The organism is Gluconobacter sp. OJB (genome assembly GCF_039638275.1).
GTDB lineage: Bacteria > Pseudomonadota > Alphaproteobacteria > Acetobacterales > Acetobacteraceae > Gluconobacter > Gluconobacter cerevisiae.
On the sequence record NZ_JBDIWH010000001.1, the window covers coordinates 2337843 to 2394015 of the forward strand.

56 protein-coding genes, 2 tRNA genes and 1 other RNA gene (2 of these 59 only partly in view) are annotated in these 56173 nt (G+C 59.6%); 35 read left to right on the forward strand and 24 right to left on the reverse strand.

The genetic code is table 11. The features are described from left to right. The 10 genes from ABDK74_RS10835 to ABDK74_RS10880 all read left to right on the forward strand — a co-directional run. Positions 1–334, forward strand: the 3' portion of a protein-coding gene (locus ABDK74_RS10835) for a hypothetical protein (RefSeq protein WP_346003806.1). The gene continues 101 nt to the left of window position 1, outside the view; the window shows 334 of its 435 coding nt (coding positions 102–435); its start codon lies beyond the left edge, outside the window; its stop codon occupies positions 332–334. A 191-nt stretch (positions 335–525) separates the two neighbouring features. Beyond that, positions 526–720 (forward strand): DUF1656 domain-containing protein, encoded by a 195-nt coding sequence (locus tag ABDK74_RS10840; RefSeq protein WP_062499659.1) that lies wholly within the window; start codon positions 526–528, stop codon positions 718–720. 12 nt (positions 721–732) lie between these two features. Then, positions 733–1644, forward strand: coding sequence for an HlyD family secretion protein (locus ABDK74_RS10845; RefSeq protein WP_194256261.1), 912 nt, complete (start codon positions 733–735; stop codon positions 1642–1644). A gap of 1 nt (position 1645) precedes the next feature. Further along, entirely contained in the window at positions 1646–3151 is a 1506-nt protein-coding gene (locus ABDK74_RS10850; RefSeq protein WP_346003807.1) for an efflux transporter outer membrane subunit, read from the forward strand. A gap of 32 nt (positions 3152–3183) precedes the next feature. After that, on the forward strand, positions 3184–4131 hold the full coding sequence (locus tag ABDK74_RS10855) for an alpha/beta fold hydrolase (RefSeq protein WP_346003808.1): 948 nt from the start codon (positions 3184–3186) through the stop codon (positions 4129–4131). 47 nt (positions 4132–4178) lie between these two features. After that, positions 4179–4337 (forward strand): hypothetical protein, encoded by a 159-nt coding sequence (locus ABDK74_RS10860; protein ID WP_194255805.1) that lies wholly within the window; start codon positions 4179–4181, stop codon positions 4335–4337. Continuing rightward, positions 4334–5245, forward strand: coding sequence for a DnaJ C-terminal domain-containing protein (locus ABDK74_RS10865; protein ID WP_346003809.1), 912 nt, complete (start codon positions 4334–4336; stop codon positions 5243–5245). The genes ABDK74_RS10860 and ABDK74_RS10865 overlap by 4 nt, the downstream gene beginning before the upstream one ends. Positions 5246–5255: 10 nt before the next feature. Continuing rightward, a complete protein-coding gene (locus ABDK74_RS10870; RefSeq protein WP_194263195.1) occupies positions 5256–5399 on the forward strand; it encodes a hypothetical protein in 144 nt (47 codons plus the stop codon). Positions 5400–5435: 36 nt separating this feature from the next. Further along, a complete protein-coding gene (locus ABDK74_RS10875; protein WP_346003810.1) occupies positions 5436–6923 on the forward strand; it encodes an oligopeptide:H+ symporter in 1488 nt (495 codons plus the stop codon). A 217-nt stretch (positions 6924–7140) separates the two neighbouring features. After that, complete coding sequence (locus ABDK74_RS10880; RefSeq protein ID WP_346004214.1) at positions 7141–8697, forward strand: carbohydrate porin; 1557 nt, start codon at positions 7141–7143, stop codon at positions 8695–8697. A gap of 87 nt (positions 8698–8784) precedes the next feature. Here ABDK74_RS10880 and ABDK74_RS10885 read toward each other — a convergent pair whose 3' ends face one another. Beyond that, entirely contained in the window at positions 8785–11022 is a 2238-nt protein-coding gene (locus ABDK74_RS10885) for a TonB-dependent siderophore receptor (protein ID WP_346003811.1), read from the reverse strand. A gap of 207 nt (positions 11023–11229) precedes the next feature. On the opposite strand from ABDK74_RS10885, the gene ABDK74_RS10890 reads away from it, so the two are divergent. Further along, positions 11230–11859, forward strand: coding sequence for a POTRA domain-containing protein (locus tag ABDK74_RS10890; RefSeq protein WP_346003812.1), 630 nt, complete (start codon positions 11230–11232; stop codon positions 11857–11859). A gap of 25 nt (positions 11860–11884) precedes the next feature. Here ABDK74_RS10890 and ABDK74_RS10895 read toward each other — a convergent pair whose 3' ends face one another. Genes ABDK74_RS10895 through ABDK74_RS10905 form a run of 3 tightly spaced genes read right to left on the reverse strand, consistent with a single transcriptional unit; the run spans position 11885 to position 14467 of the window. Next, entirely contained in the window at positions 11885–12472 is a 588-nt protein-coding gene (locus ABDK74_RS10895; protein WP_346003813.1) for a DUF1643 domain-containing protein, read from the reverse strand. Beyond that, the gene (locus ABDK74_RS10900; protein WP_346003814.1) at positions 12469–13017 is read right to left on the reverse strand and encodes a peroxiredoxin; all 549 of its coding nucleotides are present in this window, start codon (positions 13015–13017) and stop codon (positions 12469–12471) included. The genes ABDK74_RS10895 and ABDK74_RS10900 overlap by 4 nt, the downstream gene beginning before the upstream one ends. Positions 13018–13072: 55 nt before the next feature. Beyond that, positions 13073–14467, reverse strand: coding sequence for a transglycosylase SLT domain-containing protein (locus ABDK74_RS10905; protein ID WP_346003815.1), 1395 nt, complete (start codon positions 14465–14467; stop codon positions 13073–13075). Positions 14468–14690: 223 nt separating this feature from the next. Here ABDK74_RS10905 and ABDK74_RS10910 point away from each other — a divergent pair, with 223 nt between their 5' ends. From ABDK74_RS10910 to ABDK74_RS10920, 3 genes are all read left to right on the forward strand, one after another. Then, a complete protein-coding gene (locus ABDK74_RS10910) occupies positions 14691–15560 on the forward strand; it encodes an ABC transporter permease (RefSeq protein WP_346003816.1) in 870 nt (289 codons plus the stop codon). 4 nt (positions 15561–15564) lie between these two features. Further along, complete coding sequence (locus ABDK74_RS10915; RefSeq protein ID WP_346003817.1) at positions 15565–16362, forward strand: ABC transporter ATP-binding protein; 798 nt, start codon at positions 15565–15567, stop codon at positions 16360–16362. 97 nt (positions 16363–16459) lie between these two features. Further along, positions 16460–16678 carry a hypothetical protein gene (locus ABDK74_RS10920; protein ID WP_011252962.1) on the forward strand — a complete coding sequence of 73 codons (219 nt, stop codon included), beginning with the start codon at positions 16460–16462 and terminating at the stop codon, positions 16676–16678. A 37-nt stretch (positions 16679–16715) separates the two neighbouring features. On the opposite strand, the gene ABDK74_RS10925 is transcribed toward ABDK74_RS10920, so the two are convergent. From ABDK74_RS10925 to ssrA, 3 genes are all read right to left on the reverse strand, one after another. After that, positions 16716–17108 (reverse strand): VOC family protein, encoded by a 393-nt coding sequence (locus tag ABDK74_RS10925; RefSeq protein WP_194255815.1) that lies wholly within the window; start codon positions 17106–17108, stop codon positions 16716–16718. A 78-nt stretch (positions 17109–17186) separates the two neighbouring features. Then, positions 17187–17762, reverse strand: coding sequence for an SspB family protein (locus ABDK74_RS10930; RefSeq protein WP_194255816.1), 576 nt, complete (start codon positions 17760–17762; stop codon positions 17187–17189). Positions 17763–17862: 100 nt separating this feature from the next. After that, positions 17863–18189: a transfer-messenger RNA gene (gene ssrA / locus ABDK74_RS10935) on the reverse strand. A 94-nt stretch (positions 18190–18283) separates the two neighbouring features. On the opposite strand from ssrA, the gene thyX reads away from it, so the two are divergent. Continuing rightward, on the forward strand, positions 18284–19195 hold the full coding sequence (thyX, locus tag ABDK74_RS10940) for an FAD-dependent thymidylate synthase (RefSeq protein WP_346003818.1): 912 nt from the start codon (positions 18284–18286) through the stop codon (positions 19193–19195). Then, positions 19182–19400, forward strand: a complete 219-nt coding sequence (locus tag ABDK74_RS10945; protein ID WP_346003819.1) for a hypothetical protein — start codon at positions 19182–19184, stop codon at positions 19398–19400. Before thyX ends, ABDK74_RS10945 begins: the two co-directional genes overlap by 14 nt. Positions 19401–19841: 441 nt before the next feature. On the opposite strand, the gene ABDK74_RS10950 is transcribed toward ABDK74_RS10945, so the two are convergent. The 3 genes from ABDK74_RS10950 to ABDK74_RS10960 form a co-directional block, all read right to left on the reverse strand. Further along, positions 19842–19916: transfer RNA gene (locus tag ABDK74_RS10950), tRNA-Thr, on the reverse strand. 79 nt (positions 19917–19995) lie between these two features. Next, complete coding sequence (locus tag ABDK74_RS10955; RefSeq protein ID WP_346003820.1) at positions 19996–20178, reverse strand: hypothetical protein; 183 nt, start codon at positions 20176–20178, stop codon at positions 19996–19998. Beyond that, the gene (locus tag ABDK74_RS10960; RefSeq protein WP_346003821.1) at positions 20175–21374 is read right to left on the reverse strand and encodes an Mrp/NBP35 family ATP-binding protein; all 1200 of its coding nucleotides are present in this window, start codon (positions 21372–21374) and stop codon (positions 20175–20177) included. The genes ABDK74_RS10955 and ABDK74_RS10960 overlap by 4 nt, the downstream gene beginning before the upstream one ends. A gap of 125 nt (positions 21375–21499) precedes the next feature. Between ABDK74_RS10960 and ABDK74_RS10965 the strand changes: the two genes are divergently transcribed. From ABDK74_RS10965 to ABDK74_RS10975, 3 genes are all read left to right on the forward strand, one after another. Next, positions 21500–23062 carry a Do family serine endopeptidase gene (locus ABDK74_RS10965; RefSeq protein WP_346003822.1) on the forward strand — a complete coding sequence of 521 codons (1563 nt, stop codon included), beginning with the start codon at positions 21500–21502 and terminating at the stop codon, positions 23060–23062. Between the two features lie 28 nt (positions 23063–23090). Then, positions 23091–24158: an aromatic acid exporter family protein gene (locus ABDK74_RS10970; RefSeq protein WP_194255826.1), complete on the forward strand. Its 1068-nt coding sequence runs from the start codon at positions 23091–23093 to the stop codon at positions 24156–24158. Between the two features lie 147 nt (positions 24159–24305). Beyond that, a complete protein-coding gene (locus tag ABDK74_RS10975; protein ID WP_346003823.1) occupies positions 24306–25763 on the forward strand; it encodes a mannitol dehydrogenase family protein in 1458 nt (485 codons plus the stop codon). Between the two features lie 56 nt (positions 25764–25819). Here the strand turns inward: ABDK74_RS10975 and ABDK74_RS10980 are convergent, their stop codons facing one another. Both ABDK74_RS10980 and ABDK74_RS10985 read right to left on the reverse strand, forming a co-directional pair. Next, positions 25820–25972, reverse strand: a complete 153-nt coding sequence (locus tag ABDK74_RS10980) for a DUF3309 family protein (RefSeq protein ID WP_082790651.1) — start codon at positions 25970–25972, stop codon at positions 25820–25822. Between the two features lie 74 nt (positions 25973–26046). Beyond that, positions 26047–26877: a TerB family tellurite resistance protein gene (locus ABDK74_RS10985; protein ID WP_062106825.1), complete on the reverse strand. Its 831-nt coding sequence runs from the start codon at positions 26875–26877 to the stop codon at positions 26047–26049. 171 nt (positions 26878–27048) lie between these two features. Between ABDK74_RS10985 and ABDK74_RS10990 the strand changes: the two genes are divergently transcribed. Then, complete coding sequence (locus ABDK74_RS10990; RefSeq protein ID WP_346003824.1) at positions 27049–27366, forward strand: hypothetical protein; 318 nt, start codon at positions 27049–27051, stop codon at positions 27364–27366. On the opposite strand, the gene ABDK74_RS10995 is transcribed toward ABDK74_RS10990, so the two are convergent. Together ABDK74_RS10995 and queG are read right to left on the reverse strand one after the other, a co-directional pair. Then, positions 27363–27593, reverse strand: a complete 231-nt coding sequence (locus ABDK74_RS10995) for a ribbon-helix-helix domain-containing protein (protein ID WP_211570780.1) — start codon at positions 27591–27593, stop codon at positions 27363–27365. The two genes, ABDK74_RS10990 and ABDK74_RS10995, sit on opposite strands and share 4 nt — an antisense overlap. Further along, the gene (queG, locus tag ABDK74_RS11000) at positions 27590–28648 is read right to left on the reverse strand and encodes a tRNA epoxyqueuosine(34) reductase QueG (protein ID WP_346003825.1); all 1059 of its coding nucleotides are present in this window, start codon (positions 28646–28648) and stop codon (positions 27590–27592) included. The genes ABDK74_RS10995 and queG overlap by 4 nt, the downstream gene beginning before the upstream one ends. A 158-nt stretch (positions 28649–28806) precedes the next feature. Between queG and ABDK74_RS11005 the strand changes: the two genes are divergently transcribed. The 3 genes from ABDK74_RS11005 (at position 28807) to ABDK74_RS11015 (ending at position 32312) form a co-directional block, all read left to right on the forward strand. Next, on the forward strand, positions 28807–30345 hold the full coding sequence (locus ABDK74_RS11005) for an adenosine deaminase (RefSeq protein WP_346003826.1): 1539 nt from the start codon (positions 28807–28809) through the stop codon (positions 30343–30345). Continuing rightward, positions 30342–31418, forward strand: coding sequence for a purine nucleoside permease (locus tag ABDK74_RS11010; protein ID WP_408874480.1), 1077 nt, complete (start codon positions 30342–30344; stop codon positions 31416–31418). The genes ABDK74_RS11005 and ABDK74_RS11010 overlap by 4 nt, the downstream gene beginning before the upstream one ends. Before the next feature lie 105 nt (positions 31419–31523). Then, positions 31524–32312, forward strand: coding sequence for a DUF817 domain-containing protein (locus tag ABDK74_RS11015; protein ID WP_346003827.1), 789 nt, complete (start codon positions 31524–31526; stop codon positions 32310–32312). On the opposite strand, the gene ABDK74_RS11020 is transcribed toward ABDK74_RS11015, so the two are convergent. From ABDK74_RS11020 to queA, 3 genes are all read right to left on the reverse strand, one after another. After that, positions 32285–33334 (reverse strand): purine nucleoside permease, encoded by a 1050-nt coding sequence (locus ABDK74_RS11020; RefSeq protein WP_346003828.1) that lies wholly within the window; start codon positions 33332–33334, stop codon positions 32285–32287. The two genes, ABDK74_RS11015 and ABDK74_RS11020, sit on opposite strands and share 28 nt — an antisense overlap. A 134-nt stretch (positions 33335–33468) precedes the next feature. Next, complete coding sequence (gene tgt, locus ABDK74_RS11025) at positions 33469–34614, reverse strand: tRNA guanosine(34) transglycosylase Tgt (RefSeq protein WP_346004216.1); 1146 nt, start codon at positions 34612–34614, stop codon at positions 33469–33471. Between the two features lie 29 nt (positions 34615–34643). Continuing rightward, complete coding sequence (queA, locus tag ABDK74_RS11030; RefSeq protein ID WP_346003829.1) at positions 34644–35687, reverse strand: tRNA preQ1(34) S-adenosylmethionine ribosyltransferase-isomerase QueA; 1044 nt, start codon at positions 35685–35687, stop codon at positions 34644–34646. A 398-nt stretch (positions 35688–36085) separates the two neighbouring features. Here queA and ABDK74_RS11035 point away from each other — a divergent pair, with 398 nt between their 5' ends. Beyond that, positions 36086–38227, forward strand: a complete 2142-nt coding sequence (locus ABDK74_RS11035; RefSeq protein WP_346003830.1) for a hypothetical protein — start codon at positions 36086–36088, stop codon at positions 38225–38227. Between the two features lie 152 nt (positions 38228–38379). On the opposite strand, the gene mazG is transcribed toward ABDK74_RS11035, so the two are convergent. Next, positions 38380–39183, reverse strand: a complete 804-nt coding sequence (gene mazG / locus ABDK74_RS11040; RefSeq protein ID WP_346003831.1) for a nucleoside triphosphate pyrophosphohydrolase — start codon at positions 39181–39183, stop codon at positions 38380–38382. A gap of 147 nt (positions 39184–39330) precedes the next feature. Between mazG and argC the strand changes: the two genes are divergently transcribed. From argC to ABDK74_RS11075, 7 genes are all read left to right on the forward strand, one after another. Beyond that, positions 39331–40230, forward strand: coding sequence for an N-acetyl-gamma-glutamyl-phosphate reductase (gene argC, locus ABDK74_RS11045; protein ID WP_346003832.1), 900 nt, complete (start codon positions 39331–39333; stop codon positions 40228–40230). Between the two features lie 77 nt (positions 40231–40307). After that, positions 40308–40391: transfer RNA gene (locus ABDK74_RS11050), tRNA-Leu, on the forward strand. Between the two features lie 54 nt (positions 40392–40445). After that, positions 40446–41603, forward strand: a complete 1158-nt coding sequence (locus ABDK74_RS11055; RefSeq protein ID WP_346003833.1) for a phosphoserine transaminase — start codon at positions 40446–40448, stop codon at positions 41601–41603. Continuing rightward, the gene (locus ABDK74_RS11060) at positions 41600–42739 is read left to right on the forward strand and encodes an ATP phosphoribosyltransferase regulatory subunit (protein ID WP_346003834.1); all 1140 of its coding nucleotides are present in this window, start codon (positions 41600–41602) and stop codon (positions 42737–42739) included. Before ABDK74_RS11055 ends, ABDK74_RS11060 begins: the two co-directional genes overlap by 4 nt. A 57-nt stretch (positions 42740–42796) precedes the next feature. Then, positions 42797–44086 carry an adenylosuccinate synthase gene (locus tag ABDK74_RS11065; protein WP_211576592.1) on the forward strand — a complete coding sequence of 430 codons (1290 nt, stop codon included), beginning with the start codon at positions 42797–42799 and terminating at the stop codon, positions 44084–44086. Positions 44087–44175: 89 nt separating this feature from the next. After that, positions 44176–46146 carry a serine/threonine-protein kinase gene (locus tag ABDK74_RS11070; RefSeq protein WP_346003835.1) on the forward strand — a complete coding sequence of 657 codons (1971 nt, stop codon included), beginning with the start codon at positions 44176–44178 and terminating at the stop codon, positions 46144–46146. A 9-nt stretch (positions 46147–46155) separates the two neighbouring features. After that, complete coding sequence (locus ABDK74_RS11075; RefSeq protein WP_346003836.1) at positions 46156–46626, forward strand: hypothetical protein; 471 nt, start codon at positions 46156–46158, stop codon at positions 46624–46626. A 29-nt stretch (positions 46627–46655) separates the two neighbouring features. On the opposite strand, the gene ftsY is transcribed toward ABDK74_RS11075, so the two are convergent. The 3 genes from ftsY to dapF are packed head-to-tail and all read right to left on the reverse strand — an operon-like array spanning position 46656 to position 49651. Beyond that, the gene (gene ftsY, locus ABDK74_RS11080) at positions 46656–47618 is read right to left on the reverse strand and encodes a signal recognition particle-docking protein FtsY (protein WP_346003837.1); all 963 of its coding nucleotides are present in this window, start codon (positions 47616–47618) and stop codon (positions 46656–46658) included. A 60-nt stretch (positions 47619–47678) separates the two neighbouring features. Beyond that, complete coding sequence (locus ABDK74_RS11085; RefSeq protein WP_346003838.1) at positions 47679–48881, reverse strand: radical SAM protein; 1203 nt, start codon at positions 48879–48881, stop codon at positions 47679–47681. Next, positions 48878–49651 (reverse strand): diaminopimelate epimerase, encoded by a 774-nt coding sequence (dapF, locus tag ABDK74_RS11090; RefSeq protein ID WP_346003839.1) that lies wholly within the window; start codon positions 49649–49651, stop codon positions 48878–48880. The genes ABDK74_RS11085 and dapF overlap by 4 nt, the downstream gene beginning before the upstream one ends. 84 nt (positions 49652–49735) lie before the next feature. On the opposite strand from dapF, the gene ABDK74_RS11095 reads away from it, so the two are divergent. Then, entirely contained in the window at positions 49736–50386 is a 651-nt protein-coding gene (locus ABDK74_RS11095) for a class I SAM-dependent methyltransferase (protein WP_346003840.1), read from the forward strand. Between the two features lie 127 nt (positions 50387–50513). Continuing rightward, a complete protein-coding gene (locus ABDK74_RS11100) occupies positions 50514–52346 on the forward strand; it encodes a DEAD/DEAH box helicase (RefSeq protein WP_194255847.1) in 1833 nt (610 codons plus the stop codon). Between the two features lie 67 nt (positions 52347–52413). On the opposite strand, the gene ABDK74_RS11105 is transcribed toward ABDK74_RS11100, so the two are convergent. Genes ABDK74_RS11105 through ABDK74_RS11115 form a run of 3 tightly spaced genes read right to left on the reverse strand, consistent with a single transcriptional unit; the run spans position 52414 to position 55149 of the window. Further along, positions 52414–53517 (reverse strand): glycosyltransferase family 61 protein, encoded by a 1104-nt coding sequence (locus ABDK74_RS11105; RefSeq protein ID WP_346003841.1) that lies wholly within the window; start codon positions 53515–53517, stop codon positions 52414–52416. An 8-nt stretch (positions 53518–53525) separates the two neighbouring features. Then, the gene (locus ABDK74_RS11110; protein ID WP_346003842.1) at positions 53526–54404 is read right to left on the reverse strand and encodes a polyphosphate kinase 2 family protein; all 879 of its coding nucleotides are present in this window, start codon (positions 54402–54404) and stop codon (positions 53526–53528) included. Further along, positions 54394–55149, reverse strand: coding sequence for an SDR family NAD(P)-dependent oxidoreductase (locus ABDK74_RS11115; RefSeq protein WP_346004217.1), 756 nt, complete (start codon positions 55147–55149; stop codon positions 54394–54396). The genes ABDK74_RS11110 and ABDK74_RS11115 overlap by 11 nt, the downstream gene beginning before the upstream one ends. Positions 55150–55292: 143 nt before the next feature. Between ABDK74_RS11115 and ABDK74_RS11120 the strand changes: the two genes are divergently transcribed. Both ABDK74_RS11120 and grxB read left to right on the forward strand, forming a co-directional pair. Then, positions 55293–55919, forward strand: coding sequence for a YqgE/AlgH family protein (locus ABDK74_RS11120; protein WP_346003843.1), 627 nt, complete (start codon positions 55293–55295; stop codon positions 55917–55919). Positions 55920–55950: 31 nt separating this feature from the next. After that, a protein-coding gene (gene grxB / locus ABDK74_RS11125) for a glutaredoxin 2 (protein WP_346003844.1) crosses the window boundary here: on the forward strand, positions 55951–56173 show its 5' portion. It continues 431 nt past the right edge of the window; the window shows 223 of its 654 coding nt (coding positions 1–223); the start codon lies at positions 55951–55953; its stop codon lies off the right edge, out of view.

A 56173-nucleotide genomic window follows, 5' to 3' on the forward strand; every position in this document is an offset into this window, starting at 1 on the left:
CGCGGCAGTTTTTCTGATGTTCGCGGCAATCTCGTTTCACGGGTTCCTGTGGGCATTTTTTATTGATGTGGTCGGACTGGGTTATGTCGCGTCCGCACTCTGCGTCATGGGTGTGGACCTTCTGTTTGTCGTGATCTTCGGACTTCTCGCAGCCCGCTCCATTCCGGACCCCATTGCAATCGAAGCGCGCATCCGTCGTGATCGCAAGCTGGCACAGCTCAAACAGTCTGTGGCCATGGCAGCTCTGACAGGGGTTGTATTCGGGCCTGCCGGACGTTTTACGCTCAGACGTGTGTTTGATCTTGTGCGCAATATCCTCGGCCTTCGGAAATAAGACATTTTGTGGCTGATATTGGCCAAACCCATATAGTCAGCCCCAACGTAATGGCGTAAGCACGTCGCCAGCACACAACCCCCTCATTATTTGAGGGGGAGTCGTTGTGTCTGATTGAGGAGCGTTGTGGGCGAGTTGTCTTACAGTGTGGCGTTTGGCAGTCTGGTGGTTGACGCTGGAGCTGGTTTCTGATGCTGGCTGAAGTTAACCTGTTTGGCGTTTTCGTTGCTCCGCTTTCCATTTATGCCGTAGCGGCGGTCTTTGTGACGTTACTGCTTCGAAGCATTCTGTGGCGCACGGGCGCCCTGGGGTGGTTCTGGCACGTCGCTCTCTTTGAAATAGCGCTCTATGTCTGTGTTCTCTGTCTGCTCATCCTTTACGTATAGGAGGGGTCAGCGATGAACTGGACCCGCAGTGTAATCCGTGTCCTGCTGACCCTTGTCGTGCTGGCGCTCGCCATCGGGCTGGGGCGGACGATGTGGGACATCTATGTCCTCGCCCCCTGGACCCGTGACGGCCGCGTGCGCGTCTATGTCGTGGACGCGGCTCCCGAAGTCTCGGGCACGGTTGTCGCCGTACCGGTGGTGGATAACCAGTTCGTCCATAAGGGCGATCCGCTCTTCGTGCTCGATCCGGTGCGCTTTCGCCTTGATATCGATGCGGCCCGCGCCCGTCTGGCCGGTGCCGAGGAAGACCTGAAGCTCCGCAGTTCCGACGCCAAACGTCGTATGGGACTGGGCGGAATCGTCTCGGCAGAAGAGCAGGAAGACTTCAACTCCAATGTCGAGACCCAGCGCGCCAAGGTCAACGCAGCCAAGGCCGAGCTGAACACCGCCCTGCTGAACCTCCAGCGCTCCACGGTCTATTCGCCGGTGGACGGCTACATCACCAACCTGAACCTGCGCGTGGGTGACTACGCCCATGCCGGTCAGCCCGGTATGGCCGTGATCGACGCGCACAGCTTCTGGATCAACGGCTATTTTGAAGAAACCAAGATGCACGGCGTGCATGTGGGGGACGAGGCCCGCATCAAGCTGATGGGCTACAAACAGATCCTCATGGCGCATGTCGTGAGCATCGGCCGCGGCATCAACGATCAGAACGGCGTGTCCGACAAGCTGGGCCTGCCGGACGTCAATCCGATCTTCACCTGGGTGCGTCTGGCACAGCGTATTCCGGTGCGTCTGGAACTCGATAACGTGCCGCCGAACATCACGCTGGCGGCCGGCATGACGGCCACGGTGACGATCGGACGTGAAACGCCGGGCGCGCGCGGCCGTCTGACCACCTGGCTGCAGAACCACCTCTGACATGTCCCGCAAACTCCTGACCCTTGCCCTGAGTACCTGTCTGTCGCTGACGGCGTGTACGGTGGGGCCGAACTTCACGCCGGACCGGATCAAGGTGCCCGACGCCTTCGTCGAGCAGCCCCATCCCGCCACGGCCGATGCGCTGGCGCAGTCGGCGGCGGACATGAAGGACTGGTGGTCGCAGTTCCACGACCCCATGCTCAACGAGCTGGTGGATCAGGCGATCAAGGGCAATTACGACCTGCAGATCGCCTCGCAGCACATTATCGCCGAGCGCGCCGTCCGCCGTCAGGCGCAGTCGGCCTGGTATCCACAGCTCGATGTGGCCGCAGGTGGCGGCGATGACCGTTACTCGATCAATATCGACAACTGGCCGTTGCGACCGGGCAATCCGGCCAATCACCCCGAAGCCTCGGTCCTGACCTATGGTGCGCGGGCGAGCTGGGAAGTCGATCTGTTCGGGCACATTGCCCGGCAGGTGGAAGAGCGCAAGCGGATCGTCGAGGAATCGATCGAGAACCGTCGCGGCGTTCTTCTGGCCCTGCTGGCCGAGATGGCGACGGATTATGTGACGCTGCGCTCGGTTCAGGAGCGTCTGGGCGTCACCGAACGCGCCATCGACGTGGCCGTGCGCTCGCGCGAACTGACCGAAAAGCTCTACACCCACGGTCTTGGCAACACGCTGGCCGTGGCGCAGGCGCAGACGGAAGAACATCTCGAACGCGCCCGTCTGGCGCCGCTACACGAGCAGGAAGAGCGGCTGATGCATGCCATCGCCGTCCTTGTCGGCGACATGCCGGGCCAGCTTGAGGAAGAGCTGGAAAAGCGCCGCCCGATCCCGGATCTGCCGCGCTTCCCCGACAGTCTGCCGTCGATCGTGCTGGCCAACCGCCCCGATATCCGCGTGGCCGAGGCCGAATACGCCGCCGACACCGCGCGCGTAGGCATTGCGGTCTCGAACCTCTATCCGAAATTCATGATCCCGCTCACGTTCAATCCGAACGCGTCCGCCGCCTATCAGGCGTTCCAGGCAGGTGGCATGGCTTGGAGCTTCATGATGATGGCAACGCTGCCGGTCATCCATGGCGGCCGCTACACCGCCGCGATCGCGCAGGCCCGGGCCGAGGCCGAGGGCAGCCGTCTGAACTACCGCAAGACGGTGCTCAAGGCGTTTGCGGATGTCGAGGACGCGATGGGCGACTGGCGGCATAATGCCGAACTGGTCGAGCAGCTGAATCAGGCCTCCGTCGATGCCGGCCTCGCCCGTGATCGCGCCCAGAAGCTCTTCGGGGCCGGTCTGACCGGTTATCTGAACGTGCTGACGACCGAACAGACCGCCCTGTCCGCACAGGACCAGGCCGTCGTCGGACGCCTCGCCCGCGTCCGCAACGCCGTCGCCCTCTACATCGCCCTCGGCGCCGGATGGCAGGGAAAAGCCCTCACCGACACAAGACTCCCCGTCGAAGTCAAACAGCAAAACGCCTTCGTCAGAGCCTTCACTCGGTAAAGCAGCAAAGACGCCTGAGCAGGAGACGCAGAATGAAGTCGAAGATATTTCGTTTCCTCCTTCTTCTGTCAGGTGTCTGCGGGCTGGCGCCGCATGCATTTGCGGCTGAGAGCAGCCCCGTCACGGCTCCCGGCCCTTTGGGAGTTCTGGCAGGGACGTTTGTGAATGCGGGTTCTGGCACACCTGTCGTACTGATGATCCCTGGCTCCGGTCCGACGGATCGGGATGGAAATTCGGCTCTGGGGCAGAGGCCTGCGACGCTTCGACAGATTGCGGATGGTCTTGCCACCCACGGGATTTCTTCCGTCCGGATCGACAAGCGCGGGATGTTCGGCAGCAAACAGGCCGTGGCCGACGGTAATAACGTCACGATCGCGGATTACGCGAGCGACGTGCGAAGCTGGATTGGGGTGATCCGGGCCAAAACTGGCGCAAGATGTATCTGGGTGTTGGGGCATAGCGAAGGCGGCCTCGTTGCCCTTGCCAGCGCTCAGGGACAGGCGGATATCTGCGGATTGATCCTTCTGTCCACTCCGGGACGACCGCTTGGCGAAGTCCTGCGGGCGCAGCTTCATGCCATTCCGTCGGCCAAAACGGTTCTGCCGCAGATGGATGCTGCGATTGATGCGCTCGAAGCTGGACGTTATGTGGATGTCCTGACGCTGCATCCGGGGTTGCGGGGTGTCTTTCATCCGCGGGTGCAGGATTTTATGATCGATCTTTTCCATCATGATCCAGCCTTGTTGCTCAAGGCATATCACGGGCCGGTCTTGATCGTTCAGGGCGGTGCCGATCGGCAAATTAGCGCTACTGATGATGTACCGCTTCTCAGGGCTGCTGATCCTGAGGCGACGGTCGTTCTGTTGCCCTCGGCGATTCATTCGCTGGCGGATCTGGGCCTGGTTCCAGCCGCCGATGGGTCGCTTCCGATTGATGGTGCTGTCGTGCCTGATATTGCAGAGTTTGTTCTGAAACATTGACCAGAAGCGGCAGTGGTCACACATCTGGAAATAACGGAGGATCAGAGATGGCAGACGACGGATATCCCGCAGAAGATTATCTGCGACCAAGACTGCAAGACCTGATCTCAGACGGTGTGCGGGCTGGCTTCCCGCAGGATGAAGTCATTGCGGTCCTGATTTCCCTGCTGGATGAAGGACCTGAAGAAGACGGGGAAATGAGATGAGCGACCCATATTCGGTACTGGGCGTTTCGAAAACGGCGACGGACAAGGACATTCGCAGCGCGTATCGGAAGCTGGCCAAGCAGTACCATCCGGACCACAACCCGGACGACAAGAAAGCCGAAGAGCGCTTCAAAGCGATCGGGCAGGCGTACAATATTGTTGGTGACAAGGAAAAGCGCGCGCGGTTTGACCGTGGGGAGATTGATGGCGAGGGGCAGGAGCGTGGGCCTTTCGGCGGTGGCGGTGGATATGGTCCGGGCGGGCCACGTTCGGGCGGACAGGGTTTTCAGGGCGGATTCAATCAGGAAGATCTCGGCTCCTTCTTTTCGGACATGTTCAGCGGCGGATTCAGCGGCGATTTCCAGCCTGGCGGTTCGGGCGGGCGTCGTGCTTCCAAGGGGTCAGACCGCCGTTTTGCGGTGACGATTTCGTTTCAGCAGGCTGTTCTGGGAACGTCGCTTGACCTGACGCTCGGCGAGGGAGGACATACGGAGGTCCGCATCCCGCCGGGGGTGGAAGACGGGCAGACCCTGCGTGTGCGCGGCAAGGGCGCGCCGGGGCGGCCGGGCATGGATGGTCAGCCAGGCGTCGCGGGAGATGCGCTTCTAACGATTTCCGTCACGCCTGACAGCCGGTATGTTCGTGAGGGGCGGAACCTGCGGATGACGCAGAATCTGGACCTGAAAACGGCTGTTCTGGGCGGTAAGATTGCCGTTTCGACCCCGAAGGGTGACGTTTCGGTCAAGATCCCGAAGCACTCCGATAGCGGCAAGGTCCTGCGTCTGTCCGGACGCGGGATCGGAGGCGATAAAAAGCATCCGGCCGGTGATCTGCTGGTGACGTTGCAGGTCCATATCGGTACTGTCTCCCCCGAGCTGGAGGCCTTCTTCAGCCAGCAGGAGAGCTGAAGAGATGGGGATGGTGCGTCGTGTCCGGTCGAGACTGCCGGAATGGCCGTGGAGTGATATTATCGGCGGGATTGTCGCGCTGATCTTCGTGGTGGTTCTGGGGCTCATCAGTACGCACGCACTGATCCTCGCCGGGGAGTGGCATTTGCCTTAAGGTGCCGCCCGTCTTCTGGTTTCTGACGGGTTCTGCATGACTGCTTCTTCTCTCCCTTCCGCCCCCGGGATGCGCCGTAAGGCGTTTACCGTTGTTCTGGCCATCGAACTGTGGGAGCGGTTCGGATATTACGGCATGCAGGCCGTTCTTACGCTGTTCATGGTCGTGCATCTCCAGATGGGGGATGCCGCGGCCAACCTCATGATGGGTGCCTTCGGAGCCCTGACCTACATCATGCCGCTTGTTGGTGGCGTGATTGGAGACCGTGTTCTGGGTGCGCGGCGAACCGTCGTCATGGGGGCTCTTCTGCTGACATGTGGCTATGCCGTTCTGGCCGGAGCGCTGCAGTCCCACACTTTGCTCCTGGTCGCGATGGCTCTGATTTGCACGGGAAACGGGCTGTTTAAGCCTAATGCCGGAAATCTGGTCCGCCGGATCTACAAGGACGATGATGCCGCACTCGATGCGGCATTTACGCTCTATTACATGTCCGTCAATGTCGGTTCGACAGTCTCCATGCTGCTGACGCCCTGGTTGCAGATCCGGTATGGCGCGCCTTCTGCGTTTGCCGCATGTGCGGTCGGGCTTGGGGTCGGACTGTTGTATTACCTGCTGCGGTCCAACTGGCTTGATTCCACCACACCCGCTGCCGAAAAACAGCCTGTGCCGCTGCGCAGGTTTGGGCTGGTCGGGGTTGGCCTCGTCCTCATGACTGTTTTCAACGCATGGATTCTGGGCAGTGACACGCTGGCCCGGCTTTGCGTGATTGCAGCGGGAGCGACCCTCGCCGGCATCTGGACGGCATTGTATGTGCGGGCGCCGAAGATCGAGCGTCCGGGACTGCGGCTGACCTATATGCTGTGTCTACAGGGGACGATCTATCTCGTTTTCTATCAGCAGATGATGACGTCCCTGACGCTCTTTGCCCTTCGTGGCGTTTCGGGAGACTACCGCATTGGCAGCGTGACGCTGTTTCATATGTCGGCAGGGCAGTTTCAGGTGCTCAACTCCCTCTGGATCATGGCTCTCAGTCCTGCACTGGCCTTTCTCTACAACCGGATGGGACAACAGCAGAAACAGACCTCCCATGCCCGCAAGATGATTCTTGGTTATGCCATGGTCGCCGTGGGGTTTGGCGTGTGGTGGGCAGCGGCGGCCCATACAGATGGTCTGGTTTCCCCTTGGGTGATGGTGGTGGGATATGGCTTTCTGTCTTTGGCTGAGCTGCTGACGATTGGGCTGGGGCTGGCAGTCGTTGCCTGTTACTCCCCCGCCCGTTTGAGTGGCTTTATGATGGGAGCGCTTTATTTGCTGTGGGGCATTGCCATGTATGTGGGCAGTCTCGTCGCCAATCAGGCTGCGCTGTCTCCTGAAGCGATCGCCGGAGGTGGTGGGGCTTCGCTCTATGCCGGACTTTTTCGGACATTGTGTGAAATCGCTGCTGCGGTGGTCGTGTTACTGCTTTGTCTTGAACCCCTGACGCGGCGCTGGGACCGGGAACACGCAACTGTGATCGGGAGATAACGTGCCGAAACTGTAGCGTTAAACTTTTTGTAATCATGGAGAAATCCCCAGATTAAAAAATGACGTCAGCCGTCGTGAGCGTGTCCTGAAGGACATATTACGAAAACTGACGTCTTCCATGCTCTATTCTGGACCGTTTTCGGACTGTATGACATCTCCCGGCCGCATGATCGGGTTCTGGCGGCTGTCATGGTGTCACAGGGAGACGGTTGGAAAGATGGGGAAGCTCGGACAGGATTGGACGAAAACGCTGTGGACGGCCTGCGCCATGACAGCGCTGCTTTCCGGCTTTACGAACGCCGCATACGCCCAGACGACGCCCGCCGGTGTGGTGGACGGTCATCAGAAGGCGGCGGCCAGAACCAGTACGGCGACCATGGGCACGCCGCAGATCCGCACGAAATCCATTTCCCCGGTCCCCCAGCTCGTCAAGCCGACACCCAAAGGCGTTGAGCCTGCAGCCACCACCTCCGATACAACCGAGAACCGTTTCTTTCCGGCGTCTTTTCACGACTGGCTGACCCAGAGCACCATGACGGGTGACTGGGGCGGCTGGCGGACATGGCTGACGGACAAGGGCATCAATATCGGAGGACACTATCTTGAGGACAGTGCCGGGAACCCGATGGGTGGCAAGACCAAGGCTGTGCGCTATGCGGATGAATTCGGCATCAACGTCGATTTCAACCTCAAAAAGCTCACGGGTCTGAATCTCGGCATGTTCCACACGCTGATCACGGCGCGTCAGGGACTGGGCATTGGCGCGACGCTTCCGGCGCTGGACAGCCCGCAGCAGATTTTCGGTTCGGGTGAGACGGTGCGTCTGACGCGTCTGTCCTGGGAAATGCCCTGGAACCGTTACGTGTCGACAGAAGTTGGTGAAATCAACACTGAGAACGATTTCGAGCAGTCGTCCATTTACTGGGGCATGAGCCAGTACTGCCAGTTCGAATCCAACGCGATCTGCGGTATGCCGCAGTCCATTGCGATGAACTCGGGTTATGGCTGGTATCCGACGGCGCATCCGGGCGCCTGGGTGAAATTCTATCCGGCGGGCAATGACCATTATCTGGTGCAGTTCGGCGCGTATTCGATCGACCCGACGATTTCGAACACGCATAACGGCTGGAAGCTGAACCTTCACGACGCGATCGGAACCTATATTCCGTTCCAGCTCGGCTGGCATCAGGGCGGGAAGGACGATTACAGCGGTCCGCTCCAGACCAATGTCAAGATCGGCGGGTACTGGGACACGTCCGAAGTCAGCGATGTCTATTCCAAGCTCAGCATGTTCTCCGTTCCGGCGGAGTATCTGCTGTCTGCGCCGACCCAGAAAGTTCGTGGACGGTTCGGTGGCTGGTTCCAGTTCGACCGGATGCTGGAGCGCGATGCGGCCGATCCGAACCGTGGCACAACACTGTTCACGTCCTTCACATGGGGCGATCCGCGCACGTCCGTCGCGCCGTATTTCATCACTTGGGGTGTAACCCGCAAGGGCACGTTCCGTAACCGCCCGAATGATACGATCAGCCTTGGCATGAAGATGCTCTGGGTCAATCCGAAGCTCACGATCTGGGCACGCCAGATGCAGGCTTCGGGCGCACAGGGCATCAACAAGCCTTCCGGCGAACATGCAATCGAGCTGAACTATGGCTGGCGTCCGACGCCGTGGCTCGTGATCCGGCCGGGTGCGCAGTATATCTGGAGCACCGGTGGCACGAACCGCTACAAGAACCCGCTGCTTCTGGATTTCGAAACGGGCATCACGTTCTGATCGCTCCCGATCAGGATGTCTGACATGAAAAACGCGCCGATCCCGTATGGGAGGGCGCGTTTTTCGTTTCCAGCACTGTGGGACGGATTACAGATCCGTCGTGAAGGAGAACTTGAACGTGCGGGGCATGCCCTGCATCAGATAGCCGTTGAAAGCCGAGGACCAGTAACGCGTGTTGGCCAAGTTATCGACGCCGAAGCGGAGGGTGACCGGCGTATGATGCGTCACGAACGTATAGCGCCCTGCCAGATCGAAGCGCGTCCAGACCGGGATGTGAAGCGTGTTGGCAGTGTTGACCCACTGCTTGCCGGTATTGACCACGCGTCCGACGACCGTGGCGCCCTTGAGGAACGGCAAGTCGTATTCGAGATTGCCGTTGATGGTGTAGTTCGGCACGCCGATGGCAGTATTGCCGTCCTGAAGGCCGTTTGCCGTATGCCGCAGATCGGCCTGAATGACGGTGCCGCCACCATTGAAGCGCAGGCCGGGCAGGATCTCGCCATTCAGCGTCAGTTCGATGCCCCGGTTCCGCTGCAATCCGTCTTCACGGAAGGCGAACGTGCCCGTATTGCCCAGTGCGACGGAATAGGCGTTGGGCTGTGAAATCTCATAGACGGCGAGCGCGGCGCTGAAGCGGCCCGTGTCGTATTTCGCGCCCACTTCATACTGTGTGGATTTGTAAGGCGGGAAAATTTCGCCCAGATTCACGACATTTCCCGAAGCTGTCGGCCCCTTTGACAGACCCTCGATCCGGTTGAAATACAGAGACGTCCGGCGCGTCGGATGAATGACCAGACCTACGACCGGGGTGATGGCGTCCTGATCGTAATGGTTGTTCATCGCGCCCTGACCGGTCTTGCTGTAGGCGTAACCTTTGATGAGCATGTTCTGGTAACGGAAGCCGCCTGTCAGGGCGACACGGTCGTGGAAGAAGGACATCGTGTCCGAGAAGAACAGGCTGTACAGGCGCGTGCGGTTGGTGGATTGCGGGTCATCAAGAACACCGCCGACGGTAGTTTCCGGCGGGGCAGCGAATTGCGGCGTGTTGTAGATGTTGGTCGCACCCGGTGTCCCTGCCATGGCGTAGGCGGCGGCGCTGTCTTCCCACAGTCCTGAACCGCCGGCATTGATTTCATGGCGGATGAAGCCGGTGCGGAAATGGGCGCGAACGCCCGCGCGCGTGCTTTCATTGGTCTGGTTGTAAGGTACATACATCGCGCCCGCCGTCCCTGCGCCGGTGTTAGGGTCTGTGACGGTCGGGTTGGAATAATTGCCCTTTTCATTGCTGGTGAGGGCACCAAACGCGCCATAGAGCGTGATGTTTTTCGTCAGGTCATGCTCGGCGTTCAGCATGCCGAAAACATAGTTCAGGTCATTATACGCCCAGCGCTGCCCGAAGTTATGTGATGGCGCGACAGGGCGGGGGACGGATGTGACGGCGCTGCCAAGGAAGATCGCCGGGCGGCCACCATCTACGCCCTGGTTTTCATAGTCGATATCCATCGTGACGCGGGTGCGGTTGTCGCGGTCGTGCCAGTCGAAATCAGCGCCCAGTGTCGTGGAATGGCGGTATTCGTCCGTGACGGCGTCTTGGCCGCTCTTGCCTGCGACATTCAGTCGAACGCCGAAATCCTTATCCTGTCCGAAGCGCCGACCGACGTCGATGCTACCGCCGCCCATGGCGCTGCTGGTGTAATCGCCGGTGAGGCGGGTGAGGGGGGCATTGGTTGCGTGCTTGAACAGCAGGTTGATATTGCCGCCAATGGCAGAGCCGCTGGGCGCTGCCCCGTTGAGGAACGCGCTGGCGCCGTTGAGAACCTGCACCTGATCGTAGAGTTCGGGCGAGACGAGCTGCCGGGGCGTGATGCCATAAAGCCCGTTGATCGAAACGTCATCACCGTTCACGGCAAAGCCGCGGATGACGAACATTTCCGAGAAATTGCCGTAGCCATATGTTGTGCGGACGGTCGGATCGTTTTCCAGCACCTCGCCGAGCGTCTGGGACTGCTGGTTCAGGATCAGGCTGGAATTGTAGCTGCGGATGTTGAACGGAACATCCAGCCCCTTTTTGTTGCCCAAGGCTCCGAGCTGTCCGCCGCTGCTGACCTGCATCTGGTCCCGGCGTCTGGCCCGGACAACGATTTCCTCGTCCTGACTGATCTGCTGCGCTTCGATTGGAGGCTTTGCAGGAGCCGTGGCTGTTGCGTCCGCGACGGTGGAGACAGGGGCTGCGAAAACGGGAAAAGCTGTTCCTGCCAGCAGCAGACAGGACAGACGCGCAACCTGGAGCGGGTTTGAGAAAGGTATGGAAAGCGATGCGCGCACGGAAACCTCGAAGCGAGAAGCGGTTGGAGGCGTTATTGCGATAATGAGATTTATTCGCAACTAAATTGTTGTCACCAGACGTGCTCGGATACGAAAAAGCAGGCTGGGATCAGGATTTTCCCGGCGTGATATCCGGCGGTGATTTGCCAAAGCCGGGAACTCCTGTAGCGTAAAAGTCAGAGTTTTTTTCATGACAGGAATTGCCTGATGTCCCTTCGCCCCCTGCTCGTCCGGAGTGTTCTGAGCGTCTCGCTGGCTGTTGCGTCCTTCGCCGGAACGGCTGCCACGGAGTATGCTTTTGCTGCGGTTCCGGCTCCGGATGTCCCGCTTAAGCTGATGAGTGTTGCCATTCAGGGGAACAGCCGCGTTCCGACCGCAGATATTCTTCAGGCGTTCGGATATCATGCGGGAGACAAGGTTACGCGCAACGATCTGGATGCGTCCCAGAAGCGTATCGGCGAGCTTTATTCATCCCGGCATGTCGGGACCAGTCTGGAGGAGCGTCTGCGGATTTCCGGTAATGGCGTGGCCGTCAAGGTCATTCTTGAGGAACAGGCCGCCAGTGCCCCGGCGCAGCCTACTGCTCTGGTTTTGGATCGGGTCGAGTTTCAGGGGAACAAGAAAGTTTCGATAGCTGATCTGGAAGCAGCGACGAAGCTTCGTGCAGGCGGGCCTGTTTCAAATGAGCTGATGTCCGCAGACCAGCAGGCTATTCAGGCGTTGTACAAGAGCAAGAATGTTGGAGGCGCTTTTCAGGCGCAGGCCACCTACCCGAACCATGACCAGCATGTCGTGTTGGTGTGGATTATCAACGAACATGACAAGGCTGCGAACTGACGCAGCCTGACCGCGCAAACGCCGCTCAGCCCAGCGTATCCGGGTCGAGCGGCTCTGGCGTGAGGATGGAGGGCAGATAAAGCGGATGTTCAGGACGTCCGCTCTTGCTCAGTCGCAGAGCCGTGACCCTGATGCCGTTCTGCCCCATCATGCGGGCCACCTCGGTGCCCCGCGCGCGCAGGCCCTTGGCCTGCGGAGACCCGTAAGCCAGTACGACCAGATCGGCCTGTCGGGCCATCTCCAGCAGATGGGCATTGTTGTCCGGCCCGACCGGGTCATCCACCTCAAGCAGGCGTTTCTGGTCTGTGCACCGGTAAGCAAAGCTGTTGCCGACGAACATGCCGCCATAGCCCCATGCCCGGGCGTAGCGCTGGCATTTGGCGACCGTGCGGTCATCGCCAAATTCCGTTGCGACGGACGGGTTCATCATCAGCCACATGACCATGGGGCGTTTGTTGTCCCAGACGCGGCGTAGAGTGTAGCGGTAGCAGTCTTTCGGGCCACCATAGATTGCGGTGCTGGTGACATCCGCAGACAGTTTCAGAGGGCCTGAATCGCCCACATGATGGTGGCCGAACAGATCGGAAGGCGCTGAAGTGGAACGTGCGCTCACGGGGTCTGCTTCAGGGCCTTTACCGCGGCAAGCGCGCGCGAGACATGCTCGTCAGGAGACATCGAGGCATAGCTCATGACGATATGACCGTCTGGTGCGATGACGTAGGAGGTACGGCTCGCCATGTGTAGCAGGGGCATTTTGGCGGCGTAGTTGCGGGTAATCTTGCCTGTCGGATCGGCAGCGACAGCGAAAGCGCTACGACATTCGCTGACTGAAAACCGGTTCAGCTTGTCGATTGGGTCCATGGAGATGCCGATGACGGTTGCACCCTGCGCTTTGAAGTCGGGAATGGCGTCTGCGAATTCATGGGCTTCGATCGTGCAGCCTTTGGTGAAGGCTGCCGGATAGAAATACAGGACCACCGGGCCAGTTTTGAGGGCATCGGCCAGATGATAGGTGAACTCGTGCCCTCCGAGGCTCGCAGGGGCCGAGAAATCCGGAGCATGGCTGCCGGTTTCGAGAGCGGCGTGCGCCGGAGTGATCGTCAGGGCGCCGGAGAGGGCGACAGCACAGAAAGCGATCGTTGCAAGAAAGCGGCGCATCGGGGTTTTGTATTCCTGTCAGAAAAGCGGGCCAACATGCAGCCCGGCAAACGGATCAATAGGCGCCGGGCGGAACCACGACACAGGGAGAACCGTGCGACAGACGGCGGCAGGCTGCAACCGCATTTTCATGTGTCAGCCCCGTCAAACGGGCGCGATAGAGGTGGGCGCGGCCACTTTTGACACTCTCTACCTGAGATTTGGCAGACGCCACCACGACACCGCCTTTGCTGTGAGCCGTCGAGGTGGCGAGGCTTGCCTGTCGGGCATTGGCGAAAGCGCCGACCTGAATGGCCCAGTTCCCGGCCGCATTTCCCGTTATCGCTGGGCTCCGGGCCGGAGTGGATGCAGCAGGAAGCGCCATGCGATACTGGGGACGACTGGCTGGCATGACGGCCATGATCGGCTGGGGCTGGAGATGATGTCCGATCGGGATTTCCTGTGCCGTCACGCGGTTGTCAGCCACATCGTCTGCGGGCACAGAGGCCTGACGCACGAGAGGGTGAGCGGGTGCTGGAGCATAACCGCGGGCGGCCCAGGCGGCGCTGATGCTTGTCGGCGCTTCAGACCCTGCAGCGGAAGCGACCTGAACCGGAGTTTCGGCGGGCGATGCTGCACTCTGTGGCGTCGCATCCGGTGTGTCAGAGTCCGTATCGTCAGACGCCGTTTCGGCGGGTTTCCGGTGGCTCCATGCCGCGCTGACCGCCTGCTGTTCGGAGGACGTTGCTGTCGGCATTATATCTGTAGACTGGGTGTTCTGTGCCAGCATGACCTGCGCGTTAGGGTCGTGCTGTGCGACCAGAAGATCGGCGGCGGAGCGGTTATGGGGCGCGATACCAGCAATATGCGGTCCGATCGCAGCGACATACCGGCGTGTCTCACGCGGCAGGGCACGGCCGCGACGGAGATAGCGGTCAAGACTGCCCGGACCGTCATTATACGCTGCGAGAAAGCCGGGAGAGCCATAGATGTCATACATCTGGCGCAGATAGGCCGTGCCTGCGAGAATGTTGTCATGCGGATCGAAAGGATCTTCGCCAAGTCCGTATTGCTGGCGCATGTCGTCATAGGTCGGGGGCATGAGCTGCAGGAGGCCCATCGCACCGGGAACCGACGTGATGAAATTACCGTTATGATCGAAAAGATGACCGCCGGATTCCTGCTGCATTACGGCCCGGATCCACGCATCAGGCACGTCAAAGCGGTCTGAGGCTTCGCGGATGTAGGGGCCCCACGGGTCACCGGGAGGGCCGGGAGGAGCGTAATAGGATTTCGCATGGGCACGGTAATTGGCCGCTTCCTGCGAAACCGGCATCTCCGAAGATGATCCCATATCGGCATTGTTGCCAGCGCAGGCCGCCAACAGCCCGACCAGACCGAATGCAGCGCCTGCACGGATGAGAGACAGGGTGCGGACGGGCGTCCGGGGCGGAAAGACGGGTCTGGGCATCGAGTCTGGGCACCTGAGGAAAACTGGTCTCATTACGCCAAGCATACACGGGGATTGCGGCGAAACTAGGAAAAAGGGCTCTGGCGGGTAGATTTTCTGACACAGGACTGCGCGTCGGACGGAGTGTAGCGGCAATTCATTTCCCGAATATGAACTTCCCGGAATATACACATCACTGTAGCGTCTTCTTGCCGGGACATAGGGGATCGGGTAGGCGGACAGTATGAGTGTACCTTCTCCAGTTTCCGATGCTGCACGGAACGAAGCGCCGCGCAGACAGACCCGTCGTGACACTCCTCGTAGCAGTCCTGCTGCGCGGGCCTGGGCGGACTGGAGGGAGACGCGACGTCTGTGGAAGCTGGGCGTGCGGCTCGGCTGGCTCGACATCCGGCTTCGGTATCGAGGGTCCGCGCTGGGACCTTTCTGGCTCACGATTACTTCCGCGCTGATGGTCGCCTCAATGGGCGTTCTTTACAGTCGGCTGTTCCATATGCAGCTTGCGACCTACCTGCCATTTTTATCGCTGTCGCTCACCTTGTGGAGTGTGGGGCTTTCAAGCCTGATCCAGGAATCCTGTACCTGCTTTCTGGAAGCGGAAGCCATGGTGCGGTCCGTCCAGTTGCCTCTCCTGCTCTATGCGCTTCGGGTCGTGGTGCGGAATGCGATCGTGTTTGCCCATAATATTGTGGTGCCGCTTGCCGTATTCGCCATTTATCATGTCTGGCCGGGCGTGAATGCCGTTCTGGCGCTTCCGGCACTTCTGCTTTGGGCGCTGGACGGCTTTGCCGCCTGCATGGTGTTCGGCTCGCTCTGCGCGCGTTTCAGGGATGTTGCACCCATCGTCGGGGCGCTGTTGCAGATCGTGTTTTACGTAACGCCGGTCATCTGGATGCCGCAGCAGCTCGGAGCAAAAGTGTCCTATTTGCTGTACAATCCCTTCTATCCGTTGCTGGAAATCGTGCGGGAGCCCCTGCTCGGGCATGTGCCGTCCTTGCAGATTTGGGGCATTGCGCTGGCGATCAGTGCTGTGTTCTGGCTGATTGCCGTACGCGCATTCATCCGGACGCGGGCGCGTCTGGTCTTCTGGATCTGACATCATGGCCCATATCCGTCTTGAAGATCTCTCCCTGTCGTTTCCTGTTCTGCATGGCGGCTCGCGTTCGCTGAAAAAGACTCTGCTGGCTCGTGCGAAAAGCACTGTAGCTGCGCGAAACGGAGCTGTAGGAGGTCGAATGCGTGTCAGCGGTAATTCCGCTGAAGTCGTGGAAGTTCAGGCGCTTTTCAACGTCAGTTTCACGATTTCCGAAGGGGAGCGGGTCGGGCTGGTCGGGCATAACGGTGCAGGAAAATCGACGCTCCTGCGCGTTCTTGCCGGAATTTACGAAACAAATCAGGGGACGCTGGATATTGAAGGCGACACCCATGCCCTCATCGACCCCAATGCGGGCATGAATGGCGAGCTGACGGGGCGCGAAAACATCCAGCTCTTTGCCTGTCGCATGGGGATGGGACGGGCGGCGACAGAGGAACTGGAAAAGGATGTGGAGGCGTTCTCGGATCTGGGAGCGTTCTTCGACCTCCCGGTGCGACTTTATTCCTCTGGCATGTCTGTCCGTCTGGGGTTTGCACTGGCGACGGTTCCGCGCCCCCGGATCCTGCTGATGGACGAATGGTTCATGGCTGGCGACCAAAAGTTTCAGGACAAGGCCAAGGCACGGCTGGAAGGCATGGTCGATGCGGCTGAAATTCTGGTGGTGACGTCGCACGCGCTGCCGATTCTGCGTCAGTGGTGTACGCGCATCATCTGGATGGAAAGCGGAGAAATCCGCATGGACGGTCCGACCGAAGAAGTGTTGGACGCCTATGAAGCTGCGGTGGCGGTTACTCCGATTTAAAAACCTCTCTAACGTCATCTCGTGGGTAACAGAGTTGGTATGCTGGCAGACGTGGAGTAGGCTCCGAGAGGTCTTTTACAATTCAGGGAGACATTTCATGTCTTATGCCGCCATTGACGCCGCACGCGTCGCCAAAGCCTCCGAATCCGCTCTTCAGACCCTGTCGACCGTAAAGGAAACGTCCGAGGCCCATCAGCGCAAGACGATCATGATCGAACGGATTCATGCCCTTGCTAAGGCTGCAGCCGAAACCAAAGACTGCAATGCCATTACCCTCACATCCGAGGAATTCTGGCTGATTTCCAAAAACTGGTAACATTATCTGAAGGCGGTGGAGCGAGGCGCCCCCGCCTTCAGCCGTTATAGGATGCAAGTTCGATCAGATTGCCATCCGGGTCTCGGCAATAGATGGATGTGATTGGACCAAGTGCGCCAAGGCGCGCGACTGGGCCTTCAACGATTTCCACACCACATTTCTCCAGATGCTTGACGATCTGTTCGCTTGCGATGGCGGTTGTGAAACACAGATCCGATGTTCCGGGAGCGGCGGCCCCGGCGGTGTCCCATCCTTCTGTACCTTCGGGGCGAAGATTGATCTTCTGACCACCAAAGCTCAGGGCCACGCGGTTGTTACGGCCATACTCGTCGATATCCATGCCCAGAACCCGCTGATACCAAGACGCAGACAGGTCGCGGTTGCGGACGGTCAGTACGATATGGTCAAGGCGATCGACGGTAAAGCGCATGGGGATCCCTCATGAAAGCGACATTCAGGCCATTGGTTCCAGTCAGTATAGGCCGGAACCACACACTCTGGCTAACGCCTAGCTGGGCGGACGCTTGCGGAATGCGGCGAGGCTGACGACTTCCGCGTCTTTCTTGCCGTCTTCCGAAGCAGAGGGTTCGGGCAGAACGTCCGGATGATGGGCAGGGTCGATGTCGTCTGGCTCTACGGCGCCTTCGGGAATCTCGATATCCTCATCGTCTTCAAGCGGAGAATGATTGAAGCGCAGGGCCATACGGATATGGGGGTCGGCAAAGGCCGTGATGGCATTGACGGGAATGCACAGGATGCTCCCAACGCCACCGAAGGACAGACCGACCGAAATCACGTTCTTGTCGCGGTCCAGCGCCAGATCCCAGAACTGATGCTGAAGGACAATGGTCATTTCTTCGGGGTACTGCGCCCGCAGACGGGCCGGGATGATCACATCCGGCCGGTTCGTGCGGAACGTCAGATAGAAGTGATGGGCTCCCGGCAGTCCCTCAGCCGCAACATGCTCGATCGCACGTAGCATGACTTCACGATAGGCGTCTTCCACCCAGTCATCATAGGGGAGGAGGCTCTCGGGAAGCTCGTGCTCGAAGCCGTCCTGGCCGTTGTGATCGTCGTCGCTCATGGTCGCAAGCCTGATGTTTCGGTCAATTCTTGCATCAGGGATGCGACAGACGGGCACAGATGGCAAGTCGTCTTTGAAAGGAATGTCGGAGACATGATGAGGTGGGAGGGCTTCTGTTGCCCGGTGCCCTCCCGAACCGCGCTTATCGCTTATGCAGCGACAGCGAGCACCTCTGAGTTATCGTTGGCACTTGTAGGTTTAGCCCGATGACGGTGGTACAATGCCGGGCAAAAGATAAGTCTTTACCGTGCGCGTCGAGCCTGTTTCGTCCCCACAGACCCCTTTTGCGAGGGGTTTTTCATGGTGGAGACGCCGGGCACTGCCCCCGGGTCCACAACACTTATTCCACTTACCGTTTATCGCCATAGCCGGGGACGAACCCCTTGCACTGATGAACATAGGAGTGCCGCTGCCCGCCCGCAAGGGAAAAGGCAGTTACGAAAAAAATTAAGGCGCAGGAATCGTGTCAATCCGATTCATTCGGATGACGCCAGCCGAAAGCCCATGCTAAAGCCGCCGCCATGGCACTCACATCCGAACAGCGCGCCGAGATCGAAGCTCAGCGCAGCGAACCCCAGCTTACGTCCCGTCCGACCGTGCCGGCGATGGAAAGCCTGCTCTTCACACCTTTCGAGGTGCTGGATCACGGCTTCCTGCGCGTGGTCGATTACATGGGCGACGATGGTGCGGTCGTGCAGGCTGCGCGCGTGTCCTATGGTCGTGGGACGAAGAAAGTCTCCGAAGATGCGGGGCTGATTCGCTATCTGATGCGCCACCGTCACTCGACCCCGTTCGAGATGTGCGAAATTAAATTCCATGTGAAGCTGCCTGTGTTCGTCGCGCGACAGTGGATTCGGCATCGTATGGCGAGCGTGAACGAATATTCGGCGCGTTATTCCATTCTGGACCGGGAATTCTACCTGCCTGCTCCAGATCAGGTGGCGACGCAGAGCAGCTCGAACCGCCAGGGACGCAGCGATGCGTTGGATGCTGAGACGGCGCACGAGGTTCTGGAGATCCTGCGCCGGGATGCCAGCCAGTGTTACGACGATTACGAGAGCCTGCTGAACCCGGACGGCACGGGGCTGGCGCGTGAGCTTGCACGGATCAATCTGACCCTGAACACCTATACACAGTGGTACTGGAAGATTGATCTGCACAATCTGATGCATTTCCTTGCCCTACGCGCTGATCCGCATGCGCAGTACGAGATCCGCGTCTATGCGGAAAAAATGATCGAAATTCTCAAGGCGTGGGTGCCTGCGACGTCTGCGGCGTTCGAAGAATATCGTCTCGGTGCCTTCACGCTTTCGGCCGGAATGCTGAAGGTTGTCCGGCGGCGTCTGGCAGGTGAAACCGTTACGCAGGAAAATTCCGGACTGACCAAGCGGGAGTGGTCTGAAATGATGGCGGTTCTGGATGGCCAATCCTGAACCTGGCCCCAGCTTGGCATCAGCCGTTCAAGATCTTGCTGAAAACGATCTTGAACGGCTGATGAATGAAGCGCGGGAAGCGCAGCTTGAAAATCCTGTTGAGGACGCTTCTGTAAAGCCGCCGAGTTTGCTTGTCTGGGCTGTGGTGGCAGCGTCGCTTGTTCTGATATCTATTGCCATTCATTTTTTGTGGCCCGCGTCATAAAATATTCAATTCAGTAAACGATCAATAAAAATAAAAACTCCTTAGTTTTTTACTTTTAAGGATTTTGCGCGAGACTCAATGTGGATTCGTGCGAATTTTGCTGCATCCGTCTCTCTAACTTTTACAAACAGACTTATCCACAAGAAAAATCAGCTTCTTAAAAGTGCTTCGAGTCGTGTGTCTGCGCTCGTGTGTCATGTTAGGTCATTGATTTCATGGAATAATTTTAGAAAAGAATCGCAGGGGCTATCAGAATTCTGCCTCAGGCCTGTCAAGGGGATTTTTGGAATACCCACATTTCACCCTCTGTGAATGCAATACTTGTGCATTATTGAGATCGGCAAAGAATGCTAATTCTGTGAGGAAAATGCGTGGCCGGATTTTATCCGAAACGGTCCTGACCGTTCGCTAAAATGCTGTTGCCATGCTTTTTGGAAAAGCTGGTGCCGGGTGAGGGATTTGAACCCCCGACCTTCGGTTTACAAAACCGCTGCACTACCACTGTGCTAACCCGGCATCGGCAGTGCGGCTTTTTCCATGTCCGGGCATGTCAGGTCAAGCGCCAGAGAACGATTCTCTGACCGTGTTTTGGATTTTAGCCTGGATTTGAGTGTGGGATGGGCGTGACGAGGTCTGTGGGGGGCGGCAGATGCTGCGAGTCTTTCGTAAAGCCATAGCCATCGGACGAAAGACCCTGATGCGTGACCGTATGGGAGCAGCCTGCCAGCGTCAGGCCAGTTCCTGTCAGACAGGCGCCAATAAGAAGAATACGGATCATGACGGCTCTTTCGTGCTGTATTGAGAAGACAGGGACCGGGCAACAGCCTGTGCAAGTCTTGTATAAGCCTGAGCTGCTTCGCTGTCCGGCGCGGACAGGATGATCGGGGTGCCCTCATCACCACTCGCGCGGATATCGGCGAGCAGCGGGATTTCCGCGAGAAACGGAACGCCCATTTTTTCGGCTTCGGCTTTTGCGCCACCGTGGCCGAACAGTTCCGTGCGGTGGTTGCAGTTTGGGCAACAGAAATAGGACATGTTTTCAACGACGCCGAGGATCGGAGTTTCCATCCGCTCGAACATGGCCACACCGCGTCTTGCATCCAGCAGCGCAATATCCTGCGGCGTGGAGACGATGACCGCGCCGCCAGTCGCAAGTTTGGGGCCGAGCTTCTGGGCCAGCGTCAACTGCGCGTCTCCGGTGCCGGGTGGCATGTCGATCACGAGAACGTCGAGTTCGCCCCACTCGACTTCGCCCAGAAACTGCGTCAGTGCGCCCATGACCATTGGGCCACGCCAGATCATGGCCTGATTTTCGTCCACCAGATAGCCGATGGACATGCTCTTCAGTCCCCAGGCTTCGATCGGCAGGATCGTTCCGTCTACGACGTCCGGACGCGCGCTGCGTCCCAGCATCCGGGGGAGGGAGGGACCGTAGATATCCGCGTCCAGAAGTCCGGTCTTCAGGCCCTCTCGCGCAAGGCCGACCGCAAGATTGACGGCCGTGGTGGATTTACCAACACCCCCCTTGCCCGATGCGACGGCAATGACGGCCTTCACGCCTGGCAGCAGCGTTTCCGGAGCGTGTCTGCTCGCGGCATTACGTCGTTTGTCGCCCAGATTAAAGGGACGGTGCCCTCCGCCCTGTGCGGGCGCGTTGGCGGCGGCTGGCGTTGCGGGGCGATGAGACGTGAAGGACAGGGTAGCGCCCGTAATGCCTGGCAGGCTCGCAATCGCGGCTTCGACCCGGGGCCGGAGCGGTTCCACGCGCGAAGCATTGTCCCGCGACGTTGCCAGCGAGACATGGGCATGGCCGTTGCGAACCGAGACGCTTTCGAGGGCTGCGAAAGACAGGACGTTCGAGCCCTGACTGTCCTGCTCGGATTTCAGGATATCGGTGATGCGGGTTTCAGCGTTGGGAACATCCGTCTCGGGGGAGGCGGGCGGCATGTCGTTGGGGGGCGTGGTGTCAGTCATGCCGGGCTCTCATCAGGGGAATTATTGTATCGGAAAGGGGCATGAGCCTAACATCAATGGCCTGAAAACGCATCCTGAATGGCGGGATGGTGACGAAGGGCCATGTTCTGAGCTAGCGTGCGGGTATGAGAAACCCGTCTGTTCGTCTTTCTGTTTCTGCTCTGGTGCTGTCCCTTTCCGCGGGCTGGGCGCTGAGCGCGGCTCCGGCGCTGGCTCAGGATGCTGCGCCGGTTTCAGGCCAGCCGTCTTCCGTACCGACTCCTGCGCCGCGTTCGGTGCCGTCGAGCTTTGCGGATCTGGCAAACAGGCTTCTGCCGTCGGTCGTGAACGTCTCGACATCCGCTGTGCTCAAGCCTGCGAAGATGGATGACAAAGGACCGGATTCCAGCGGCCCGGATGGTCCGCAGGTGCCCCCGTTCCAGCAAGGCTCACCGCTGGAAAAATTCTTCCATGATTATCTGAAGCACAAACCAGCTCCGAACCATCCGCCCCGTCGCCAGCAGGCGCTGGGCTCGGGCTTCATTATTGATGCGTCAGGCATCATCGTGACGAACAATCACGTGATCGAAGGGGCGGATCAGGTTAGCGTCACGCTTCAGGACGGCACCGAAATGCCGGCGCGGATCGTGGGTCGGGACAGTCAGGTCGATCTGGCCGTGCTGGAAGTTAAGCCCAAGCGCCCGCTTCCGACCGTCCCGCTGGGCCGGAGCGACAAAGCGCGGATCGGGGACTGGGTTCTGGCGATCGGCAACCCGTTCGGGCTGAACGGGACCGTGACGGCAGGCATCATTTCCTCGCGCGGTCGAAACGTCGAACACGGTCTGTATGACGATTACATCCAGACTGATGCCGCCATCAATCGCGGCAATTCCGGCGGCCCGCTATTCAATCTGTCCGGTGAAGTCATTGGCATCAACACGCTGATCTATGGCGGCTCGGGAGGCGATTCCATTGGGATCGGCTTTGCCATTCCGGCGGATGATGCAAGGGGGATCATCGACCAGCTTCGGCGCACCGGGCATGTTTCGCGCGGCTGGATGGGGCTGAAGTTCCAGGATGTGACGAACGACATCGCCGAGACGCTCGATTTCCGCAAGCCGGACGGTTCTAACGGCAAGGGAACGCTGATTTCGGAAATCGACCCGAAAGGCCCGGCTGCAAAAGCGGGCCTTGAGGTTGGCGATATCATTACCCGCGTCAACGATCAGGACGTGAGCGGCCAGACCATGCCGCGTATCATCGCGTCCATTCTGCCGGGGACGCAGGCGCAGTTGACGGTCTGGCACAAGGGGGCGCTCAAGACGCTGCCGATCACGCTCGCGCAGTCCCCTACGCCGCCGGATATGCCACCGTCCGACACGCACCAGCCGGAACATCGTCATGCGGCTTTGGGAGAACTCGGAGTGACTGTCAGTTCGATCGATGCGGACGCGCGCACGCAATATGCACTCTCCGATGATCAGCGCGGGGTTCTGGTCTCGCGTGTCGAAGCCGGAAGTCCCGCAGCATCGCGCGGGATTGCTGAGGGAAATGTGATCACGCAGGTGGGCCAGGACCAGATCAACACGCCGGACGATTTCGCCAAAGCCGTGCGGGGCCTGCACGAGCGCAAGAAGACGGAAGCCCTGTTGCTGGTGCAGGATGACGACGGGCTGCGCTGGGTGCCGGTGCCCTTTCTGGGGAATTGAGGATTTTCACCCACGTTGAAGCTCGGTCATGAGCGTTCTGATACGTCTGAGCCAGGTCTGGCTACCAGCACCGTCCCACAACAGTAGCTGGCGCGAGGTGATGCGCCCCGCAACCCGCCAGACTATCCGGGTTCTGGTGTCGGTGGTTGTGGCGTGGATCGTCGGATCGCTCATGCATCTGCAGGAAACGATCTGGGCCCTGGTCACGGCCCTGATCGTGACCCAGTCCAGCATCAGCCAGACCATGACGACGGCCCGCGACCAGATCAGCGGAACGGTGATCGGTGCCTTGGCAGGCGGTTGTGCGGTCGTGCTGGAAATCACGACGGGTCTGCGCTGGATTCCGTTCTGGATCATGCTGACACCCCTGGTGTTCCTGACGGCCATTCAGCCGACGCTGCGTTTCGCCTGTATCACGCTGATCATTGTGTATCTGTTTCCCAGTCAGGGTAGTCCATTCCTGCCGTTAATCACGCGGCTTCTGGCCATCGTGGTTGGTGTCACGGTGTCGATCGTGGTGTCGTTCCTCATTCTGCACAGTAGCGCGCGCAAACACGCGTTTCAGACGGCTGGACGTCTGCTGCGGCGCATGGATCAGCTTCTCAAAAGCGCGCTTGACCAGAATACGGGATGGACGGCGATCGAGCGTCAAAATGACGATTGTGTTGCTCTGCTGGCGGAACTTGAGGATGCGGTCACTGAAGCGCGGCGTGAGCGGCTGAAGGAACTGGAGAAGCGCGATCCGGTTCTTGCGGCCCTGCCAAGACTGATGCGGCGCCTGCTGAACGATACGATGCTGGTTGCACGCGCCATCGCGACGGGGCGCGCGGCGGGGAATACCGGCCTCATGCCGCTCTATAAAGGGCTGAGCCATGCGTTGCGGGCGCTGGCGCATGGCTGTGAAGAACAGCTTTTAGCGAAAAACAGCCGTCATCCACGGCAGGCGCAGGACGAAGAAATTCTTCATCTCCTGCCACGTCTGGAAGAACAGACGCGGCCGGAAATGCGTTTTGTGATGTCCCTTTTTCGTGAAGATCTGGAAAGGGCTGTCGGGGTGGTTATGCGCGAAGATGTGAGCGGCATGGAAGGACTCTGACGTCTTTTTCCAAGGGTCTCCGTCAGGGACGGGGCCGAGGGCTATTGAAACCGTTATTCGGCTTTTGCGTTGTTCGGGGGCTATGATGGCACATGCCCGGCCTTATCGGTCCCCGTCAGAGACCGGCCCGAAACCACGGAGAAGTCCATGATTACGCGCGAAACCCTCAAATCTCTTCCCGCCAGTGTCCAGGCGCCCCCTTACGACATCGACGGCGTGAAACCGGGGATCGTGCATTTCGGTGTTGGTAACTTTTTCCGGGCGCATGAGGCGTTCTATGTGGAACAGATTCTCGAACATGCGCCTGACTGGGCGATCATTGGCGTTGGTCTGACGGGTAGTGACCGGTCGAAGAAAAAGGCCGAGGAATTCAAAAAACAGGACTGCCTGTATTCCCTGACCGAGACGGCGCCTTCCGGTAAAAGCACGGTGCGCGTCATGGGGGCCCTGCGCGATTATCTGCTGGCTCCGGCTGATCCGGAAGCCGTGCTGAAGCATCTTACTGATCCAGCGATCCGCATCGTTTCCATGACGATCACGGAAGGCGGCTACAACATCAACGAGACGACCGGCGCGTTTGATCTGGAGAATGCGGCTGTGAAGGCCGATCTTCAGAACCCGGAAAAGCCGTCCACGGTCTTTGGTTATGTTGTCGAAGCCCTGCGCCGTCGCCGGGATGCCGGGCACAAGGCGTTTACGGTCATGTCCTGCGACAATCTGCGCCACAACGGGAATGTCGCTCGCAAGGCTTTCCTCGGCTATGCGAAAGCGCGCGATCCGGAACTGGCGAAGTGGATCGAGGAGAACGCGACCTTCCCGAATGGAATGGTTGATCGTATCACCCCGACTGTTTCGACTGCCATCGCCAAGAAACTGAATGCGGCTAGTGGACTGGATGATGATCTGCCGTTGGTGGCTGAGGATTTTCACCAGTGGGTGCTGGAAGATCATTTTGCAGATGGCCGTCCGCCGCTTGAAAAAGCCGGCGTGCAGATGGTCAAAGATGTTACGGACTGGGAGCATGTCAAAATCCGGATGCTTAATGCTGGACATGTCACGCTCTGCTTTCCGGGCATTCTGGTCGGCTATGAGAATGTGGATGATGCCATTGAAGACAGCGAGCTCCTTGGAAACCTGAAGAATTACCTCAACAAGGATGTTATCCCGACCCTGAAGGCGCCTTCAGGCATGACACTTGAGGGATATCGGGACAGCGTTATCAGCCGCTTTTCCAACAAGGCGATGTCCGATCAGACGCTCCGGATTGCCAGCGATGGTTGTTCCAAGGTTCAGGTGTTTTGGACGGAAACCGTGCGCCGGGCGATCGAAGGCAAGCGGGATCTGTCGCGCATTGCGTTCGGGATTGCGTCCTATCTCGAAATGCTGCGTGGGCGGGATGAGAAGGGCGGGACGTATGAATCGTCCGAGCCGACTTATGGCGAAGCCGAGTGGAAGCTGGCCAAGGCTGATGATTTTGAAAGCTCTCTGAAGCTCCCGGCGTTCGATGGGTGGCGCGATCTGGACACGTCCGAATTGGATCAGAAGGTCATCGCGCTGCGGAAAATCATTCGCGAAAAGGGTGTGAAGGCCGCCATTCCGGCCTGAAGACGCTTTTCGGTATTAAAAAACCGCGCTTCGTAGGGAGCGCGGTTTTTCTATGTTCAGATCTGTCCCAGCAGGACGAGGATCACGACAATGACCACGATCAGGCCAAGTCCGCTGGACGGGTAGTAGCCCCACTTTGAACTGTACGGCCATGACGGCAGCGCACCGATCAGCAGGAGAATCAGAATTACAAGAAGGATCAGTCCCATGGCATATCTCTCTTGCCGGTTGAGACTGCTTTACGCGCGTTGGTGAACGAAAGTTTCCGGAATATTGCGAAAGATCAAAGCTGCCGGTCACGCTTGATGCGGTCCCAGGCGGCATTGATGCGGGCGACCTTGTCCTGCGCGCGGCGGCGCTCGGCTTCTGACATGGGTTTCTGTGCCAGAACGTCCGGATGGTGTTCGCGGATCAGGGTCCGCCAGCGGACGCGCACTTCGGTATCGGTGGCGGTGCGGGTAATGCCGAGAATGCGATAGGCGTCCGGCTCATTTGAACTGGCAGCACGGCTGTTCCCGTTCTCCGCCCGCTCCCACGCTCCTGCGGGAAGGCCGAAAGCCCGGTGGACGCGCTGGAGAAAGTCGATTTCCCTGGGATGCAGCTTGCGGTCCGGCCCGGCATCGGCGCGGGCGATGCGGAACAGGGCCGTCATGAGGTTTTCAAGCGGTGCCGTGTTGTCGGCATAGGCCGCACCCATCTCGCGGGCATACATCTCGAAGTCGTCCGTCCGGTCCCGCGCGCGGTCGAACAGCATGCCGACTTCCTTGACGTTATCGGACGGGAACTGGAAGCAGGTTTTGAAAGCGTTGATTTCGTGTCGGTTGACCGGGCCGTCGATCTTGGCAAGCTTTGCACACAGCGCAACAAGCCCAATGGCATAAAGTTGGTCTCGCTTGCCCAGCGCCGCCGCGATTTTGGCCGCTCCAAAAAAGGCCGCGCTGTTGGGGTCAGGCCGACCATTTGCAGGAAAACGCTCGCTCCATCCCCCTGTCGAGGGTTTGAGCAGGGAGCCGCTATCGGCGGCATGACCCAAGGCTGCGCCCATCAGCGCTCCGAAAGGACCACCAACCGCGAAACCCGCGACACCGCCGAACATCTTGCCCCAGATAGCCATGAGTTTAGCCTAGCACGCCCATTCCCGACGGCAAATGACAGATCGTACAGCCGCACTTTACGCGGGCTGAAAGCTTTTGCGTGAGGCCGTGCTATGAAGTCGGAATGACGAACCCGACACAGCCTCAGGCATTATAGTGTCAGGGTTTCAGATCGTTTGACGGGTATTTTCATGACTTCTTCGCTGCCCCCTCGTACTGATGATGAGTTGATGGAGCTTTTGATCCGCCGGCTGCCCGAGAAGTTGCAGACCGTGTTGAACTGGCTGCGGGAGCCGTCGCATAAATGGGTGCGAATTCCGGCGGGCGTACTCTTTATGCTGGGCGGCGTCCTGTCGATCCTGCCGGTTCTGGGATTGTGGATGCTGCCGGTCGGCGTGATGCTGCTGTCACAGGATATTGCGCTGTTCCGCCGTTTGCAGGGCCGTGTCCTGCGCTGGATCGAGCGCAGCCATCCGGATTGGCTGGGGCTGACAGCCGATAACACCTAGCCTGAGGTTTCAATCCGCTTTTGCAGATGTAAAAGCGCTGCAACCCGAAGCGCGGACGCCAGTGGACGTTCGGGCGGTCGTGTTGCGTCCAGCGAGGCGACGAGTGAGGCAAAACTCTGCTGTCGGGTTGTGGCGATCATGTCCAGAACCGTCCAGAATTCGGGTTCGAGTGCCACGGACGTCCGATGTCCGGACAGGGACAGACTGCGTTTGACGAGATCGCTCATGCGGGGTGGTCCTCAAGACGGTTGATGGCCCAGTGCGCCGTTTCGGCAATATCCGGGTCCGGATCTGTCAGTAGGTCCCGCGCGGAGGGGAGGAGCGACGGATCGGCGGAGTTGCCAATGGCGATCAGCACGTTGCGTACAAATCTGTTGCGCCCGATCCGCTTGATGGGTGAGCCGGAAAAGAATGTCCGGAAGGTCGCATCATCCAGCCGAACCAGTTCGTCGAGCTTTGGGGCGATAAGTTCGGGACGGGCCTGAAGTTTGATATGTCGCGCGCTCTCTGCAAAGCGGTTCCACGGGCAGACGGACAGGCAGTCGTCGCAGCCATAGATGTGGTTGCCGATTTTTGGGCGCAGTTCGTGGGGGATCGGGCCTTTGTGCTCGATCGTCAGATACGAGATGCAGCGGCGTGCATCCATCCGGTAGGGGGCCGTAAACGCATCGGTCGGGCAGGCGGTCAGGCAGCGCGTGCAGGAACCGCAGCTTCCGCCTTTGGGCGCAGAAGGCGCGAGTTCCAGCGTGGTGTAGATCTCGCCCAGAAGCAGCCAGGAGCCATGCTCCCGCGAGACGAGACAGGTGTGTTTTCCTGTCCAGCCGAGCTGCGCCTTCTCCGCTAGGGCGCGCTCTGAAACCGGCGCTGTATCGACGAACACCTTCACCTGCGTCTCCGGTCCACCCAGCTTCACGACATACTGTGCCAGATGTTTGAGCATCCCTTTTATGACGTCGTGATAGTCGCGGTTACGGGCATAGACGGAAATATTGCCGCATTCTGGATCGGTCGTCGGGCCTTCCGCTGGGGCATAGGACAGGCCCAGCGAAATTACGCTCCGCACTTCGGGCCACAGCGCCTGAGGATGGGCGCGTTCTTCGATGCGCGTCTCCATCCATTCCATTGTTCCATGATGGCCCTGAGCGACGAATTCCCGCAGACCCTGAGCGACTTCCGGCCCGAGCTCAGCCTTGCAGAACCCGACCGCATCAAAACCCAGATGGCGCGCGTGGTCCGCAATCCGGGTTTCAAGCCCTGTGTCGGGTGTTGGAAAATCAGGCATGGGAAGGGATCGGTCTCACCGGTAAGCGGATATCTATTATGTCATCGGGCGCGCAAACGGACCAGCTTTTCCAGTGTTCGGGATGACTGTTTCAGACAGGGTTTGTCACGATCTGAAAATGGCTTGCCACGCCGGGGGCGGGGCGGCATCGTTGGGCCATGCGACATCCTTTCCGCTCCATTCTGCCCGCTGTTGTTCTGGGCATGACGCCCGTTCTGGCACTGAGTCCGGTCGCACAGGCTGCCCCGTCCGCCGCGCAAGTTTACGATCATGTCCGGAACGATCCGGTCCGGCTGAATATGTTCCTGCGTACCTTTCCAAAAGGTGCGGATCTACACAACCATCTGGCGGGCGCGGTTTATGCCGAGAGTATGCTGAACTGGGCTGCGCACGATGGGCTTTGCGTGTCCCTGACGGAAAAACGCATTCTCGACCATGCTTGCACTCATCCGGGAGACGGCGAGTTCCCTGCTGCCGACCTGTCGCACCATGCGGGATCGGAAAATGCGCTGATTGATGCGCTGTCCATGCGCGATTTCGTGCCGTCGCCGGGGGATGCTTCCGGCCACGACCATTTCTTCGCAACCTTCGCCCGATTTAACGCCATCGCCGACGCGCATGGGGGCGAGATGCTGGCTGAAGCCCGTGACCATGCGGCACGCGATCATGTAACGTATCTGGAACTGATGATCTCGCCCGGGATTGGTCCGATGATCGGGGCGGGTTTTCATCATCCATTGCAGGGCGACGGCCTCGCTTCCGCGCATCAGGCGCTCATGCCGGAAATTCCGGCACTGGTGCAGAAAGCCCGTGCCGAGACGGACCGGATGGAAGCGCAGGCGAAAGATGTGCTGAAATGTGGAACGCCGCAGGCCCATTCGGGCTGTGCGGTCACGGTGCGTTATCTGTTCCAGACCCTGCGAACGCTGCCGCCTCAGGCGGTTTATGCGCAACTCGATACCGGTTATGCGACCGTGAAAGCCGATCCGCGCTTCGTCGGGCTGAATATCGTCGCGCCCGAGGACGACGCGACCGCCATGCGCGACTACGACCTGCATATGCGGATGTTCCATTTCCTGAACGGCGTGTATCCGGGCGTGAAGCTGAGCCTGCATGCCGGGGAACTCACGACGGGCCTCGTCCCGACGGAAGGGTTGCGCCATCATATTCGCGCGGCCGTTGAAGTGGCGGGTGCCAGCCGGATTGGGCATGGCGTGGATGTGGCGCTGGAGGACGACTCTGAAACGCTGCTGTCCGAAATGGCGCGGCGTTCTGTGATGGTTGAAATCAACCTGACCAGCAATGACGAGATCCTCGGCGTCAAAGGCGCGGCCCATCCGTTTTCGCTGTATCGCAGGGCGGGTGTTCCGATGGCGCTGTCCACGGACGATGAAGGCGTTTCACGCGGGGACCTGACACAGGAATATGTCCGCGCGGTCCAGACCTATGATCTATCCTATGCCGATCTGAAAACATTATCCCGCGCCGGGCTGGACTATGCATTCGTGCCGGGCGCAAGCCTGTGGTCCGATCATCAGCCGGGACAGTTCGTTCCGGCCTGCCGGACTTTGCCCATCACATCCGCGTCCTGCACGGCGTTCTTGAAATCCAGCGAAAAAGCCCGTCTGCAATGGGCGCTTGAAGAGCGGTTCGGGACGTTCGAAGCCGCTGTCACACATGAGGGTCTCTATCAGTGAAATCTGTTTCAACCGTTTTCGGGGCCGCGCTCCTGTCCCTCTGTGCGTCTGGTCTGGCGTTGGCCCATGCCCCGATCCCTGTTCGCGTCGTCGTCGTCACGACGTTCGAGATCGGCAAGGATACGGGGGATGCGGCGGGCGAGTACCAGAACTGGATCGAAAAACTGCCTCTGCAGCAGACGATCCCGGCCCCCGGCACCGATCATGACGTGATGCACTACAATCCGGACCTGCATGTTTTGGGCATTGCAAGTGGCGAGGGGCCGGAGCATATGGCCTCGGCCGTTACGGCCCTCGTGCTCGATCCACGGTTCGATCTGCGCCATGCCTATTTCGTGCTGGCAGGGATTGGTGGAATCGATCCGAATTTTGGCACTATCGGTTCGGCTGTCTGGGCGCCGCGCGTTATCAATGGTGGCCTGTCCCATCTGGTGGACCCGCGTGAAATTCCTGCCTCATGGGCGGACGGGTTTACGCCTGTGCAGGGCAGCACCCCGGATGAAAAGCCGCGTCCTGCGCTGCATTCCGGCATGGGAGACATGGAATATACGCTCGACCCGGCCCTCGTGCAGTGGGCTTATGGGCTGACGAAGGACATCGCGCTTCCCGACAATGACGGTTTGAAAGCATCGCGCCTGCGTTACACCGGCTTTGCCGCAGCTCAGAAACTGCCTTCCGTGCAGCTTGGCGACACGATTTCGGGCGAGACGTTCTGGGTCGGCGCGAAAATGAATCAGTGGGCCGAACGCTGGGTGAAATACTGGACGGATGGACAGGGCGTGATGGCTACGACGGCGGAAGAAGACGTCGCGTTCTGTCAGGCTCTGGCGCTTCAGGGCAAGGCCGGGCGTGTTGATCCGAAGCGCGCGCTGATTCTGCGGACAGCCAGTAATTTCGACATGCCCCCACCGGGTCAGAGTGCGGCGCAGCTTCTGTCGGATGAAGCGCATGAGACAGGGTTTTCGGGTTTTCAGGCCTCGGTGGATGCCGCCTATACAGTCGGAAGCGTGGTCGTGAAGGAACTGGCAACACACTGGGACCAGTACGGCAAGGCCCTGCCATCGGCGCAATGAAGCATGTCTGATCAGCCGCCTCTCCAGACCGGTGTTCTTGAACGCCGGATGGGGAATTGGGCGTGAAATCGGCTGCCGCCTGTCCTGAGGGATGCCATCCTGTTCGTGCTCAAACAGGGTTGGGCGGCGCTGTTCGGCGGTCTGCTGCTGGGGGCGGCCCTGCTTACGCGCGTTTTCTGGCAGTCTGAATGGCCGGTGCACCGCTATGATGCGCTGTTCGTATTCGCCATCTTGGTCCAGCTTCTTTTTCTTGCCCTGAAGCTGGAAACCTGGACGGAAGCGCGCGTCATCGTGCTGTTCCATCTGACGGGAACAGCCATGGAGTGGTTCAAGGTCCGGGTGGGGGCGTGGGGCTATCCCGAGCCCTGTTTCTTCCGTGTGATGGATGTGCCGCTGTTTTCAGGCTTCATGTATGCCAGCGTCGGCAGTTACATGGCGCGCGCCATCCGTATTTTCGACATGCGTTTCATCCCTTACCCGCCGTTCTGGCAGACATTCGGTCTGGCGCTGTTGATTTACGTCAACTTCTTCTCGCATCATTTCATCCCCGACCTTCGATATGCGCTCTTTATGGGCACGCTCGCGGTCTATGGTCGCACCATGATCCATTTCCGGATCACGCAGTGCGACTGGTGGATGCCACTGCCTCTGGCCGCATTTCTGTCGAGTGTGGCGCTCTGGATTGCCGAAAATGTCTGCACGACGAGCGGCATCTGGCGCTATGCGGGGCAGCACGGGCACCAGATGGTCAGTTTCAGCAAGATGGGATCGTGGTACCTGCTGCTTTACGTCGCCTTCATGACCGTTACGCTGTTGGATCGGGGCAGGTTCTATCCGACGACAAAAGAACGGTCTGCGACCGCCGGTCAGCGTGTCGGAATGTGGTCGCGATAGCGGTCCCAGTGTGACGCTAGTTCGCGCACGACCGGCTCTCCCGCGCGTTCGTTGTTATCATAGGCGACGGCCTGCCCCGGTCCCTCGTCCCCCATGGACGCCGTGACCGAAACGCCGGGCGGGGGCATATCGAAATTGCTGCCAGAGCGCAGGACCATGATCCGCTCTGGATCAACATAACCCAGCCGCGCCAGCATGCGCATGTCGTACTGGTAATGCTGGCTTTCCTCGTTGGTCATGACGAAATGTCCCTGACCCTTCGTCCACATCGAGACCCAGTTCTCGGCCCAGCGATTGCGTTCCGCGCCATGCCAGTAGCGTTCCGTTCCCAGCGTCTCGCCCATCAGCACCATCGGCGGCTTCTGGGCCTGCGGATAGCCGCGCCATGCCTTGCGACGCTCGGCAATCACCGAATCGTCCGCGAGTTTTACGTTCTGGCTCAGGGCAAAAGCCCAGCGCGCCAGACCACGATTGAGCGGATAGGCCTTGGTCAACTGCGCCACATCCGTCACCGAGCCATAATGGTTCGGATTGTCGGGCAGGGTGTCCGGACGGCTCGCACCAATGGCGTAAAGTCCGTAAGGCCAGCCTTTCGGAATGGTCCGGTCGTCGATTTCGCGCAGGGCGTCCGCATCCACAACCCATTGCGCCCAGGCCACGCTGCCGACCGACGCCATGTTCGGATTGACGCCGGAAATGCCGGTAAACAGCCAGTAGGTATGGTGTAGATTAAAGCGCGGGTCGAGTGCCAGCGCATGCAGGTCCATATCGCCATGTCGCAGGACGATGCCATACACGCCATCCGCATTGCGGCGGAGCTGGTCCGGTACGCCGCGGATGGGAACGGTTTCGTCCAGATGCAGCCGCTCCACCCAGTCCTGATATTCGCCGGGGGCGTCTCCGGTATCGTGCCCGACTTCGAAGTTCGCCACGACCAGAACGCGGATTTCTTCCGGCGCGGCGCAGGCTGTTCCGGTTGCGAGAGCGGTGCTCAGGACCAGAGCGGAGAATATATGGCGCATGGACGGACCTTAATCTTGAGTGAGGCAGGGCTCTGCCCTGCACCCGGAAGGGGTCTTGACCCCTTCACCCCCAATTCATGAATCGGGATCAAAGGGACCGCGTCCCTTTGTGGGGTCTGGAGCAAAGCCCCGGATTAAAGGGCCAGATCCGGCATTGGCCATTCGTCTTCGGTCCAGTCGCCCTTGGCCCAGTCTTCGCGCAGCTTCACGGCCAGAGCATTAAGAGTGCCATCCACAATGGCGGCGCGGATCTGGCGCATCAGGCGCTGGTAATAGGCCAGATTGTGCCATGTCAGCAGCATCGGGCCGAGCATCTCGTTCGCGCGGAACAGATGATGCAGATAGGCACGGCTGTAACGCCCGGCGATGGGTGTGTCGTCATGGGGTGTCAGCGTGCGGCTGTCTTCGGCGAAACGGGCATTGCGCAGATTGATGGGGCCGCGCTCCGTATAGGCGCGGGCGGTGCGACCCGCGCGCGAGGGCATTACGCAGTCGAACATGTCCACGCCGCGCATGATTGCGCCTAGAAGATCGTCCGGCGTGCCGACGCCCATCAGATACCGCGCTTTGTCCTGCGGCAGCATCGGCGTGGTGAAGTCCAGCGTCGAGAACATCAGTTCCTGACCTTCACCCACGGCCAGACCGCCGATCGCATAGCCTTCAAAGCCGATATCGGTCAGCGCCTTGATGGAATATTCGCGTAAGTCACGCTCGGTGCCGCCCTGCACGATGCCGAACTGTCCATACCCCTCGCGCGCGACAAACGCCTCACGGGAGCGGGCGGCCCAGCGCATGGACATTTCCATGGATTTCCGCAGGGCTTCGGGCGTGGCAGGCAGGGCCGGACATTCGTCGAATGCCATGGTGATGGTCGCATCGAGCTTGAACTGGATGTCGGTCGAGATCTCTGGCGTCAGGCGGTGCTTGCTGCCGTCGATATGCGAACGAAACGTCACGCCGTCTTCGTCAAGCTTGCGCAGCGCGCCGAGTGACATGACCTGAAACCCACCGGAATCGGTCAGGATCGGGCCGGGCCAGTCCATCATTCTGTGCAGGCCGCCCAGCTTCTGCACACGGTCCGCCGTGGGGCGCAGCATCAGATGATAGGTGTTGCCCAGAACGATGCCTGCACCCGTGGAGCGTACGGCGTCCATCGTCATGCCCTTGACCGTGCCGACGGTTCCGACCGGCATGAAGGTTGGAGTCGGGACCGTACCGTGGCGGGTGTGCAGATGTCCCGCGCGCGCCATGCCGCAGGTCGCTTCAGGTACCCAGGTCATTTTGGTGGCGTGATCGGTTTTATGATCGCTCATGGGGCGCGCTCCAGCAGGCAGGCATCGCCATACGAATAGAACCGCAATCCGTTGGCGATGGCGTAGGCATAGGCCTCACGCATGGTCTCGGTGCCGCTGAACGCGCAGACGAGCATGAACAGCGTCGAACGCGGCAGATGGAAATTGGTCATCAGGACGTCCACCGCTTTGAAGCGGTATCCGGGTTTGATGAAAATGGAGGTCTCACCGCGCCACGGAGCGACGGTCCCATCCTCGCGGGCCGCGCTTTCCAGCAGGCGCAGGGACGTGGTGCCGACGGCTACGATCCGACCGCCGCGGGCGCGGGTTTCGTTGATGGCTGCTGCAGTTTCGGCGTCGATCTCGCCCCATTCTGCGTGCATCTTGTGCTCGGCAATGGTGGAGCGGACTGGGAGGAACGTGCCTGCGCCAACATGCAGTGTCAGGGTCCGACGCTGGATGCCTTTTGCGTCTAGTGCTGCGAGGACTTCAGGTGTGAAATGCAGACCGGCCGTGGGTGCGGCTACTGCGCCGCGATACTGCGAGAAGATGGTGCGGTAATCCGTATCGTCCTGCTTCGTCGGGCCGAAAGGGCGCTCGATATAAGGAGGGAGTGCGAGTGCGCCGACCCGTTCCAGAAATGTGTCGAAATCGTCTCCCTCGACCGAAAAGCGGATGCTGACGGCGCCATCGCCTTCATTTTCCACAACGGTTGCCGTGACCGGATCGTCGCCGAAATGCAGGACGTCCTGCGGCTTCAGCTTGCGGGAATTGCGCGCCAGGGCATGCCAGCTTCCATCCGCCAGAATGCGGTCGAGTGTCAGCCCGATTTTCGCCTCCCCGCGTGTGGCGGCAAGCTGGGCGCGGATGACGGCCGTGTTGTTGGCAATCAGCAGATCGCCTTCTCGCAGGAGATCAGGCAGGTCGCGGATCACGCGCGGATCGGGTGGCAGGCCGGCTCGCACATGCAGCAGTGTTGCGCTGTCACGCGGGCGCGCAGGCTCCGTCGCGATGTGATCGCGGGGGAGTTCGAAATCGAATGGGGCGAGATCGTCCGTCATGGGAATGTTCTCTAGCAGGTTCGGCCCACATGAAAACGTTAGACCTGCAAGCCTGACGTATCTTTTTGAGTGAAAGACGACTTGAGAAGTTCTGAAAAAATCTCTGCGACATGCCGTCCGCACGACGATAAAAGACGGATTCATGGAAAACCGTCCAAATCTAATGGTTTCCCTGAAAAATTTATGGGCATCAAAGAGAGCAGAAGGGGCTCGAATTCTAAAATAGCAGAGTGTGTGAATCTACATTTTCATTCTTTTACTTGCATTTGTGCGTGAATTTTAGTATATTATGTTATAGTTGTTTATTGAAGTATCTCATACAATAAACTGCAATATTATCTCTGAATAGTTTTATTCAAGTAAATTGATTTATTTTCTGCAAAAAATTGAGAAACTCAATGTTGAAAAAACATATTTTGTTCGGTGTTTTGTTGTCTGGTTCTGCTCTGGCATCAACTACCGTTCCTCAAACATATCGTTCTTCTGACAATCAGTATCATGCAGTGAAAATTACTTCCGGTTTGAATGCGGAAGGAAGTCCTGTGGTCAACGCTTACAAGGGAAATGACGGGCAGTGGCACCCGACCACTGTACAGGTTCAGGCTTGTGGTTTGGACGCAGACGGTCATCCTACCATTTGCTCGGATAATGTGACGAGTGCGCTTCTGGCGAACTACATCCCAATAACAGAAATAGGTTCTGCAAACGGGATTGCAGGTCTGAATTCTGCGGGGCAGGTCACATCTCCCATCAGCACGACTGCCGGGCTGTGGAACAACCCAGCTTCCGTCGACTCTATCGTTCGTATTCAGCCCACCGTGGTTAACAGTGGTCGATGGGCCATTGATCCAGATGGCATCCAGGTCGGGGGAGACTTCGTAGCAGACGTCAAGGGTCAAGGTGCTCCAAACGGCGCACGCGGTTCTCTGGGTTCAGAACGAATCAACTGTCATCCTTATGGCAATTACGACGCGGGAGCGTGTTTGGTTGTCGCAGATACTGCTCAGGGACGTGAAAATGCCCGGATGGGGATTGGAGCGGCGCTGGAGCAATCGACGTCACTTCTGGCTGATTATGAGGATTTTGAAAACGTCGGTATTGGGGTGAACATGGCCTCTGCCGCAGCGCGCTTGGTTTTGTCGGGGGTTTCTTACGACGCAACACATGTCTGGATGCCGGGATGTGGCCCTGCAGATACGAGCGGCAAGTCATGCGTGCCTTTGACGAAAGCACAGGTTGCCCAGCTGCGTGATGGTATGACCATCACTACGAACAGCTACGATCCGACAATTACGCGAGTGGCTCCAGGTTCTTCCAAAACGCTTCCCGTCAACGGGCTTTACCACGCTTTTGTTTCTGACTGGGACAAAACACAGGCGGACGGCAGTTCAAAGTATATCGTTATTGGCCCAGGCTGGATTGCTTATGGCGGTGCGAGTTCGGCCGCACAGCAGATTCCGGACACGACAAAGCTTGACACTTACTGGACGGCTTACAGCACTCCGACAGTCCTGCTGGGTGCGGAAAATAAAGACTTCGGGCAGGTCGAGCAGATAGAATACAATCCGGCTTTGGATGCCAATGGTGTGCCAACGAATTCTCTGGCGCACAAGCTTGAATATAACGAAGTCAATATGGTGAATTACGCCTTGCAGGATTACATGGTTTCCGTACACGGACTGACCATGGCCTACTCGGCGCCCAATAGTAAAAAACCGACTTCAGATAGTTACGGTGTGTTTGTTGCGGGTGGATTTGGTGGTAGCGGTGGGTCACTTTTGCGTTTAACCGGCGATGGCGGGGAAGCTGAAATTAACGCCAACGGACTCAAGCTATTTGCACCTTATTCAGTTGGTTCTGATGCTGGCAATAATGCTGAAATTGCAGAGTTTATCGGGCAGGCTGATGGTAACCACATTCGTTTGGTTTCCTGGTTGAATCGCGAAAATGCCGGCGCAAACGGTTGGACCAACACGTCCCTCAATTTCGGCGGCTGGATTGACGGTACAACCGGAAATACCAAGGCTGGCACGACGTTGGGAGGATCGCCTCTTGCGCGTATAAGCTGGGATTATGGAACCAATCTCGGTGGGATGGATCTGATTGCCAATAATGGTACTGATATCCTGAGTCTGAAGGGGGACGGGTCCACAAATGCGCTTGGAGCGCTCAATGTAGCGGGCCAGCTTTCGGCGGATGCCAATTTTGTCATGCGTGGGACGCAATATTTTCAGACTGCTGATGGAACCAATCAGTTTTCCGCCAGCCCGGGAGCGAATGGAAATCTGGTTTTCAATCCTCTGCAGGGTGGAGGAAAGCTCACAATAAATGCCCAGACGTCTGTAGGAAATTCCCTGACCGTTTCAGGGCAGATTACGACCGGATCTTATGCCTTGAACAACCTGCCAACGGCTGTCGCGGATGGGTCATATGTTTGGTGTAACAGTTGTGTTCTGAATGGTATTAAAGGCGTAGAAGCTTACTGGCACGCATCTGTAAATAAATGGACAGATAGCCAGAATAATACTCTTTCAGAATAAGGTTTAATATTGTTTTTTAGGAGCGGATTGATGCTTCGAAAGCATCAATCCGCTCTCTGTTTCAAGGCGGAGCGTTATTTGTTTTTCTCTCTCGGAAATAATGCGAATTTTTGCACTGATTTTCTTCGGAGAGATGCGTTTTAATTAAAATATCACTTCATGCCGGGGAGCGTCTTCGCTTCCTGCCAGAGTGCTTCCATAGTCGGCAGATCCTGCTCGGCCATGGTCTGCCCCTTGCGTGCGAGCATGGCTTCCATTGCTTCAAAGCGGCGGGTGAACTTGGCGTTGCTCCGGCGCAGAGCCGCTTCAGGGTCAATATCCAGCTTGCGGGCCAGACTTGAGACGGTGAACAGGACGTCGCCCAATTCGTCCTCGATGCGGTCCCGGTCCCCGCCGAGTTCGGCTTTCAGTTCGTCAATCTCTTCATGAACCTTGTCGAGAATGCCGGTGGGGTCGTCCCAGTCGAAACCCACGCGGGCAGCGCGGCGGCTCAGTTTTGCGGCGCGCATCAGGGCGGGGAGGGGGAGGGCAACACCGGCCAATGCACCGTATTCGGCTTTGCGCTGACGCTCGGCGTCTTTTTCCCGCTCCCAGGAATCATCCTCCAGAGTGGCATCGCCGAAAACATGCGGGTGACGGCGCACGAGCTTGTCGGCGATCAGTCCTGCCACGGTCTCGAAATCGAAGTGACCCGCTTCCTGCGCCATCTGGGCCTGAAAGACGACCTGAAGCAGCAGATCCCCGAGTTCGTCGGGAATGGCCTCGCGGTCGTCACGGGCGATGGCGTCCATGACTTCATAGGCCTCCTCAATCGCGAAAGGGGCGATCGTGGCTGGGGTCTGCTCCACGTCCCAAGGGCAGCCGCCTTGCGGGTCGCGCAGGCGCTTCATGATGTCCAGCAGGCGATCGATCTGCCGCGGGGACGGCTGGGAGGACGGCCGGTTGGACTGGGGCATGGGAAGATCCTGCTGTTATCGTACTCAGAGGTTCATAGCCGTGCGGCCCGGTGGATGAAAGCGCCGGATGGGTCCTGCGCGTGACAGCCTGACATTCCCGACGTAAAACGTCTTCCGGAACGGATTTGCAGACGGGGTTGCTGGCGCATGGCACGCATTTTCATTGATGGAGAAGCAGGCACGACGGGTCTGGGAATCCGCCAGCGGATCGAGGCACTTCCGGCGTCCTATGGTCTGGAAATCCTGTCGATTGCGCCGGAACTGCGTAAAGACAAGGCCGCCCGTCGTTCCATGCTCGAGAAGGCCGATGTCGCCATCCTGTGTCTGCCGGATGAAGCCGCCTGCGAAACCGTGGCGCTGGCCGAGGGGCTGGATGTCCGGATTCTGGATGCCAGCACCGCACACCGGATCGCGGATGGCTGGATTTACGGCTTTCCTGAAATGGATGCGGAACAGGCGGCGGCGGTCAAGGGCGCGCGATTTGTTGCCAATCCCGGCTGCTATCCGACGGGCGCCATTGCCCTGATGCGCCCTCTGGTCCGGGCAGGATTGCTCCCGGCCGATCATTCCGTCTCGATCAACGCTGTCTCGGGCTATAGCGGCGCGGGGCGCGTGGCGATCGAGGAGCATGAAAAGAACGGCGGTCCGGCGTTTTTCCTGTATGGGCTGAACCTAAAGCACAAGCATCTGCCGGAAATCCGGCATTACTCCGGCCTGACGCGCCAGCCGATTTTCGTGCCGTCGGTCGGGCATTTCCCGCAGGGCATGATCGTCTCCATCCCGCTGCATCTGAAGGATCTGCCGGGTCAGCCATCGGCGGCCGAGATCGAAGCCGTGCTTCAGGAGGCTTATGCCGGATGCGCCCATGTGCGTGTTGTGTCTGCTGAGACGCAGCTTGTGGCGGACACTCTGGCTCATACTGACGATATGGAACTGCGGGTGCATCATAACGGCGAACAGGTCGTTCTGACCGCGCGGTTGGATAATCTGGGCAAGGGGGCTTCAGGTGCGGCTATCCAGAACCTGCTGTTGATGCTGAGCCTGTAAGGCACGTTATTTCACACGGCCCGGATTTTGCACTCTGGCCCTTTTGCGGGGAATGCATTAGGGTCCGGGCTGCCCGCGCGAGAGTGGCGGAACGGTAGACGCAGTCGGCTCAAAATCGACCGCCGAAAGGCATAGGGGTTCGAATCCCCTCTCTCGCACCATGAACGGTCATTTTCTGCCGGAATGACCTCAGGACCGATCAGCCCGGAACGCGCATGTCCAAGCCGACTGTCAAACCTTCTCGCCCGTTCTTCTCTTCAGGTCCCTGCGCCAAGCGTCCCGGATGGACGCTGACCGGTCTGGATCAGGCCCTGCTAGGCCGATCACACCGTGCGCCCGAAGGGCGTGCGCGCCTTAAAGAGGTTATCACCCGCTCCAAAGATCTTCTCGGTATTCCATCGGACTGGCGCGTCGGAATCGTTCCGGCCTCCGATACGGGAGCCGTGGAAATGATCCTGTGGGCCCTCGCTGGTGAGCGCGGAATCGACGTCCTGTCCTTTGAAAGCTTCTCCGGAACCTGGGCGCAGGATCTGCGCGACGTTCTGAAAATCGAAGATCTGCGTGTTCTGGACGCGCCTTACGGCGAACTGCCAGATCTGACGACCGTGGACTGGAGCCGCGATGTCGTTCTGACATGGAACGGCACGACATCGGGTGTCTGCATCCCAGATGCGAGCGCCATTCCGGCCGAGCACGAAGGTCTGGTCATCTGTGACGCCACATCCGCGGCATTTGCGATGGATCTGCCCTGGGACCGGCTCGATATCGTGACATGGTCCTGGCAGAAGGCACTGGGGGGCGAGGCCGCGCATGGCATGGTGGCGCTCAGTCCGCGTGCCGCTGCCCGTCTGGCCCAGCCATCGCCGCGCCCGCTGCCCAAGATTTTCCGTCTGGCCAATAAAAAGGGCCTGATCGAAGCTATTTTTGAAGGCGATACGATCAACACGCCGTCCATGCTCTGCGTCGAGGACGCGCTGGACGGTCTGCGCTGGGCCGAACAGATCGGCGGTCTTTCCGCCCTGAAAGCCCGCTCGCAGCAGAATCTGGCGGCTGTTGCTCAATGGATCGCAACGGCGGACTGGGTGTCCTTCCTCTCCGTTCGGGAAGAGACCCGGTCCAGCACGTCCATCTGTCTGAAAATCACGGCACCGTGGTTTGAAAGCCTGTCTGACGAGGCGAAGGGCAAGGCGGTCAAGCATCTGACCGGGCTTGTTGCGAAGGAAGATGCTGGCTACGATCTTGCCGCCTATCGTGATGCCCCATCCGGTCTGCGGATCTGGGGTGGGGCCACGGTCGAGACGGCTGATATTGAAGCGCTGCTGCCTTGGCTCGACTGGGCGCATGAACAGACCCGTCTGGAGTTTTCGGCATGAGTCTGTATTCCGAAAGCCCAAGTGCCGCTCTGCTCCCGTCCGGTTTCGCGGATCTGCTGCCGGGTGAAGCCGAAGCCGAAGCCCGTGGCATTGCCAGTGTGATGGAAGCGTTCTCCCGTCACGGCTATCAGCGCGTCCGGCCACCTCTGCTGGAATTTGAAAGCTCTCTGCTGGGTGGTTCGGGGGAATCCCTCGCTCCCCAGACCTTCCGTCTGATGGACCCGAATTCGCACCGCATGATGGCGCTGCGTCCGGACATGACCACGCAGATCGCCCGGATCGCGAGCATCCGTCTTCAGGACGCGCCCCGTCCCCTGCGCCTGTCCTATTCGGGAAGCTGCATCGTGGTCGGCACGCCCGGCCGCGAGGCCGACCGTCAGGTCTCGCAGGCCGGCATCGAACTGATCGGCCCGGACAGTGCGCAGGCCGATGCAGAAGTCATTGCGCTCGGCGCAAAGGCGCTTGCGGAACTGGGGATCGAGGGCGTGTCGTTCGATCTGTCCATGCCCGCTCTGGCGCTGGGCCTGATCGAAGGCGTTATTCCCGAAGCCGACCGCGAACCTCTGCTCCATGCGCTGGACCGCAAGGATGCCAGTGCCGTGGCGGAACTGGGCGGAGCGATCGCCGGAATGCTGGCCGTCATGCTCCGCGCCGCCGGTCCTGCCGACCGTGCGCTGGATCTGCTGGCTGAACTGGATTATCCCAAGGACATTTCCGGACATTTCGAACGTCTCGCAGCCTCCGTGGCAGCGATCCGCGAGCGCAGCCCCGATCTGCGCTTGACGATTGATCCCGTGGATTTCCGGGGCTGGCGCTATCATACCGGTCTTTGCGTGACGGTGTTTTCGACCGGTTCGCGCGAAGAGCTGGGCCGTGGCGGACGCTATCTGGCGGGGCAGGAGCCTGCCTGCGGTCTGACGCTCCGCCCGCAGGCCCTTTTGCGTGCAGCCCCGGTGTCTGCGTCGCGCCCGCGCTGTTATGTGCCGGTCGATCTGGACGCATCCCGTCTTTCGGGCTTGCACAAGGCCGGTTATGCCACCGTGTCCGCCCTGTCTCATGACGAGGACGCGCTCGCTCAGGCGCAGCATCTGCGCTGCACCCATGTCTGGAAGGACGAGGCGGCCCAGCCGCTCTGACCTGCCGGTCCCTTTCGTTTCTCCCGTCTCGTATTGTCAGTTCTAGGAAGTCAGCTCATGTCCAACGTCACCGTGATCGGAACCCAGTGGGGAGACGAGGGTAAAGGCAAAATCGTCGACTGGCTCGCCAGCCGCGCCGATATCGTTGTCCGCTTTCAGGGTGGCCACAATGCCGGTCACACGCTGGTCGTGGGCGATCAGGTCTACAAGCTGTCCCTGCTGCCGTCCGGTCTGGTGCGTGGCAAGATCGGCGTGATTGGCAATGGCGTCGTCGTGGACCCTAAAGCCCTGATGACCGAGATCGACCGCGTGACCGCGCAGGGCCTCGTCGTCACGCCTGAGACGTTGTGGATCGCCGAGAACGCTCCGCTGATCCTGCCGGTGCATGGCGCGCTCGACCGTGCCCGTGAAGCGGCGCGTGGTGAGCACAAGATCGGGACGACCGGCCGTGGCATCGGCCCGGCCTACGAAGACAAGGTGGCACGTCGCGCCATCCGCATCTGCGATCTGGCCGAACCCGAGACGCTGGACTGGAAGCTGGACGAACTGCTCCTGCATCACAACACGCTGCTCGCCGGTCTGGGTGCTGAGACCTTTACGAAAGAGCAGCTCAAGGACTTCCTGACCGAGATCACGCCGCGCCTTCTGCCGTTCTCCTGTCAGGTCTGGGACCGTCTGGACGAAGCACGCCGCGCCGGTCGTCGTATCCTGTTCGAAGGTGCGCAGGCCGTCATGCTCGACGTCGATCACGGCACTTATCCGTTCGTCACCAGTTCCAACACGGTTGCCGCTGTTGCGGCATCCGGTAGCGGCGTCAGTCCGTCTTCCGTCGGCTTCGTGCTCGGAATTGCCAAGGCTTATACGACCCGCGTGGGCGAGGGACCGTTCCCGACCGAATTGCATGACCAGACCGGCCGGACCCTCGGTGAGCGTGGTCATGAATTCGGCACTGTCACAGGCCGTCCCCGCCGTTGCGGCTGGTTCGATGCGGTTCTGATCCGTCGCGCCGTTCGCGTCGGTGGCGTCAGCGGCATCGCTCTGACGAAGCTGGACGTTCTGGATGGTCTGGACGAGATTTCGATCTGCGTGGGCTATGAACTGGACGGGCAGAAAATCGAAACCTTCCCGTCCGCTCCGGGCGCACAGTCCCGCGTGAAGCCGGTTTATGAGACGATGCCGGGCTGGAAGGAAACGACCGCAGGAGCGCGCTCCTGGGCCGAACTTCCCGCACAGGCCATCAAGTATGTCCGCCGTATCGAAGAACTGATCGAAGCTCCGGTAACGCTGCTGTCCACCAGCCCGGAACGCGATGACACCATCCTGATGCGCGATCCTTTCGAAGACTGATCTCTCACTGCTGGAATCGCATCTGGCATTAACGAAGTCTCAATCCCTGTCCGGCACAAAAGACCGGACAGGGAAACAGCGGGACTTCGATGGCCGACATTCAGGCAGATAACAGCCAGGAACTGCTCATTGCCGAGCGGTATCTGATCAGCCTGGAGCACAAACAGCCAGATTTCGGCGGCTGCGCGACATATGGCGCGCAGGATATGACGGCTTCCGGTGCCTCCTATCTTGCGTTGGCCCCTTTCGCACCCTCTCCCCGCCTTTCCGAATTCATGCTCTTTCGTCATGAGAGCGCGATTCCGATCCAGACCCATGAATATTGCCAGGGCGCCTTGTGGTTGCTCTGCCCGCACCCTCCCGGTCCATCCCTCGCTGAAAATCTTGGCCTCTGGACGGAGAGCCAGCTGATTGACGGCGTCATCCGTCCGTTTGCCGGCTTTCTCCAGAAGCTCGAGGCCGCCAGTCTGACATGTCGCAGTATCCGCCCCGACAACATGTTTGTCGGACAGGGATTACATAAGGTTGTGCTCGGGCCGCTTGGAGTTACCGCACCCGCTGAGAAACAGCCTGTTCTTTTTGAGCCCCTGTCTTCGGCAGTCTGCCGTCCGTCTGCGCGGGGCGAGGGGACGACGGGCTGCGATATCTTCTCGCTGGGTGTGATCATTCTCGCGCTCGCGCTTGGAAAGCTGCCTCTTGAAGGGCTGTCCGACGCTGATATCCTCAAGCGGCGCTTTGAAATCGGCACTCCTGCGGCTTATATGCAGGATCAGAAAGTCCCTGTCGGGCTGCGGTCCCTTTTGACTGCCATGCTGGCTGATGATCCCCTCAATCGCCCATCTCCAAGGGATCTGGTGACGATAGCGCCGAGCAAGGTTTTTACCGTCCGTCCGGTCGTTCCCGCTCGTATTCCGCTCATGATTGGCGGAAATGCCGTGCATACGCCTCAGGCTCTGGCCTGGTATGCTGGACGGTATCCGGCAGAGTTTTCGGCGTTGCTGCAAAGAAAAGTCGTCAGCAACTGGCTTCATCGTGAGCTTGAGCTCTCCGTTATGTCGAGCTTGATTGAGCAGGCCAGCGCCTCGTTCCTTCCTGCGGGCGGCAGTAAGGCGGTAGATCCTGCGACGATGGTCATCACCCATGCGATCTCCGTCCTTGATCCAGCGGCACCAATGTTCTGGGGCGGGATCTGGTTCTGGCCTGAGGCGCTCCCCCAAATGTTGGTTCAGGCGATAGTCCAGCCCGTTACGCCGGATGACGAGCGCATGGTTCGCAACATCCTGAGCTTCATGGTGGGGAATGCTGAGGCCTTTATGTCGGCCCATCTCCCGTCGAGACAGGAGCGGCAGATCACGGCATTGTCTGCGGTGGCGCGACGCATGGCTCTTAAGGGGGCGGAACTGATCAGACGGTTTCCTTATGAGAGAAACAGCTACCTTCCGTGTCTTTCAAAAAAATGCGTCGATGTGCGAATTTCTCTGCCTGAGGGGTTGTTGCGATGGCTGAACCATCATGTGGGAATCGAAGACCTTCCAGATGATATTCTCGCGCGGAGTGGCTTTCTGGACGAACAGATGCGCTCGTTCCTTGAGGCGCATTGCGCAAGACAGGGCATCATTCCCCTTTCACAGTCGAAGAAAGCGGGACTGCCGGGCTGGCTTGCGGATCTGACGCTGCTTGCCGCTGCACAGAGGAAATTTGATAACGCACCGCTCAGTTTTCTGGCGCAACGTGCCGTACCTCTTCTTGAGGCAGAGTTGCGTCAGTGGCGGAGCAAGACCTCACGTGCTCGGAGGCGCGTGCGTTTAGGTAAGGCTGCGGAAAACGGAAATCTGGGAACGTTTCTGGCAACAGTCAACGATCCGACCGGCCTGAGGCTGGACCAGAGACAGGCTCAGGAAGCCGAAGCCGAAATCAGCAATCTGATGCGTGTGCTCGATGAAGCACCTGATCGGAAAGCCGCCAATGATCGTGAGGCACGAAATTCTGGTGAATTCTTCTCCCTTCTGACGGGCATCGCAGTTGCAATGGCAAGTATCTGGCTGGAATTCTGCCAGTGAGGAAGATTTATGGCGTCCGCTAGGTCGGTAGGAGCAGAAACGCTCCGTGCTCCGGGATTTCGGTGGTGGCACGGAATCATCATTGGCCTGATGCTGTCCTATGTGCCGGGAAGTCTGTTGGTCGCTGGCGTATTGCTGCTTCCTATGGTGGCTCTGAGGCTGTTTGATCCGAACGCGGATGGCCAGCGTCTCATGATCGTTCTGTTTTATGTTGGCGCGGTCATGGTGCGACCTCTGCACGAAGCCTGGGCGGCCAACGGCGATTGGGAGACCTGCATCGCGCAGATTACACAACCGGTGACTTTGGCACTGGACTGGCTGGCGGCTGGCGCAGCGTGGCTTGTAGCGGAGGCTTCGGCCATTGGGGGGCGGCTCTGGAATGCGGAGGTCGCCCGGCGCGAGCGCAAATCCATTGAAAAACGGATTGCCTATCTTCAGGACGAATGGCTGTCTTCGGACGAAGGGGTTCCTGCGAGCTGAGATTTCTCCCAGTCGCGGAGCCTGAAATATTATTCGACGGCGGACGTATCTTCGACCGGGGTCTCCATCAGCCTTGAGGCCAGATCGTTCGAACCACCAACCAGACCTTTGGCATAGTCCTGAGCCGAGAAGGGACGAAGGTCTTCGGCCTGCTCCCCGACGCCGACCATATGAACCGGCAGCTTGAACTGTTCCGCAAGGGCCACGACGATGCCACCGCGCGCGGAGCCGTCCAGCTTCGTCACGATCAGTCCGGTCACGTTGACCAGTTCCCGGAACACGCGCACCTGTTCGACGGCGTTCTGACCTGTCGTGGCATCCAGCACCAGCAGAACGGAATGCGGTGCTGTCTCGTCAAACTTTCGCATGACGCGGATGACCTTGGCCAGTTCCTCCATCAGCGCGCCCTTGTTATGCAGACGTCCGGCCGTGTCGATCAGAAGCAGCTCGGTTCCCGCTTCAGTTGCGCGCTTGAGGCCGTCATAGGCCAGTCCCGCTGCATCGGCGCCGTGCTTTCCGGCAATGACGGGCACATTGGCACGTTTGCCCCAGACTTCGAGCTGCTCGACAGCGGCGGCGCGGAAAGTATCTCCGGCCACCAGCATCACGGACTTGCCTTCTTCGGTGTACAGGCGGGCCATCTTGCCGATGGTCGTGGTCTTGCCGACGCCATTGACCCCGACCACCAGTACGACATGGGGCTTTTTCGTAGGATCGGGCTCGAAAGGAACTGCGACGGGCTCCAGAACACGGGCGATTTCGGTCGCGAGAGTTTCGCGGATTTCGTCGCTGGTCACGTCTTTGCCGAAGCGCGTGCTCCGGAAGCTTTCGATCACCCGTTCAGCCACGGCGGGGCCAAGGTCTGCCGCGATCAGTTCGTCTTCGAGTTCCTCAAGAGCCGTTTCGTCCAGCTTGCGGTGAGTAAAGACGGCGCCGAGACGCGAACTCGAGCGTGAAAGACCCTGTTTGAGTCGTGAGAAAAATCCAGCCATGCATGGGAGTTCGGACAGGTCGGGCCGGACGTCAAGAGCGCAGGAAGATCTGAACGTGTTTCAGGTGCGGATTTCTGCCAGAAGTGTTCCGTTTTCCAGCCCGGTGGCCCGGACGGGAACGAAACTGCCCCGGACTGGTGCGGGTGCGTTGCCGACGAGGCGGATGGCGGCGAATTCGGGGGAATGGCCGCGATCGGGTGTTTCGGCGAGAATATCGAAGTCCGTGCCGATGAGGCGTTCGAGAAAACGGTCGCGGTTTCTGTCTCCGACATCGCGGAGTCGGGCTGCGCGTTGCTGGCGTTCGGCGTTGGGAACGGCGGGCATTCTTGCCGCAGGGGTGCCGGGGCGTTCGCTGTAGGGAAAGACATGCAGGAAGGGAATTTGCTGCTCTTCGATGAAGGCGCGGGTCTCTTCGAACAGAGCCTCCGTTTCCGTAGGGAACCCTGCGATCAGATCAGCGCCCACGCCTGTTTCCGGACGCATGGAGCGCACGCGGCGCAGTGTGGCTGCAACGCCTGCGGTATCATGACGGCGCTTCATGCGCTTGAGAATGAGGTCCGACCCCGCCTGTAGGGACAGGTGCAGATGCGGCATCAGCCGCGGTTCGTTTTCCAATAGCCACCAGAGATCCGCATCGCCCGTTTTCACATCTAGAAGAACAGGATCGATGGACGACAGGCGCAGACGCCGGACGCCTTCAACACGGCGCAGTAGTTCGCGGCATAATGCACCCAGCCCCTTGCCTGTGGTGTCTTGCCAGGAGGCAATGTCCACCCCGGTCAGGACAATTTCCTGATGCCCGGCTTCGACAAGGGTCTCTGCGCGCGCGATGGCATCTTCAATGGGCGTGGAGCGGGAAACGCCGCGACCATAGGGGATAATGCAGAATGTGCAGCGATGATCGCAGCCCTGCTGGACCTGAAGAAGGGCGCGGGCATGACGTGAAGGCGGCAGGCCGGGGCCGTGGTCGCCCCAGATGGCGGGTTTGAGCTTGTCTTCATTGGGCACGACACGAACCACGCCCGGCAGTTCGGCCCAGCGATCCGGTGCGATGTCGGAGGCGCAGCCGGTCACGACGATTTTGGCGTCCGGATTTTCGCGATGCGCCCGACGGATGGCCTGTCGCGCCTGTCGTTCGGCTGTGGTCGTCACGGCGCAGGTATTGACGATGATGGTGTCGTTCTGGCCGCGCGCATGATGGGCCATGCCGTCGCTTTCATGCACGTTTAGGCGGCAGCCGAAGGTCAGGACGGAGGCTGTCACGCGGTTGTTCCATGGAAAACCGTGGCGGCGGGGCCTGTCATGAGGACGTGACCGTCCGCACGCCATGTGATGCGCAGATCTCCGCCATCCATGGTCACGGTGCAGGTGCGCTCCGTCAGGCCGCGACGCACGGCATTCACGACGGCTGCGCAGGCACCGGAGCCGCAGGCGAGTGTCAGGCCGGCACCACGTTCCCAGACGCGCAGGCGCATATGGGTCGGGGAGAGGATCTGTGCGAAACCGATATTGGCGCGTTCGGGGAACAGAGCGTCCTGCTCGAGCCCGGCGCCCAGCCCTTCAGCACGGGAGGTGTCGCCGAAAATTGTGGCATGCGGATTGCCCATCGAGCAGGCCGCTGCATCATGCAGGGGTAAGTGCAGTGTGTCACAGGCCTGCGAAAGCGGCACGTCCCGCCAGTCCAGACGGGGTACACCCATATTGATCGTGAAAAGATCGCCGTCGCGTGCTGTGGGGAGAAGACCGGCGGCAGTCTGGAGCGTGGGCGTGCCACCGACGAATTTTGCCACGCAGCGGGACGCATTGCCGCAGGCTCCAGCTTCAGAACCGTCGGGATTGAAGAAACGGACATGCACATCCGCGCCGTCCAGCGTTGGGACAGTCAGGAGCACGAGTTGGTCGCAGCCGATTCCAAAGCGCCGGTCGCACAGATGGCGGATGATAGCGGTATCGAGCGCGGGATCGTTCTGGCGGGCGTCGATTACGACGAAATCGTTGCCCAGACCGTGCATTTTCGTGAAGGAGAGGCTCATGGTGGCCCCTCTCATAAAGCATCCCGCGGGTTGACGCACGGGGAACATGCCCTCATGTCCGCTGCTGGATCAGAAGGAGTGGATATGAGCGGCCCCGAACAGCTTGAAGGAATGCACGTCGCGGCGTTCACGCGCGCCAACAACGAACCTGATACGATTTTCCATGCGCAGCATATCCCGGATTCGCTGATGGATATGGGCGCGCAGACCGCTGTGACGGCATTGTATCAGACGGCTCTGCCAGTTGGGGGCGCTGTGCTGGACCTGATGGCCGGAGCATTGAGTCATTATCCGCAGGAGGCGCAGTTCCAGCGCGTGGTAGGGCTGGGTGTCGCGAAAGCCGCTCTGGAGGCCAATCCGATCCTGAACGAACGGATTGTGCAGGATCTCAATGACGAGCCGACGCTGCCTTTTGAAGATGACAGTTTTGATGCCGTGACGCTGTGTGACGGACTGGCTTACCTGACGCAGCCTTTGGCGATCCTGATGGAAATTGTGCGGGTGCTCAAGCCCGGCGCGCCGTTGATTCTGACGTTTTCCGACCAGTTTCATGCGGCCAAAGCCGTTGCGATCTGGCAGGCGCTGGAGCCTGCGGACCGCGTGAGGCTGGTGAGCGTTCTCATGTCCCGCACCGGTCTGGTCGAGCTGGATACCGGCGAGGTCGTCCCGCCCGAGGACCTGACGGCATGGCGCGATACGGTTCATGCGGTGGTAGGCCGTAAGCCCAGAACCTGAGCTGGAAACACAAGAAAAAGCCTGCCATACGTTCTTTCTGGTATTTTGAAGCGGAAGTCTTTATGCAGCGGCATTCCAGCCGCCGCATCCTGTCGTCGGCGTGACGTTTGCCGAGTGTTCATAAAATATGCCTTTTCCCGATACCCATCCTGCCCTTAAGCGCGCCCTTGAGGCACGTGGCTACGAACAGCTGACTCCTGTTCAGGAAGCAGTTCTTCAGCCGGGTCTGGACGAGCGCGACCTGCTGGTTTCCGCGCAGACGGGGTCGGGCAAGACCGTCGCCTTCGGCCTGGCCATCGCTCCGACCCTGCTCGGAGACGCCGATCGCCTTCCGCCGTCCCCTCAGCCCATGGCGCTCGTGATCGCGCCAACGCGTGAGTTGGCGCTTCAGGTCCAGTCCGAACTCAAGTGGCTCTATGCCGAAACTGGTGCCCGTATCGCGAGCTGCATTGGCGGCACCGATGCCCGTAGCGAAGCCCGCGAGCTTAATCGCGGTGTCCATATCGTTGTCGGCACGCCGGGCCGTCTGTGCGACCATCTGTCGCGTGGCTCCCTCGACCTGTCCGCCCTGCGCTGCGTCATCCTCGACGAAGCCGACGAAATGCTGGACATGGGTTTCCGTGACGAGCTCGAAAAGCTGCTCGATGCGGCTCCGACCGAGCGTCGCACCCTGCTGTTTTCCGCAACGATCGCCCGCGAAATCGCGTCGCTGGCGCGCCGTTACCAGAAGAATGCCGAGCGGATCGACACGGTCTCGGGCGCGAAGCAGCATTCCGACATCACCTATCGCTGTGTTGTCACGCCGCCGCAGGAAATCGAACGCTCGCTCGTCAATGTGCTTCGTTTCTACGAGAGCCCGACCGCCATGGTGTTCTGCAACACCCGCATGATGGTCAATCAGGTTCAGGCGACTCTGCTTGAGCGCGGTTTTGCGTCCGTCGCCATTTCTGGCGAGATGGGCCAGAACGAGCGTAGCCGTGCGATCGAGAGCCTGCGTTCGGGTCAGGCACGCGTCTGCGTTGCGACCGATGTTGCGGCCCGTGGCATTGACGTACCGGCCCTGAACCTTGTGATTCACGCCAGCATCCCGACGGCTGCCGAGACCCTGCTGCATCGTTCGGGCCGGACCGGCCGTGCGGGCCGCAAGGGCACCAGCGTTCTGATGGTGCCGGTGAGCCAGCGTCGCAAGGCCGAGCGCCTGCTTCAGATGGCCAAGATTCAGGCGGAATGGGAAGCTGTTCCGACGGCTGCGGCGATTGCCGAGCAGGACAAGACCCGTCTGATGGACGATCCGATCCTGACGAACGCCGTGGACGACATGTCCGACGAGCTGGTCAACCAGCTCGCCGAGAAATACGACGCCACGAAGCTCGCTGCTGCGTTGGTGGGTCTGTACCGGGCGCGTCTGCCGAAGGTTGAGCAGGTCCGTCCGATGTCCGTCGAGGCCCCGCGTCACACAGAGCGTGGCGAACGTGGTGAGCGCGCGCCGCGTGAAGAACACGTCATGGCGGGTGAGTGGTTCAAGATGAGCGTTGGCCGCACTGAGCGCGCTGATCCGAAGTGGCTGATCCCGCTGATCTGCCGTTTGGGCGGCGTGCAGAAGCGCGAAATCGGCAGCATCCGCATCGATCAGGAACAGACCTATTTCCAGATCGCTGATGAGAGCGTGGCCCGTTTCAAGTCCTGCCTCGCTGGCGCAGAAGCCGACGAAGTGACGATCGAGCCGTCTGAAGCGCCTGCTGGCGGCATGGGGGCTCGTGGCCGCAATCCGGGTGAAGGCAAGCGCTTTGGCGGTGCCGGCGGTGGCCGTTCGGGTGGTGGCTTCAAGGGCGGCCCGCGTGGTGGCGCTGGCGGCGGAAGCGGTTACAAAGGCCGTGGCGGTTCGGGCTTTGGTCGTCCGAAGCCCGCAGGTGGCGACGGCCCGAAGAGTGATGGTTCGAGCCGCAAGCGCCGTTCCTGATCCGTCTTTCGGAATCTGAATGACGTGAAACCCCGCCGGAGCAGGTCTTCGGCGGGGTTTTGTTTGTTCAGGTCCGGGGGAGGCGGGCGATCAGATCCCGGACCCGGTCGAGGATGTCCGCGAGGGGCAGTGGAATCGAAGCATTGTCCGTATGGTTTTCCTGTGCAGCACCCGTCTGGAACACATCAGCCCAGTACCGGAGGCCGTCCTGTGTCGCCATAGCGGCGAAGCAGGGATTGATGTGGTGGGACGGAACAAGTTCGTAAACGAGCGTTCCCGGCTGGCACCAGGCGATATTGGCCATCCCGGCGCCGAGCATTCCCATGACCATTCCGGCCTCGCTGAACAGGCGGATCTGTTCGGTCAGGGAGAGGGTTTCAGGACAGACGCGCTCGAAACCGAGCTTTTCCAGACTGTCCGCCAGCTCGGATTCGTTGGGAACATGCCGGTTGGCCGAGGCCCCGCGTTCGATATAGATCCGCCGTCCCACAGGTTTGGCCGTAGCTCCAACCGCCTCTCGGAGACGGGCATAGGCGGCACAGGAGAGGTCCGAGATGGCAAAATCAGCGCTGCCATTGACGAAGGTGATGTAATCTAGCGTCTGGAACGCATATTGGTGCCCCTGTTTCAGACGGATATGGGCTTCGGATGTCAGCCCAAAAAGCTCCAGCGTCTCGAACTGCCAAGGATGCATGTGTTCGGGTAGCACAAGGCGGACAGCTTTATCCTGTAGGGACAGGACATGCAGGGTCGGGATCGTATGGGCGACCCAGTGATAGTAATTCGAGGCCCAGTGATCGACGCAGCTTGCCGTAAGACCCTTGAAAGGCGTGCAGTTTATCATGTCGGCCGGTCGCAGTGTCAGGGCGCGGACAGCGTCAGGGGACTGGACATAGGCTGTTTCTGGGATGGGTCGGCCTGCATACAGCAGGGTCATCAGGGGTTGGTCCAGCACGATATTGCGCAGGGCATAGTGCTGGACCGTGACCGGCATGCTCTCCCAGCCCCGAAACGGATTTCGCTCAGGATGGGGCAGGTCGGACAGGCCCGGCGCAGAGACACGCTTCACCGGGCAGGTTTCAAGCATGGTCACGCTTCGGGCGATCTCCGCCAGACCGGAAGGTCCGGCTGGTGGAGACAGCAAACGCCTGAGACGGGAGAAAATCGGCATGGTCTGGATCAGACGGTTTTGGCCGCACCTTTGAGCAGGGCCTGTTGGGCTTCCCGGAGAGAATCGGAAAGTTTCTGTTCCGGTTCCTTCAGATGCAGGCTTTCGAGTGTCTCCAGCAGCGCTTCGGCCACCAGAACGCGGGCAAGCCATTTATGGTCCGATGGAATGACGATCCAAGGGGCTTCAGGCGTTGAGGTGGCGCGGATGGCCTCTTCGTAAGCTGCGGTATAATGCGGCCAGAACTCACGCTCCTTGATGTCGGACGGGCTGAATTTCCAGCGTTTTTCCGGGTGGTCCAACCGCTTGAGCAGGCGCAGGCGTTGCTCTTCCGGCGAAATATGGAGGAACAGCTTGAGGACGATGATATTCTGACGGTGCAGATAGCTTTCGAAGTTCCGCAGATCCTGCAAACGGTGATCCCAGAAATCCGGAAGGTCCGGATTGAGCCCGCGCGCCCGGACCATGTCCGGATGAACGCGCTCCACCAGAACGTCTTCATAATGACTGCGGTTGAAAATACCGATTTCGCCACGGGAAGGTACGGCGAGATGGATGCGCCACAGATCATCATGTCGCGTCGAAATTCCAGCGGGCGCCTTGAACGACGTGACGTGCACGCCCTGCGGATTCAGGCCCGAAAAGGCGTGTCGGATCGCGCCGTCCTTGCCGGCAGTGTCCATGCCTTGAAGCACGACGAGGATGCCGTGGGTCGCATAGGCTGCAAGTCGCTGCTGGAGAATGGACATCTGGTCCACGCAGTCGCGGATGCGGGTGCGGGACTCGTTTTTCTGGCGACCCAGCGTGTCGTTGGTGGCGATGGAGGACAGACGGAATTTTTTCCCGTCCGTAATGCGAAGTTTGGCAGGAAGTCCTGTTTCAGCCGACATGACGGTTCACCGCAAGACCGCCGGATGCCTGACAGACCGGCATCATTTCCAGATAATTGACATTCACATGCCAGGGCAGCCCGATGAGCCAGGAGACTGTTTCGGCAATGTCGTCCGGTGTCAGCGGCGTCGTGTCCTTGTACACGGCCGCCGCCTTGGTGTCGTCTCCCAGACGCACGGTGCTGAATTCGCTGCCGCCACACAGGCCGGGTTCGATATTGGTCACGCGGATGCGGGTGCCGAGCAGGTCTGTCCGCAGGTTCTGGGTGAACTGGTGTACGAAAGCCTTGGTCGCGCCGTAGACGTTGCCGCCAGTATAAGGATAGGTCCCGGCCGTGCTGCCCAGAGCGATGATGTAGCCCGTATTGCGCTGGACCATGCCCGGCAGAAGTGCACGGGTCAGTTCGACAACGCCCGAGACATTGGTGGCGATCATCGATTCCCAGTTATCGGGTTCGGCGTCCTGTGCAGGGTCCATGCCAAGGGCAAGGCCTGCATTGTTCACCAGAACGTCGATATCCTGCCAGTCTTCAGGTAGTGCTGCGGGCAGTGAGCGGAGGGCGTCGCGATTGGTCATGTCGAGCGTGAAGGGCAGAACGCTCTCGCCGAGTTCGTCCTTGAGGGCTTCCAGCCGCTCCTTGCGGCGACCGGTGGCAATGACGCGGTGGCCTTCGCGGACAAGACGCGTTGCGATGGCATGGCCGAAACCTGCAGTGGCGCCGGTGACGAGGACGGTGAGAGGCATGACAATCTCCAGACGGGCAGTCCGCACCCGGCAGGGGCGGTTCGTGGGCGGTACGGGGCTCAGGTCAGTGACATTGGATGTCATTAACACTCCTGAAGGCAAACGCTTGCAATACAGGAAGGGATGCACCCATGTTGGCAGGCATGAAAAAAACACTCGATGGACGCAATGACAACCTGACGGACCCTGCTGTGACGGCGATGGGCAGAGAGGCAGGCCTTACGGGACAGCTGCTCGTGGCGGCGCCCGCACTGGCGGAGACGTTTTTTGAGCGGACGGTGATCTATCTCTGCGCGCATTCGGAGCAGGACGGGGCGATGGGGCTGATCGTCAACAGGCGTCTGGCCCAGCCGGGTTTGGACGATCTGTTCGCGCAGCTCGGAATCGACCCCAATCCTCCCGAACGCCGGATCGGGGTGTGCATGGGTGGTCCGGTGGAGCATTCACGCGGTTTTGTCCTGCATTCGGCGGACTGGGCGGGGGAGGGTAGTCTGGCCGTTGATGGGCATATGACCCTGACCGCCAGTCTGGATATCCTGCGCGAAATCGCCACTGGACAAGGGCCAAAACAGGCGATGCTGGCGCTCGGGCATGCCGCATGGGCGCCGGGGCAGCTTGAACAGGAAATCCTGCGGGACAGTTCGTGGTTTGTGGCCCCGGCAAGTGATGAGATCGTGTTCGGTACTGATCATGCAAAGAAATGGCGACAGGCTCTGGACGCCATCGAGATTGACCCGCTTCTTTTTTCTTCATCGGTCGGAGAAGCCTGAGACAGGCACCCGTCAGACACAGGAAGGCAGCATGAACGCACCCTATACCCTCTATTTTTACGAACACTGCCCGTTCTGCACCAAGGCGCGGATGATCTTCGGGTTCAAGAAGCTTCCCTATGAGAAGCGCATCCTGCTCAATGACGATGTGGATGGACCGGTTCGCATGGTGGGCCGCAAGGTCGTTCCTATCCTTGAAGAGGATGGACATTTCATGCCCGAGAGCATGGATATCGTCATGCATATCGATGGGG

Bases quoted from the DNA above. Each gene is read 5' to 3' on its own strand.
- ABDK74_RS10840 (WP_062499659.1), top strand. From the start codon at position 526: ATGCTGGCTGAAGTTAACCTGTTTGGCGTTTTCGTTGCTCCGCTTTCC.
- ABDK74_RS10845 (WP_194256261.1), top strand. From the start codon at position 733: ATGAACTGGACCCGCAGTGTAATCCGTGTCCTGCTGACCCTTGTCGTG.
- ABDK74_RS10850 (WP_346003807.1), top strand. From the start codon at position 1,646: ATGTCCCGCAAACTCCTGACCCTTGCCCTGAGTACCTGTCTGTCGCTG.
- ABDK74_RS10855 (WP_346003808.1), top strand. From the start codon at position 3,184: ATGAAGTCGAAGATATTTCGTTTCCTCCTTCTTCTGTCAGGTGTCTGC.
- ABDK74_RS10860 (WP_194255805.1), top strand. From the start codon at position 4,179: ATGGCAGACGACGGATATCCCGCAGAAGATTATCTGCGACCAAGACTG.
- ABDK74_RS10865 (WP_346003809.1), top strand. From the start codon at position 4,334: ATGAGCGACCCATATTCGGTACTGGGCGTTTCGAAAACGGCGACGGAC.
- ABDK74_RS10870 (WP_194263195.1), top strand. From the start codon at position 5,256: ATGGTGCGTCGTGTCCGGTCGAGACTGCCGGAATGGCCGTGGAGTGAT.
- ABDK74_RS10875 (WP_346003810.1), top strand. From the start codon at position 5,436: ATGACTGCTTCTTCTCTCCCTTCCGCCCCCGGGATGCGCCGTAAGGCG.
- ABDK74_RS10880 (WP_346004214.1), top strand. From the start codon at position 7,141: ATGGGGAAGCTCGGACAGGATTGGACGAAAACGCTGTGGACGGCCTGC.
- ABDK74_RS10890 (WP_346003812.1), top strand. From the start codon at position 11,230: ATGTCCCTTCGCCCCCTGCTCGTCCGGAGTGTTCTGAGCGTCTCGCTG.
- ABDK74_RS10900 (WP_346003814.1), bottom strand. From the start codon at position 13,017: ATGCGCCGCTTTCTTGCAACGATCGCTTTCTGTGCTGTCGCCCTCTCC.
- ABDK74_RS10905 (WP_346003815.1), bottom strand. From the start codon at position 14,467: ATGCCCAGACCCGTCTTTCCGCCCCGGACGCCCGTCCGCACCCTGTCT.
- ABDK74_RS10910 (WP_346003816.1), top strand. From the start codon at position 14,691: ATGAGTGTACCTTCTCCAGTTTCCGATGCTGCACGGAACGAAGCGCCG.
- ABDK74_RS10915 (WP_346003817.1), top strand. From the start codon at position 15,565: ATGGCCCATATCCGTCTTGAAGATCTCTCCCTGTCGTTTCCTGTTCTG.
- ABDK74_RS10920 (WP_011252962.1), top strand. From the start codon at position 16,460: ATGTCTTATGCCGCCATTGACGCCGCACGCGTCGCCAAAGCCTCCGAA.
- ABDK74_RS10925 (WP_194255815.1), bottom strand. From the start codon at position 17,108: ATGCGCTTTACCGTCGATCGCCTTGACCATATCGTACTGACCGTCCGC.
- ABDK74_RS10930 (WP_194255816.1), bottom strand. From the start codon at position 17,762: ATGAGCGACGACGATCACAACGGCCAGGACGGCTTCGAGCACGAGCTT.
- thyX (WP_346003818.1), top strand. From the start codon at position 18,284: ATGGCACTCACATCCGAACAGCGCGCCGAGATCGAAGCTCAGCGCAGC.
- ABDK74_RS10945 (WP_346003819.1), top strand. From the start codon at position 19,182: ATGGCCAATCCTGAACCTGGCCCCAGCTTGGCATCAGCCGTTCAAGAT.
- ABDK74_RS10955 (WP_346003820.1), bottom strand. From the start codon at position 20,178: ATGATCCGTATTCTTCTTATTGGCGCCTGTCTGACAGGAACTGGCCTG.
- ABDK74_RS10960 (WP_346003821.1), bottom strand. From the start codon at position 21,374: ATGACTGACACCACGCCCCCCAACGACATGCCGCCCGCCTCCCCCGAG.
- ABDK74_RS10965 (WP_346003822.1), top strand. From the start codon at position 21,500: ATGAGAAACCCGTCTGTTCGTCTTTCTGTTTCTGCTCTGGTGCTGTCC.
- ABDK74_RS10970 (WP_194255826.1), top strand. From the start codon at position 23,091: ATGAGCGTTCTGATACGTCTGAGCCAGGTCTGGCTACCAGCACCGTCC.
- ABDK74_RS10975 (WP_346003823.1), top strand. From the start codon at position 24,306: ATGATTACGCGCGAAACCCTCAAATCTCTTCCCGCCAGTGTCCAGGCG.
- ABDK74_RS10980 (WP_082790651.1), bottom strand. From the start codon at position 25,972: ATGGGACTGATCCTTCTTGTAATTCTGATTCTCCTGCTGATCGGTGCG.
- ABDK74_RS10985 (WP_062106825.1), bottom strand. From the start codon at position 26,877: ATGGCTATCTGGGGCAAGATGTTCGGCGGTGTCGCGGGTTTCGCGGTT.
- ABDK74_RS10990 (WP_346003824.1), top strand. From the start codon at position 27,049: ATGACTTCTTCGCTGCCCCCTCGTACTGATGATGAGTTGATGGAGCTT.
- ABDK74_RS10995 (WP_211570780.1), bottom strand. From the start codon at position 27,593: ATGAGCGATCTCGTCAAACGCAGTCTGTCCCTGTCCGGACATCGGACG.
- queG (WP_346003825.1), bottom strand. From the start codon at position 28,648: ATGCCTGATTTTCCAACACCCGACACAGGGCTTGAAACCCGGATTGCG.
- ABDK74_RS11005 (WP_346003826.1), top strand. From the start codon at position 28,807: ATGCGACATCCTTTCCGCTCCATTCTGCCCGCTGTTGTTCTGGGCATG.
- ABDK74_RS11020 (WP_346003828.1), bottom strand. From the start codon at position 33,334: ATGCGCCATATATTCTCCGCTCTGGTCCTGAGCACCGCTCTCGCAACC.
- tgt (WP_346004216.1), bottom strand. From the start codon at position 34,614: ATGACCTGGGTACCTGAAGCGACCTGCGGCATGGCGCGCGCGGGACAT.
- queA (WP_346003829.1), bottom strand. From the start codon at position 35,687: ATGACGGACGATCTCGCCCCATTCGATTTCGAACTCCCCCGCGATCAC.
- ABDK74_RS11035 (WP_346003830.1), top strand. From the start codon at position 36,086: ATGTTGAAAAAACATATTTTGTTCGGTGTTTTGTTGTCTGGTTCTGCT.
- mazG (WP_346003831.1), bottom strand. From the start codon at position 39,183: ATGCCCCAGTCCAACCGGCCGTCCTCCCAGCCGTCCCCGCGGCAGATC.
- argC (WP_346003832.1), top strand. From the start codon at position 39,331: ATGGCACGCATTTTCATTGATGGAGAAGCAGGCACGACGGGTCTGGGA.
- ABDK74_RS11055 (WP_346003833.1), top strand. From the start codon at position 40,446: ATGTCCAAGCCGACTGTCAAACCTTCTCGCCCGTTCTTCTCTTCAGGT.
- ABDK74_RS11060 (WP_346003834.1), top strand. From the start codon at position 41,600: ATGAGTCTGTATTCCGAAAGCCCAAGTGCCGCTCTGCTCCCGTCCGGT.
- ABDK74_RS11065 (WP_211576592.1), top strand. From the start codon at position 42,797: ATGTCCAACGTCACCGTGATCGGAACCCAGTGGGGAGACGAGGGTAAA.
- ABDK74_RS11070 (WP_346003835.1), top strand. From the start codon at position 44,176: ATGGCCGACATTCAGGCAGATAACAGCCAGGAACTGCTCATTGCCGAG.
- ABDK74_RS11075 (WP_346003836.1), top strand. From the start codon at position 46,156: ATGGCGTCCGCTAGGTCGGTAGGAGCAGAAACGCTCCGTGCTCCGGGA.
- ftsY (WP_346003837.1), bottom strand. From the start codon at position 47,618: ATGGCTGGATTTTTCTCACGACTCAAACAGGGTCTTTCACGCTCGAGT.
- dapF (WP_346003839.1), bottom strand. From the start codon at position 49,651: ATGAGCCTCTCCTTCACGAAAATGCACGGTCTGGGCAACGATTTCGTC.
- ABDK74_RS11095 (WP_346003840.1), top strand. From the start codon at position 49,736: ATGAGCGGCCCCGAACAGCTTGAAGGAATGCACGTCGCGGCGTTCACG.
- ABDK74_RS11100 (WP_194255847.1), top strand. From the start codon at position 50,514: ATGCCTTTTCCCGATACCCATCCTGCCCTTAAGCGCGCCCTTGAGGCA.
- ABDK74_RS11105 (WP_346003841.1), bottom strand. From the start codon at position 53,517: ATGCCGATTTTCTCCCGTCTCAGGCGTTTGCTGTCTCCACCAGCCGGA.
- ABDK74_RS11110 (WP_346003842.1), bottom strand. From the start codon at position 54,404: ATGTCGGCTGAAACAGGACTTCCTGCCAAACTTCGCATTACGGACGGG.
- ABDK74_RS11115 (WP_346004217.1), bottom strand. From the start codon at position 55,149: ATGCCTCTCACCGTCCTCGTCACCGGCGCCACTGCAGGTTTCGGCCAT.
- ABDK74_RS11120 (WP_346003843.1), top strand. From the start codon at position 55,293: ATGAAAAAAACACTCGATGGACGCAATGACAACCTGACGGACCCTGCT.